Raw genomic sequence first — 57,671 nt, 5'->3', positions numbered from 1 at the left:
TCCTGCATATTTTCGTTCGCTCCGTGATGAGGGGGGCGAAAACATTTCGATGAAAGCTTTTCTTGCAACCAATCAGAGAATACCGGGGCTGGGCAACGGAGTGCTTCAGGATATCCTGCTGGAAGCCGGGCTGCACCCGAAGCAGAAAATCGGCAGGCTTCGCAACTCCGACTGGATACGTGTATATGAGGCTGTCACCGGAGTGCTGCAGAAGATGATCACAGGCGGAGGGCGGGATACAGAGAGGAATATTTTCGGAGAAAGCGGAGGATACATTACGAAACTGAGTAAGAAAACGGTCGGAAAACCGTGTCCGTACTGTGGAAATACAATACAGAAAATGACTTATCTGGGTGGTACGGTTTATTTCTGTCCTGCGTGTCAGAAGATACGATAATAATAAAAGAAACTATGAGATAAGTATACAATATGAAAAGGGGTTGGTAAGAATGAAAAAAGTAACCGCAGTGTATTTCAGTCCAACAAAAGGAACGCAGACATATGTGACAGAGATTGCAAGACGACTGTCGGCTGAGGTCTGTACCATCGATCTGACAGTGCCCAAAAACCGCAGCAGGGAGCATACGTTTGGGCCCGATGATGTGGTGATCTTCGGGGCACCGGTCTATGCAGGACGTCTGCCGCAGATAGAAGGGGGAATTTTTGATAAAATAAAAGGCTGTGATACACCGGCTGTTTTCAATGTAAGTTATGGCAACCGCGAATTTGACGATGCGCTTCTGGAAGAAAAAGAAATCTGTGAAGCCAATGGATTTATTGGCATTGCTGCCGGAGCATGGCTTGCACCTCATACTTTCTCGGACCGCATTGCTGCCGGACGCCCTGATGAGACGGATATGCGGGCAGTGGATGAATTTGCCGGCAGAATTCAGGAAATCATGGAGCGTGGGGAATGGGCAAAAGGAGGGCTGACAGTGCCCGGGAATCATCCGTACCGGGATACCATGGTGATGCCGTTCTGTCCTGTGGGTGATGAGACGTGTACAGGGTGCAGGAAATGCGCGGAAGTCTGTCCGGTCGGCGCTGTGTCAAAGGAAAACCCGCGGGATACGGATGCCGGAAAATGCATCGACTGCCTGGCCTGCGTGAAAAATTGCCCGGAACATTCCAGAAAAGTATCAGGTCCTCAGTTTGAAGCGCTGAAAGAGAAGCTTGAAAATAATCTCCTGGCGCTGCGCAAAGAACCTGCGATATTTACGGCTGGTAATTACGGTGATAAATAGTTTATAAGGTGAATGAATTGGAGGAGAAACTAAGTGGTTTCTCCTTTTTGCCTTCCGGTGCAGTATTGAACATTCACAGACCATCGTGTATGATAAGAATGTAACTATATTGCAGTGCGGATGAGGGAAAAGAATTGGACAATACGAACATAGAAAGGCAGGTTCTGGTTTCCGGAATCCTGGTAGCAGTCATCAGCGCCATTCTTATTGGAATCAGCGCGTTCACTTACGCCAGTATTCAGAAAGCGCAGCGGCAGGAAGCGAAACAATATCTGGATGAGATTGTGACGCAGTATAAAAATATCATAACGGCACAGCTGGATGGTAATTTTCAGACCCTGGAAGCACTTTCTGCATTTATTGGGCAGACAGATTCTTTTGATCTTGATAAGGCACTGTCCTATCTGGAGGTGGAAAGCAGCCGAAGCGGTTTCTTTTCCATAGGTTTTGTCACGCCGGAAAAAAACGGCTATTTCATATACGCACGCGGCAGTAAACGATATGGACAGGATGTAAGCAGTGAGGTTTTTTTGGACAGGGCACTCGGAGGTGAATGTACTGTCTCAGAGAAAATGACAGATGAATATACGGGGAATGATATCATCTGCTATGGTGTACCGGTCTATCATGATGATCAGATTGTTGGGGTTCTTACAGCGTCCATGCTGACATCTGCTTTTTCGAATATTATTGAGCAGGAAATTTTTGATGGTGAGGCGTTTGCACACATTATCGACCGCAATGGGGACTTTATCATCCGCTCAAGCCATGTCGTGATTCAGGAACAGCTCGACAATATGTTTGACATGGGGGATATTCAGGAGACAACCAAACACGAGGTGTTGTCTAATCTCATGAATGGAGAGTCCTCTTTTACCGTGTTTGATTATAATGGCTCTCATTACTGGGTTACCATCATGCCAGTGGGAATCAATGACTGGCAGCTGTTTTGCCTGGTACCGCAGGATTTTCTGAATCATAACTTTGACACGTTGATTACCGTGTTTCTGGGAGTATTAATCTGCATTATCCTGATGTTCAGTATTCTGTTCATCTATATTAACCGGCTGATCAGAAGAAGTCAGGAGAGTATGCGGCAGCTCGCGTATACAGATTTGCTGACCGGGGCAGGAAACCGAAACCAGTTTATAACCGAGGTGCCCGGACTGCCGGCGGGAACACAGAAGTATGCGATGGTGCTTTTGAACATCAGCGGATTTAAATTTATCAATGAATTTTACGGGTATGAAACAGGAGATGAACTGCTCAAGCATATTGCTGCAGTGCTTGCCGATGAGACGGAGAGGGAAGAGCCGTATTATCGTGACAGCGCCGATCGTTTTGGGATGCTTTTAAAGTTTCATGGAAAAGATGCGCTGACTGAACGTCTGGAGAGAATACGGGAACAAGTCAATAATTTTAAACTCAGTCAGAATCAGAGTTATCACATTATCACCAATTGGGGTGTTAAAATCATCGAAGACTTTTATTCAGAGATCAAAACGGATTTGGATACAGTGATGAACTGTGCAATGCTGGCTTTAAACAGCGTGAAAGGGAACGATAAAAAACCGATCGCATTTTACGATGAGACCCTGCATCAGCAGGCCAGCAAAAAGAGTGAGATCGAGAGCAGAATGTATGATGCACTGGAAAACAGAGAATTTGTGATGGTGCTGCAGCCTAAGTATGACCTGAAAACAATGAAGGTGAACAGCGCAGAATCGCTGGTGCGCTGGTATGCAAAGGACGGCACAGTTTATTATCCGGACGAATTTATTTCTGTATTTGAGCAAAACGGATTTATTTCCAATCTGGATATGTATATGCTCGAGGAGGTATGCCGCTGCCTTTCCAGATGGAAAGAGGCGGGATATGAGGCAGTGCCGGTATCTGTGAACCAGTCACGGCTGTTTTTCTATGATGATGAGTATCTGGACAGATTCCATAAGATCGTAGACCACTATCATCTGGAACCTTCCCAGATCATACTGGAGGTGACGGAGAGTGTTTCCATGAATAACCTGGACCAGATTAAAAATGTTATCAGCCAGCTGCATAAAGTTGGTTTCACTGTCTCCATGGATGACTTTGGAAGCGGGTACTCTTCCCTCAATACGCTTAAAGAGCTGGATATTGATGAAGTGAAGCTGGATAAAGAATTCTTATCTGAGCAGGCAGACTCCACGCGGGGGGAGGCTATCATACGCAATATGATTCAGCTCGCAGAAGATCTGTCCATTGTAACAGTTGCCGAAGGCATTGAGACCCGCAGGCAGATGGAATTTCTAAAGTCGATATCCTGTGATATCGGTCAGGGGTACTATTTTGCCAGACCAATGCCGGTCGATAAGTTTGAAGAACTGGTCTTTGGAAAACAACAGCAAATTTAGTCGAGAGTTTTCTTAATGGAAACGGTAGAATGCCAATATAGAGTGGTGAGAGATATGAAGGAACAGATTGAAGCGGTACAGAGGATGCAGGACTTTATTGATGCCCATCTGTACGAAGACATTAAAATGGCGGACCTTGCAAAAGCGGCGTGCTATTCACCGTGGCATTCCTACCGTCTGTTTATCAGATGGACAAATCTTACGCCTGCTGATTATATCCGGAGACACAGGCTGTCGAAATCGGCTCTCAGACTGCGCGATGAGAAAGTGAAGGTTGCGGATACAGCATTTGAACTTGGATTCGGCAGTGTCGATGGATATCAGCGGGCTTTTTTCCGGGAATTCGGATGTAATCCCCGGGCCTATGCACAACACCCGGTTCCCATCTGTCTGTTTACCCCCTATGGTGTAAAATACCAGACCGTTAAAAGGAGGAAACCAATGGAGAACGTAAAAAATGTATTTATTCAGCTTGTGGAGAAACCGGCGCGGGAAGTCATCATCAAGCGTGGTGTCAATGCCGGTGATTACTTTGCATACTGTGACGAGGTGGGATGTGATGTCTGGGGAATCCTCAGAAGCATCCGTTCGATCAGCGGGGAGCCGGTATGCCTGTGGCTGCCTGAGGCGTATCGCAGACCCGGGACTTCGGAGTATGTGCAGGGGGTGGAACTGGCACCGGGGTGTGCAGGAGAAGTTCCGAAAGGATTTGAAGTGATAGAGCTGCCCGCCGCAAAATATATGATGTTTCAGGGCGAGCCTTTTCAGGAGGAATATTACTGTGAAGCTATTGAGCAGGTGCAGCATGCAATGGAAACATACGAGCCTTCAGTCACGGGTTTTGCATGGGATGACTCCAATCCGCGCATCCAGCTTGAACCGATTGGTACAAGAGGCTATATAGAACTCCGTGCAGTGAAAGCAAATAACTGAAAAAAGATGCAGAAGAGCGGGCTATAAGCTCTTCTGCATCTTTTTGTTATCTCTGAACAGTGTTTACGGGATTTGAATCCTGAAGGGAAGATCCCAGTGTTACGGAAATAGTCTGTTCCTCATACGTACCGCTGTTATTTACCTGGACCGTAAGGTTTACAGTCTCGCCTGCTGCATAATACTGCAGGGTACTTTTCAGTTCTTCTACGCTGGAAATACTTTTTCCGTCAAATCCAGTGACGACCATTCCCTGGCGGATGCCTGCCTGATCAGCAGGACTCTGATCTGTAACTGAGGATACGTAGACCCCGGTGGGGATATTGTATGCGGATGCCGTTTCGCTGTCTACGTCCTGGCCGGAAATTCCCAGATAAGAAGCATTTTCATCGGAGACCTTTTCACGGGTCTGCTGATTCATCAGCTCCTGAAGGATCGGTGATGCTGTTGCGGTAGGGATTGCATACCCCATACCTTCAACTTCTGTTGAAGCAAATTTTGCGGAGTTGATGCCGATAAGTTCACCGTTCATATTGACGAGGGCACCGCCGCTGTTGCCTGGATTGATCGCCGCGTCGGTCTGGATCAATGTCGGGGAAGTTTCGCTGTCGTCGATTTTGCGGTCAAGTGCGCTGACAATACCGGTTGTCACTGACTGTCCGTAGCCGAGTGCGTTGCCGATGGCGACTACCTGTTCTCCAACGGACATAGAATCTGAATCACCGATAGCAGCTACTTTGATCTGTGACATAGTGTCAGATGAAATCTGGTCCAGAGGAACGGCGATTACCGCGAGGTCATTGTCAGAATCGGTACCTTTTATGGCTGCAGAATAGACGTTGTTGTCAATAAAGCATACAGACAGTGTATCTGAGCCTTCGACCACGTGATTGTTCGTTGCGATCAAAAGCTCGCTGTCATTCTGACCGATAATAATGCCGGAACCGCTGCTCTCAACCTCCTGAGTCTGCGCACCGCCTCCTGTGCCGAACATTCCGAAATAATCCTGTACTTCCTGGACGGATTTGCTGGTGATGGCGACGACGGAGGGCATCACGCCGGATGCAATTTCTGATACATCCATACTGCCTGCCGAGGCAGAACCTGAACTGGTGGTACTCAGTCTGGCAACATTGGCGTCTTTGGCGTCGGAGTTATCCGCCGATGCCGCTTTGGCCTGGGTATTCGTGGAGGTAAGTGCATTCACACCCTGAAATGCAAATGCAGCTGTGCCGCCAAAGAGTATGGCGCTAAGCAGGATGCCTCCTGCTTTTCTGGATATCCGTTTTATATAAGTTTTATTTGTCATAATAATCACATCTCCTCTACTGTGTTTTTTCTTTTTGCTTTATAAACAGTATAGAGAAAAATTGTGGTTAAATTGTTATGAAAATAAGGAGAAAGTGTAGAAAAATTGTGGTTAAAATGTGTTCATCCCTTTACCGGACAGATGCAGTTATGGTAAAGTAGAAGTAAAGAAAAAATACATAACAACATATAGCAGAAAAAGGAGAAATCATTTATGGGAGGATTTTTTGGAGTCGCTTCGAAAACAAGCTGTACATTAGAGCTGTTTTACGGTGTAGACTATCACTCACATCTGGGAACCAGAAGAGGCGGAATGGCAACATGCGGGGAGCAGGGATTCCAGCGCGCGATTCACAATATTGAAAATTCACCTTTCCGGACCAAATTTGAACGCGATGTAGAAGAGATGGAAGGTAATCTGGGAATCGGATGTATCTCCGATTATGAGCCGCAGCCGTTGCTGGTACAGTCACATCTCGGGAGCTTCGCTATCACAACGGTTGGTAAAATCAACAACATGGATGAGTTGCTGAAATATGTTTATGAGAATGGAAATACACATTTTCAGGAGATGAGCGGGGGACAGGTCAATGCAACAGAACTTGTTGCGGCTCTGATCTGCAAAAAGGAGACGATTACAGAAGGAATCCGTTATGTTCAGGAAATTGTGGATGGATCCATGACGATACTGCTCATGACAAAGGAAGGTCTGTATGCAGCGCGTGACCGCTATGGAAGGACGCCGATGGTTATCGGTAAAAAGAATGGGGCACACTGTGTTTCCTTTGAAAGCTTTGCATATATCAATCTCGGGTACAGCGACTGCAAAGAACTGGGACCCGCGGAGATCGTCTTTATCACCCCGGATGAAATCAAGACGTTAAGTGAACCTGGAGAAGAGATGCGGATCTGTTCCTTCCTCTGGGTATATTATGGATATCCAACTTCCTCCTATGAAGGCGTCAATGTTGAAGAGATGCGTTATAAATGCGGCAGTATGCTGGCGAAAAGAGACAGCGGAGCCATAGATCCTGATATTATCGCAGGGGTTCCTGACTCCGGTATAGCGCATGCGATCGGCTACGCTAATGAATCCAAGATCCCATATGCCCGTCCTTTTATTAAATATACACCGACATGGCCCCGGTCATTTATGCCGCAGAATCAGGACCAGAGAAGCCTGATCGCAAGGATGAAGCTTATTCCTGTAAAGGCGCTGATTCAGAATAAGAAACTTCTGCTGATTGATGATTCCATTGTGAGGGGCACACAGCTGCGTGAGACAACGGATTTCCTGTACCAGAGCGGGGCAAAAGAAGTACATATACGTCCTGCCTGCCCGCCGCTTCTGTATGGCTGTAAATATCTGAACTTCTCACGTTCCAAATCCGAACTGGATCTGATCACCAGAAGGATCATCAAGGACCGGGAAGGCGATCAGGTATCGAAGGAGATTCTGGACGACTACGCAGACCCTTCCAGCAAACGATATGAGCAGATGCTGGAGGAGATCAGAAAAGAGCAGAATTTTACAACATTGCGCTATCACAGGCTGGATGACCTGGAAGAATCTATTGGAATTTCGCCGTGCAAACTTTGTACGTACTGTTTCAATGGAAAAGAATAGACAGACAGCTGATCTGAAATTTCCGGGGGCACTTGATTTCAAGTGCCCCCGTTTATTTTATTTATCGTGTACATATCGTTCATCAGCAGCCAGTTGGCGCGCCACCACTGCATAATCTGCCAGTATCCTGCGCCTCTTAAGCCGTATTCCTGGATCAGTCCAAGCTTTGCCCGGATACTGCGCGCATCTTCAAACCACACTTCATGTGTGATGCCTTCGTCTTCATAATAAAAGTAAGGAGACTGGGCGGTCTCATCAAATTGAATGACAGCATGATAACGTACTGCCAGGCGGACGGCTTCTACATTGCCTATGGTAGTTGCAGCCGTCTCACCGCGCACGAACGGCAGCGGCCAGTCATACCCGTAGTTTGGGATTCCAAGATCGATTTTCCCGGGAGGAATTTCCGTAACTGCATAATCGAGGACGCGGCGCACCATGGAGATGGGTGCCACTGCCATCGGAGGTCCGTAGGTATATCCCCATTCATATGTCATCAGAAGTACATGGTCGGCAATTGCTCCCAGTGCCGGATAATCTTTTCCCTGATATAAAAGACCCTGCTGATCCGCGGAAGTCTTCGGGGCGAGTGCTACAGAGACCGGATAGCCGAGGGGAGAAAGCGTGTTGACTGTGCGGGTGACAAATGCCGTAAAAGCATCACGGTCTTCTGCCTTTATATATTCAAAGTCGATATCAAGACCGCCGTAGCCGAGTGTCTCCATCGTCTCAATCAGCTGATTCAGCAGATGCTCCTGGACGGTGAAGTTATTGACAACGGCAGAGATCAGTTCATTATTAAACTGACCGTCGGGTCCAAGAGGAGTCAGCACTAGAATCGGCCGGGTGCCGGCAGTCTCTGCGGCATCCAGCATCCAGTCTTCCGACAGAAGAGGCGGGACTAAATTGCCGTCAGAAGTAAAGCCGTAAGAAAAAACAGAGAGATCAGTCAGGTATGGAAGAGTTTCCTGAAGGACCCAGGGACTGATAAAGGGGTAAGCATACCCATTCACTGAAACGGAGCGCAGCCGCTGAGGCGGCGATCCGTCCTGCAGCAGCAGTGACTGTCCGATGGCGAGCTGGTATGGATATACCAGCTGGTTATCAAAAATTATGGTTGAGGCTGAGACCTGAAAAGCTGAGGCTATGGTATCTACGGTGTCACCGGATGAAACAACATATATCTGCATTGACAGGCACCTACGCTTTCATCTGATCAAGAGATTTAAAGGTGTAGCCCATTTCTTCCCACTTTGTGAGAAGTTCATCCAGAATTTCCGCATTGGTGCTGGAAGTGCTGTGGAGCAGGACGACAGCGCCGGGATGAATGCGTCCCAGAAGCTTATCGAAAGCCTCTTCTTTAGTGGGCTGATCATCCTGATACCAGTCAACATAGGCAAGGCTCCAGAAGAAGGTCTGGTATCCAAGTTCCTGAGCCATTTTCAGGTTACTCTCGCTGTATTTGCCCTGCGGGGGTCTGTAATACTTTGTCATTGGCTTTCCGACAGTCTCCTGATAAAGAGTCTCAAGCTCGGTCAGCTCTTTGGCAAATGCTTCTTTCGTTGATATCTGAGACATATCCGGGTGGTGGTACGTGTGGTTGCCAACCGTATGGCCCTCCTCAACCATCCTTTTCACGAGGTCGGGGCTGCTCGTGAGATAGTTGCCGACGATGAAGAAGGTGGCAGGTGCGCTGTGTTTTTTCAGGGCATCCAGGATAGCCGGTGTATTTCCATTTTCAAAGCCGGCATCAAAAGTTATGTACAGTACTTTTTCCGTTGTATCCTCCGCGTAGAATGCATCGAACTGCTTCAGCTCTTCCATGCTGGCATTGGCGACGGGAGGCTGGCCTTCCTCCTGGAAACTGAGTCCCCAGTTTCCGTCTGCAGATGCGGTGACAGCTTCCGAACGGAAGACCGTCTGTTTCGTATGATCCACGATCCGGGCTGCCAGTCTGCCGGCAAAAAAAGTGGCGGCGAGCAGAAACGTAAGGCCGAGTATTTTCTTATAATTAACATTAGACATAAGATACCTGAAGAATTCCTTTTACTGTAAATCTATGTCCGCGGAAAATATTTATGCTTCAGGATTGCGGGAGCATATTGTGCGCAGCAATTTTGAAGCATAAACATCTGTATATCAATTTTGTTTTTTTATAATGATACCGGTAAAGAAACCCAGAATGGCCGGCAGCATCCAGCCCAGTCCAAGGTCAAACAGCGGAAGCCATTGCCGGGCGGCAGAAATCAGAAAGTCTGTGTGAAGCAGAATCTGCAGCTGTTTGGGAAGCGCAGCGAGGAAATCAAGCAGCGCTGCTGCGAATGTAAATGCAGTTACGCAGGCGTAGACACAGCGGGCGTTTTCAAATAATCTTCCGAACAGGCACAGAAGGATCAGTGTGATGGCAAGGGGATAAAGAAGCATCAGGACGGGCAGAGAATACTTGATAATAAGCTCCAGCCCCAGATTTGCAATCAAAAAGGAGAGGCAGGAAAATACAGTTGCCCAACCGCGGTAGCTGAGTTTTCCGGGGAACAGCAGAACAAAAGTCTCGCTGCAGCTTGTGATGAGCCCGATAGAAGTTTTCAGGCAGGCGAAAGTTACCGTGAGTGCCAGAATTACCGCTCCGGCAGTTCCGTAGTAATGACGGGCGATGAACGTCAGCACTTCGCCCCCGTTTTTGCATAACGATGAGAGCCCGCGACTCTGCGTGCCTGCGACTGTGACAATGATATAGATCACAGCCATGATCAAAGAGCTTAAAACGCCTGCTTTCACGGTGCAGCGGGCAACGTTGCCCGGTTGTTTTACGCCGAGCCCCTTTATGACATTGACGACTATAATGCCGAATGCCAGACCGGCAAGTGCATCCATTGTATTGTAGCCTTCCAGGAAACCGTTGAAGAATGCGCCGGATGAGTAGGCTGCTTCCGGAGTGATGCTGCTGACATTTCCGAGCGGCCGGCATAATGCTGTGATCATCAGGACACCGAGAAAAATCAAAAATAATGGATTCAGTACTTTTCCTACCCAGGTCAGGATTTCCCCCGGACGAAGTGAAAAATACAGCACAATTCCAAAAAATATAAATGAAAAAATGGCTAATGGGACGGCACTTCCGGAGTCATGTGATAACAGTGGCTCAATACCGACAGCAAAAGGTACGGTGGCACACCTCGGAATCGCGAAAAAAGGACCGATCGTAAGGTAAAGTGCACAGGTAAAAAAGACACCATATCGCCTGCCGATACGCTGGCTCATTTCTGTCAGCCCGCTGCACCGGCTGTTTCCAAGGGCGATCACACCCAGCAGGGGGAGTCCGACTCCGGTGATCAGGAACCCCGCAATGGCAGGCCACACATTCCTTCCGGCCATCTGGCCCATGAGTGCCGGGAAGATCAGATTTCCCGCTCCGAAAAAAAGACCGAACAACATACTCGCGATTGTCAGATATTGTCTGAAGTTTAATTTTTCTTTCATCATATGTCTCCCAGATATTTTATTCTATTATAGCACTGTGACAGATTACTTACTATGAAGTGTTTGAAATTTCACTAAAATATATGTATTGTGCTTGACAGACAAAATGCTCTTTGCTATGATGAGTTCATTATCGTAACAATTATTATAAATTCAGGGAGGTGTCTTGATGTTTGCAATCCGTTTTAGATAAGTAGGCGATAAAAAATCGGTTCTTTCATGAAAAGAGCTGTTTTGTCATGCTTATTTTTACGGATCAACAGGAACATCAGACATTTCAGGTGGTTTTATGCCACCTGTGTTCCGTTACCGTATTGCAGGCAAAATCTCTTTTGATGGTGTGCCTGCATTTTTTATTGCCACGAACGTCAAATACGAGGAGACTGATCAATAAGAAAAATGTAGGAGAAATAAAATGGAACAATTAAAGTGGAAACAGAAATTCATTACCGTGGCATTTGGTCAGACAGTATCATTAGTCGGAAGTTCCGCGGTTCAGTTTGCATTGATCTGGTGGATTGCCAGCGAGACACAGTCACCGCTGATGCTGGGAATGTCCGGGATGGTGGCATATCTGCCTGTTATTTTGCTCAGTCCGCTCGCCGGTGTGCTTGCTGACCGTGTGAACCGAAAGCTGATCTGCATTACAGCGGATATGTTTATCGGACTGGCAGCGGCGGTGTTTGCCGTTATCATGTGGAAGTATGAGCTTCCGGTATGGTCGGCGCTTATCGTTTTGCTGGTGAGAGGGATTGGAAGTACTTTCCATCAGCCGTCCATACAGGCGATCATACCGCAGATCGTTCCGCCACAGGAACTGGTGCGTGCGAATGGGTGGTCGCAGTTTATGCAGTCAGGCGCCTTTATGCTGGGACCTGTTATCGGCGCGGCACTCTATGCAGCATTTCCCCTTCCGGTAGTACTGCTGAGTGATCTTGCCGGGGCTGCTGCTGCGAGTGGTCTGCTGGCGGTTGTGAGAATACCTGAGATGCCGAAAGAGCATGAGAGGACGCATAAGAAATTTCTGCGGGAGTTCAAAGAAGGTATTGATGTATTCTTTGAGGACAGAAAATTACTTGTGCTGATTATCGCGGAGACAGTCTGCATGGTTTTTTTCCTGCCGCTGGCGTCTTTTTATCCACTGATGACAAGCAGTTATTTCAGAGGGAGCGCATGGCATGCAAGTGCTGTGGAACTTTCATTCGCAGTGGGCATGATGGCAGCAGCCGTATTGTTCGGCAGTGTGTTCAAGGTTAAGAATAAAATACGAATGTCATACATCGGGCTGCTTGGGATAGGAATTTCATCCGCCGCCTGTGGAGTACTCCCTCCGGCAATGCAGTTTTTCTGGGTATTTGTGGTATCCTGCGGATTTATGGGTGCGTTTGGCAATATCCATACGATACCCTTTATGGCTTATATGCAGGAAAACATAGATCCTTTGAAGATGGGCCGCGCGTTTTCTGTCGTCGGGATCGTCAGCTCGCTGGCAATGCCAGTCGGACTGCTGATCGGTGGACCAGTGGCCGAAAAAATAGGGGTGAATATGTGGTTTTTAGTTACCGGGCTTATATGCATCATTGTCACTGCTGTCAGTATAGGGATCGAGAGGAGACAATAATTATTGAAGAGTGCGCATTTGTCTTACGGCTCGCAGGGACAGCGGGATCGCAAGTGCAAATGTCAGGACATCTGCGGCGGGCTGAGCAAATGAGGTGCCGGTCAGTCCTGAGGCTGCTGACAGGAGGGGAAGAAGAGGCAGAAAGAATACCCCCTGACGTCCCATGGCGAGCACACTTGCGGGCAGAGTTCTTCCGATGTTCTGCAGCATCATATTTGTCATAATGATCAGCCCTGTGAGTGGAAATGACAGGCATTGGCAGCGCAGCGCACGGCTGCCGATGGCGATCAGCTGCGGATCACCGCTGCGGAACAGGGCAATCAGCCCAGGGGCCAGAATGAATCCTGCAACAGAGAGCAGTACCAGAATGACCGTTGAAACCTTAACGCAGAACCAGAAGGCTTTTATGACCCGCTCGTATAGTCCGGCCCCATAACTGAAGCCGCAGACGGGCTGAAAACCCTGGCCGAAACCGATCATTGCGGAACCTGCGAAAGTAGTGATTCTGGAAACGATGGAAAATGCTGCGATGGCAGAGTCGCCGTATCCTTTCACCGCCCAGTTTAAAGCGATCACTGCAACGCTGGCGATTCCCTGGCGGCAGAGTGACGGGAGTCCGCACCGTACGATCTCACCAAACTGCCAGATGTGTGGAGAAAGGTTTTTCAGGCTTATGGAAATATTTCCCTTTTGCCCACATCCGCACAGCAGAAGAAGCCAGCTGGTAAACTGGCTGATGATCGTGGCAAGTGCGGCACCGCCGACTCCCATGCCGAGTTTAAAGATAAAAATCGGATCCAATGCAATATTGAGTACTGCACCGAATGTAATGCCTACCATGGCAATCTGGGCGCTGCCCTGAAGCCGCAGCTGATTGTTCATTACGAGTGAAGACATCATAAATGGTGTGCCCAGCAATAGCCAGCGCAAATAACTGTTGGTATAAGGCAGGGCAGTTTCAGTTGCTCCCAGTATTCTGGAGAGTGGTGTGGTAAACAGCAGTCCGAGCACCATGATCAGCGTACCGACTGCGATCGGAAGAAAGAAACCGGTGGCAGCCATGTTTTTCGCTTTATCATATTCTTTTTTTCCAAGTGAACGTGAGATAAAGTTCCCGGAACCGTGTCCGAAAAAAAATCCGACAGCCTGAATCAGTGCCATAAAAGAGAAGGCAACGCCCACGGCTGCCGAGGATTCGGTATTGTCAAGATGACCGACATAGATCGTATCCACCATATTATAAAAGGATGAGATCAGCATGCTGATGATTGTCGGTACTGCCATTCTGGGAATGATTTTCTGAATCGGCATCTGTGTCATACGTATAAATTTTTCATTTCGCTTCTGTTCGTCAATTTCCTGAAGTTCCAACTGTAATTCCCCCTTTTTTTGATGATACCAAATCCTGATACAGTAACAGTTCGGACAAGAGGTTTTCCCGTCGTCTCAACTATTACTGATATAATATTATATGATGCTGTGAAAATCGTCAAATAAACACTTGACTTTGACGTTGCGGAAACCTCTATACTTAGTGTACGGCAGGAAGCTCGGGAGGTAATCATATGGAGTACAGTATTAAAGAATTATCAAAAATAGCAGGTGTAAGTGCACGTACCCTGCGATATTATGATGAAATTGGCCTGCTAAAGCCTTCACGGACAAGCGAAGCCGGTTACCGGTATTACGGTCCGAAAGAACTGGAGCTGCTGCAGCAGATTCTGTTTTACAGGCAGCGCGGATTCTGCCTCGAAAAGATTGCGGATGTCCTGTATAACCATGATTTTGATATTATGGGGGCCCTGAATGAGCATCTGGAGGATCTGAAACACCAGAGGATGAAAATCGAAGGTGTGATATCTGCCGTGGAACGCACGATAGCATCGATGAAAGGAGAAATAACAATGAGTGATTGCGAAAGATTTGAAGCATTTAAACAGGATATGATAGAAAAAAATGAAAAAAGATACGGACAGGAAGTAAGGGAGAGATACGGGGATAAGCGGATGGATGAATCAAACCGCAAAATGCTGCAGATGACGCCTGAGGATTATGAACAGTTCCGGAAACTGGAGCAGGAGATCCTGGACGGATTGGAAGAAGCAGTCCGTGCGGGGACAATGCATGACAGTGAAGAAGGACGCCGGATTGTACTGCTGCACAGGGAGTGGCTTGAGATGACGACTCCACGATATACGAGTCAGATGCATAGAGGACTGGCCAATATGTACGTGGCTGACGAGAGGTTTCACATTTATTATGATAAAGAAATTCCAGGATGCGCCGAATTCCTCAAAAACGCCATCATGTACTGGTCATAAAAACAAGCTGCCAAAAATCATTTTAATGCAACGAAACACGTGCCTGGTCTATCTAATAAGTGTAAGGCGGTTAAAAACGCACTACAGGATAAACTGCCCCGGCCGGGCGATACGGAGGTTAATATGACATTGCGGGTAAAACGTGCCCAGCGCGGAGATGCGGATGCATTCGTTGAGTTGATGGAAGAACATAAAAAAGCGATGGAACGGGTCGCATTTGGCTTCTTCAAAAGTGAAGAAGATGTGGCTGATGTAATGCAGCAGACGGTGTTGGATGCATTTGAACATTTAAAAGAATTAAAAAATGCAAAATATTTCAAAACGTGGTTGATACGGATTCTTATCAATAACTGTAACAGGATGTACAACAGCTATCAGAGGAGCCTTGTGATGGAAGAAATACCATTAAGCGGAGTCTGGGAAGATGATTTTGCGGGGCAGGAGTTCCGTGATATGATCAGCAGCCTTCCGGAGGACAGCAGAATTATTTTTCAGCTGTATTACGGTGAGGAATTTACGACAAAAGAAATTGCGCTGATTATGGAGATGAAGGAGAATACAGTAAAAAGCAGGCTTCATCGGGGAAAAGAGATCATCAGGCAGGAGTTGCAGGCAGAGGGAACCATCAGGGCTTTTACACGTTAGGATTGGAGGCAGCAGTTATATGAAATATTCAGAAGAAACTATGAAAAGAGTATTGGGGCAGGAACCGGCACAATCAGCGGTGATCGATCGCAGCATGGAGGAAGCTTACCAGAAAATAAGGTCAGCAAAAACGGGATATAAAAAGCGTTCATTCAGAAAGATGCTGACAGGAATTACTGGAACAGCAGCAGTGGCGGCGGTAGCATGTGCGGTCTTTGTCAGCAACCCGGTTCTGGCGGAAAAGATACCGCTGATCGGGCGGATTTTCCAGACAGTGGAGGAGGACGTGACGTATAAAGGTGATTACAGCAGTCATGCCCAGAGTCTGGTCACCGAAGGGAACGAAGAGGACAGTCAATATGTTCAGACCTCTAATGGAATCACCGTTACGGTCTCGGAAGCGTACTATGACAGCATGGCGCTGTATCTCGCAGTCAGTATCGAAAATGAAGAGGGCTTCCCGGATGATTTTATACGCACGCAGAATATGGAAGGGTATCAGCTGGATTATGACAGACTGGAGCTGACGACCTCCGTGGGATTCGATTTTTCTGAGGCAGGACTCGGGGTCGTCGAGTGTACCACTGAAAACGGAATGATAACACCGTATTACATTGAGGGACAGTTTGAGGATAATCAGACGTTTGCGGGTATTATCCGTATGGACCTTGAGTATCTTGCCGACGGTGCGGGCGGCTATATTGAAGTACCGGATCAGTTTGGCTATACGCTGCGGATCTCAGATATATTTTCAGATCTGTCAACCGCTTCCACAACGCAGACAGTCAACGACCCGGATAATCCCGGCGAGACACTCACTATTCCGGTTACGGATCAGAAGCACTATGAGGGAGAATGGGAATTTAACTTCGATGTTGTGCTGGACAATTCCTCGACTACGACAGTCACAGTTGATGAAACGAATGAAGCAGGCGTGGGAATCTCTGCGGTCACCAGGACCGCATATGAGATAAAGGCAGATGCAATCATTCCGGAAGGTGCAAGCCCTGCGGACTATATCGTAGCAATCTGTGATGCAGACGGGGAACTGCTGGAATCGCAGGGAGATATTGTGGAAGTTTATTCCACACACGGCCGGGACACCAGCAAAGTGAGCGTATATGTTGTCGATTATATCACGTATATGGATGAATGTAAGGGAGATAACGCATATCTGCTTCCGGAGAAAGCACTGTATCAGACGGAGATAGAATTTTCGTAACAGTTCAGGACGGCGTGGGAATTGGTGCAGAAAGCTGCGTCAAGCTTGCCTGTAAGTCGCTTTCAGCACCAATTCCCGCATCGGATGAACATCCGATGCTTCTTGACCGACTTTTTCGGTCAAGAAGATGCGCCGTCCTGAACAGCCACGAATTTTCATAAAGATATAACTGATGGGAGAACCCGGGTTCAATGTGAACTCGGGTTCTTTACTTTTCCCCCCGGTATTGTTATGATGGAAGAGGTTAAATCTTAGAGAAAGAAAGCAGGCTATTATAATATGAATGAAGATAAACGCTGGATCGAATGGGTGAGAGAGCTGCAGTTTCTGGCGCAGTGTGGTCTGGCATACTCTAAAAATGAGTTTGATATTGAGCGCTTTAAGAGAATTCGGGAAATAGCCGCGGAGATGGCAGGCGCCGGGAGTGGGATGCCTCTCCGGCAGGTGAAAAACCTGTTCTGTGGTGAGACCGGGTATCAGACACCGAAACTCGATACACGTGCGGCAGTTTTTGAGAACGGAAAGATATTGCTTGTCAGGGAGAAAAAAGGGACATGGTCCCTTCCGGGCGGCTGGGTCGATGTTGACCAGTCTGTCGGCAGCAATACGGTCAAAGAAGTAAAAGAAGAGGCGGGACTTGATGTCCGGGCGGTAAGACTGATTGCCGTACAGGACAGGAGAAAACATAATATACCCGAATACATACATGGTGTCTGCAAAGTATTTGTACTGTGTGAGGCCCTGGGCGGTGAGTTTCAGGAAAATATGGAAACCACGGAGAGCCGGTTTTTTCCACTGAGTGAGATACCGGAGCTGGCGGCGGAAAAAAACAGCATGGAACAGATTAGGATGTGTTTTGAAGCCGCTGCAGATCCGCAGTGGCAGGTACAGTTTGACTGAAAAAGAGGAAAAGATCATGGAGAGAAATATTGATTTAAAAGAAATTTCTGACGGAAGACTGTATGGCCTGAATGATATGGTTAAAGCTGACTGCAGGGACTGTGAAGGCTGTTCGGCCTGCTGCCGCGGGATGGGAAACTCAATTGTGCTGGATCCCCTTGATATTTTTCGGATGTCCGCAGGATTGAACCTGTCATTTGAAGGGATGATCGATCAGGTAATTGAATTAAATATTGTGGATGGCGTGATTCTGCCGAACCTGAAAATGGACGGTGACAGCGAAACCTGCGTTTTTCTGGATAACGGGGGAAGATGCAGGGTCCATGCATTCCGGCCGGGGATCTGCAGGATCTTTCCGCTGGGAAGAATTTATGAAGACAATACTTTTCAGTATTTCCTGCAGATCAGGGAATGCAGGAAGGAAAACAGGGGAAAGGTAAAAGTGAAAAAATGGATCGATACCCCTGATGTGAAAAGAAACGAACAGTTTATCACAGACTGGCATTATTTCCTGAAAGAACAGCAGGAAAACGTAAAACAAACAGATGATCAGGAACTGATAAGGGCGACCAGCCTGTATGTGCTGCAGGAATTTTATCTCAGAGCTTATCATACAACAGAAGATTTTTATGAGCAGTTCAATGAGCGTCTGCAGAACGCCAGACAGAAAGGAGTACCAGGATGAAGGGATATATCTTTGATTTTAATGGCACACTGATCTTTGACTCGGTATTCAATGAGGCGGCATGGAGAACGCTGATCAGGGAAAAAGGAGGGAAAGAAATATCGGACGAAGAATTTCTGAAAAATGTACATGGAAAAAATAATGACATTATTCTGGAGTATTTCTTCGGAAAAAAATTCTCAAAAGAACAAGCAGAACGTCTGGGTGAAGAAAAGGAAGTCATCTACAGAAAAATGTGTCTGAAGCAGGGTGAGAATTTCAGACTGGCCGATGGGGCCAGGGAAATGTTTGACAAGATGAAGAACAGGCATATCCCATATGCGGTGGCTACCAGCTCTCAGCGTCCGAATGTTGATTTTTATTTTGATACGTTACATCTGGACCGATGGTTCAGTGATCAAAACTTTATCTATCATGACGGTACATTCGCAGGAAAACCGGCACCCGATATCTATATCAGAGCCGCAGCACGCATTCAGTGTGATCCATCAAAGTGTGTTGTGTTTGAAGATGCACCGGCAGGAATTTTGTCGGCCAGGAATGCGGGAATTTCAGAAATTATAGGAATCGGTGAGGGAAAAGAGGGCAGAGAACTGCTGCGCAGGGAATGGGATGTTCCCGTTATAGCAGATTATCGGACCGTAGATTTTAATGAGGAAGGCGAACTTTTATTCGCAGACTGAAAGGAGAAAACAATGCTTTTATTATGTTATTCAAAATGCGGTACCTGTAAAAAGGCAAAAAAATGGCTGGATGACCATGGAATTTCGTATGAGGACAGGGAAATCAAAACAGAGAATCCAACGGTGGAAGAGCTGAAATGCTGGCATGAGAAAAGTGGTCTGCCACTGAAACGTTTTTTCAATACAAGCGGATTGCGATACAAAGACATGAAACTGAAAGAAAAACTTCCCACGATGAGTGAGGACGAGCAGTATCAGCTGCTGGCATCGGATGGAATGCTGGTAAAGCGGCCGCTGGTTATCACCGGTCAGACAGTGCTGGTGGGCTTTAAGGAGTCGCAGTGGGAAGAAACGTTGCTGTAGAAAAAGGGTGATGTGATTCTGATACGCCGGAAAATCCTGGGGGACAGTAACGGAGGTGCAAAACAGAGGATGAAAAAGCGGGCGGGACGAAATCGGTTTATCCGGTCTCTGATTTTGAGTACAGCGGTTCTTCTGCTGGTGTATCTCATGCACAATCTCGCTGCTGTGGGGTATGTGACATGTGTGTCAGCATGGACGGCTTACATGGAAGAGGCTTTTGATGAGGGGCGGGCTAACACAGACCAGGCGGAGGTGAAACCGGAGCCTGCAGCAGGAAAGGCAGATACAGAATCTACTGAAAGTGCAGATCAGGATATTGCGGAACCGGTGGGAGTGATTGATAAAAAAGACTGGAAACTGATTCTGCTGAACGCAGATCATCCGATGCCGGATGATTACGAGCTTCTGCTGACAGATCTGGGAGATGGACAGCAGTTTGACATGCGGGCGGTGGGGGCGCTGCAGGGTATGCTTGAGGCGGCCAGGTCACAGGGACTGTCGCCAGTGGTGTGTTCAGCTTACCGGTCAGAGGAGAGGCAGGAAGAACTTTTTGAGGAGCAGGTGCTGTATCATATGGAGAAAGAAGGCATGAGCCAGGAGGAAGCAGAGACCGAGGCACGCAGGCATGTTTCATACGCAAGACACAGTGAACACGGACTGGGGCTTGCGGCTGACATTGTCTCCGAAGACTATCAGGAGCTGGAGAAGGAACAGGAGGAGACACCGGAATATCGGTGGCTGCTCAACAACTGTGCAGACTATGGTTTTATCCTTCGGTATCCGGAAGATAAAACAGAGATAACCGGTGTGATCTATGAACCGTGGCATTTCAGATATGTGGGCAAGTATGCTGCATATCAGATCATGAGCCGGGGAATTACACTTGAAGAGTATTTGGAGGAGCAGTAATTATGAAGGGCAGGAAATTGAAAAAAGGAGTGCTGGCCGGTGTGATATGCGGTCTGGCAATTGTGCTCATCGCGGGAGCAGTTCTGTTATTTCTGAGGGGGAAAAGGGCTGATAAACAGCCGGATATGCTGCTTGCACAGTACATGGAATATGTCAGGCAGGGAGATTACAGCTCCATGTATGAGATGCTGGATACGGAGAGTCAGAAACGTGTCGGGAAAGAAGAATTTCTTGAACGGCATCAGAATATATATGAGGGGATCGAGGCTGAAAATTTTCAGACTGAAGTAAGCGGTACGGAAAAGACAGGGAAGACAGAGATCACGGTCTCTTACCACACGGAGATGGACAGCGTTGCCGGTGAAATCAGTTTTGATAATCAGGCGGTCTTTGTTAAGGACAAAGAAAAAGGATATGCACTTTCCTGGAGTGACAGCATTATTTTTCCTCAGATGACACACTCCGATAAAATCAGGGTATCTACGGATGCTGCTGCCAGAGGAAGGGTACTGGACAGAAATGGGAAAATGCTGGCGGGACCCGGCACGGCGTCTTCCGTCGGACTCGTTCCCGGTAAGATGAGTGAAAATCCGGACGCGGATATAGAAAAGCTGGCAGGGCTTTTGGACGTTACGGCGGAGAGTATTGAAACAAAATTGGGAGCAGCCTGGGTGAAGGATGACTCTATGGTGCCGATCAGGAATATAGAGAAACTCGGTGATACGGAGTTGATGACGGATGAACCGAGTGAGTCAGCGCAGCAAAAGTCGGCACTTCTGGAAGAATTGCTGGGGATACCGGGAGTGATGGTGACAGACGTATCCGTGCGTACCTACCCATATGGAGAAGCTGCGTCCCATCTGACAGGTTATGTGCAGAATGTGACGGCGGAGGATCTTGAGGAGCATGAGGGGGAAGGATACAGCAGCAGCAGTGTCATCGGACGCAGCGGTATGGAAGGGCTGTATGAGAAAGAACTGAAGGGAACAGATGGAAAGAAAATCTCCATGGTGGATGAGGCTGGTGAAGAAGTATATGTTCTTGCTTCTGTGCCGAAGCAGGATGGCGAGGACATTACTCTGACCATCGATGCCAAACTGCAGCAGCTTTTATATACACAGTTTGCAGAGGACGAGAGCTGTTCTGTAGCGATGAATCCTTATACCGGCGAGGTTCTGGCGCTCGTCAGTACCCCGTCCTTTGACAGCAATGATTTTATCCTTGGCATGTCATCCGAACAGTGGGATCTGCTCAACAATGACGAGAAAAAGCCAATGTATAACCGGTTCAGGCAAACATGGTGCCCGGGTTCGTCACTGAAGCCGGTGATCGCATCCACAGGGCTTACGACGGGGGCATTCACTGCCGAAGAAGATTTTGGACGATCAGGACTCAGCTGGCAGAAAGATGCCGGCTGGGGTGACTATCATGTTACGACACTGCATGACTATGAGCCGGCAACACTTGAAAATGCACTGATCTATTCGGATAATATTTATTTCGCAAAGGCGGCACTGAAGATCAAAGCGGGCAGCCTGATGAGTGAATTTGACAGGCTGGGCTTTGGCAAGGAGATACCTTTTGAAATTAAAATGAGTCAGTCACAGTATGCAAATGAAGGTGAGATTGATACGGAAATACAACTGGCAGACAGCGGTTACGGACAGGGAGAGATGCTTGTGAATCCGTTGCATATGGCTGCGCTTTATACGGCATTCGTCAATGAGGGAAGTGTCATAAAACCTTGTCTGCGGTATCAGGAAGATATACAGCCGGAGACCTGGATACCGCAGGCGTTTACCAGGGATGCGGCGAATACTGTGAAATCAGCCCTTGAACTGGTGGTGAACTCTCCGGAAGGAACCGGGTATGCGGCACATCGCGAAGATATTCGTCTTGCGGGGAAAACAGGCACCGCTGAGATTAAGGCTTCCAAAGAGGATCAAAGTGGAACGGAACTTGGGTGGTTCGCGGTATTTACTGCACAGGCAGACACACAACAGCCGCTGCTTCTTGTCAGCATGGCTGAGGATGTAAAGGAACGGCGCGGAAGCACGTATGTGGTGGAAAAAGACAAAGCCGTGCTCGATGCGTATTTGCCTTTTATGTCCTGAGATATGGTATAAAATAAAAAATTGTCAGATGGGCGGACGCAATTAATGCGGCCGCCCATTGACACATAACCGCGAAGAGGATAAAATATAGAAGAATTGAAGGAGCTCATCAACTATGGCATTGATGAGCTTATTATCTTATATGGAAAGGCAGGTGAGTGCAATGGATGCTGGTGCCAGTTATCGATCGTGTATTATTTCAGTGAAAAGGAGAAGAAAAAATGAACAGAGAGATTTTTATGGAACTCTTACGGCAGAGAGAATTCAAAGCTGTAAGAAGCGTTTTGAATGTCATGAACGCAGTGGATATTGCCTCACTGCTGTCGGAGCTTGAAGATAAGGAACTTACGATTACATTTCGTCTGATCCCAAAAGAAAAGGCTGCAGATGTTTTCAGCAATATGAACCACTCCATGCAGACGTATCTCGTCGAGATGCTGACAGAGAAAGAGCTGAGGGAAATTCTGGATGACCTCTATATGGATGATACCGTGGATATTCTGGAAGATCTTCCGGCGAATCTGGTAACCCGTATCCTTGATACGGTGACGGTTCAGAAAAGGAGCCTGATCAATCAGCTGTTAAATTACCCGGATGACAGTGCGGGAAGTATCATGACGACGGAGTATGTGGACTTAAGGAAACATACAACGGTTGCGCAGGCGATGGCGCACATCAAACAGGTGGGGATTCACAGGGAAACGATCTATACGTGTTATGTTCTTGAGAAAAGAAAACTTATCGGAATTGTAACTGCAAAAGATCTGATGACCTCGGAAGATGATATGCTGATTGAAAATCTGATGGAGACAGAAATCATATCCGTGAGTACCCACGATGACCAGGAAGAGGTTGCCAGGCTTTTTACAAAATATGACCTGCTGGCGATTCCGGTTGTTGACAAAGATGAATTCATGGTCGGGATTGTCACGGTAGACGATGCAATAGATGTCATGGAAGATGAAGCAACGGAAGATATTACCAAGATGGCTGCCATGAGTCCAAGTGAAAGGACGTATTTTGAGACGCCGGTTCTCGCGCATGCCAAAAACAGAATCGTATGGCTGCTGGTCCTCATGCTCTCGTCGACGGTGACAGGCGCGATCATTACGCGGTATGAGAATGCATTTGCCGCAATTCCCCTTCTTGTTTCGTTTATTCCCATGCTGATGGACACCGGGGGAAACTGTGGTTCGCAGAGTTCTACGCTGATCATACGTGGTATCGCACTCCATGAAATTGAGTTTAAGGATATTTTCAGAGTAATGTTTAAAGAACTGAGAATCTCACTGCTGGTGAGCGTGGTGCTCGCGGCAGCCAATGCAGTGAGGATCATGCTGGTGTATCATGATCTGCAGATGGCTCTTGTGATTGGCATGTCCCTGATTGCGACTGTGATCGTTGCAAAGCTGATCGGATGTGTACTGCCGCTGCTGGCCGGAAAGATACATCTTGACCCGGCGATCATGGCGGCGCCTCTGATCACGACAATTGTAGATACCTGCTCTGTGATTGCATATTTTTCAATTGCAACGAGAGTGTTTGCGTTATAAAAAGAAATGCTGGACAGATTTGAATTGACAATAACAGTTTAAATATGCGAAGGAGGATATGGATGAGACAGTGTATGGATTCGGATAATCTGCACCGGAGGCTGAAGAAAATAGTAGGGCAGATACAGGCGATTGACCGGATGATCGATGAGGATATTCCGTGTGAAGACATTCTGATGCAGATCAATGCGGCAAAATCGGCACTGCACAAGGCCGGTCAGGTAGTATTGGAAGGGCATCTGCAGCACTGTGTACGTGACGGCATTGAACATGGGGATGTGGAAAAGACGATTGCCAGCTTTGCGAAGGCTGTGGAACGTTTTTCAAATATGAAATGAACAGCAGGAAAAGTACCGTAAAACAGCAGGATTTCAGGATAATTTGAAGTCCTGCTGTTTTTGTTTGTTAAGAAAAAAATATGAACGGTATATGAACAAATTCAATAATAAAGACATAACACTTAAAATATAAAATTGTATAAAACGATGAATACCTGTTTGGGAAAAATGTAATTTTTTGTCACAAGAAACATCCCCGGGAATAAATGTGAATAAATTATGTACAAAGATTGAGAAAAATATGAAATTAAAATTGACAAAATGAACAAGGGACGATATAATGAAAAAGACTCGTGAACGGACCTTGAATCAGGACCCGGGTCCTCCTAAGTTCTTGGACAAGTAGGAAGAAAAGAACAGGAGGAATTACTGATAACGGAGGTCAGAGTGACTGCATTGGGTGTAGGAACTGGCAGTCAAAGGCAAAGAGTTAGAGTAAAGGAAGCTATAGGAGGAGAATTTCAATGAAGAGAAGAGTAATAGCAGGAATCCTGGTAGGTCTGCTGGCAATCGGCACACTTGCCGGATGCGGCGGAAAAGATGATTCATCATCCAACACAGCAAAAGAAGACACAGCGTCTGATGAAGGCGGATCTGACGATGCAGACGCGGCTGATGATTCAGCAGATGCCGGTGACAGTGAAGTTGGAAATATCACAATGATTATGGCACTGCGTGATGAGTTCCTTTCCACACTGGAGGCAGGTGCAATCGCTGCAGCAGATGAAATGGGAATTAACCTGACTACCCAGGATGCACAGTCCGATACAAGTAAACTGCTCCAGTTCGTTGAGACAGCAAGGAACGACGGACAGAAAGCAATCATTGTCAACCCGGTTGACCCGGAGACATGCCCGCAGATCGTAGAAGCTGCCGGTGATATGAAAGTCGTATTCGTTAACAGGCCGCCTGTTGATACAGAAGCTGTTCTGAACGAGAACGTGGTATATGTAGGTTCTGACGAGATGATGTCAGGTAAATATCAGGGTGATTTCCTTTCTGAGAAATTCAAGGCAGAAGGTAAAGATTCTATCAAATACATCCTGTTAAATGGTACAATCGGTAACGTTTCCACAACACAGCGTACAGCTTCCTGTCTGCAGGCATTTGAAGACAACGGAATCAAAGCTGAAGAGGCAACAGCTCCGCTGGCAGCAGATTTCGACCGTGCAACAGCACAGGATATGATCACTCCGCTGCTGACAACAATCGAATATGACTGTATCATTGCTAATAACGATGCAATGGCACTCGGTGCCATCGAAGCTCTGAAAGATCAGGGGATCGACCCGACTACAGTTCCTGTTGTAGGTATTGACGCTACAGTAGACGGACGTCAGGCTGTAAAAGACGGTACACTGGCTATGACAGTATTCCAGGATGCGAACGGACAGGGATACGGCGCGCTTAAAGCAGCAGCGAACCTGGTTTCCGGAACTGCACTGAATGAAGGTACAGATTATGAACTGGATGAAACTGGAAATATCATGTGGGTACCATTCGAGCCGGTTACTCCTGATAACGTAGCTGATTACGACTGATTCGGTTGATCAGGTAATTGTTGAATTTGATTATAGGTGCCGGCCTTAGGCCGGCACCTATAAACATAAAAATTAGGACTGAGGTGAATGGGTTTGAGTGAAGAATATGTTCTGGAGATGCATGATATCGTAAAAGAATTCCCTGGAGTTCGCGCATTGAAGGGCGTTCAGTTAAAAGTACGCCCGGGAACCGTTCATACGCTGATGGGCGAGAATGGTGCCGGAAAATCCACATTGATGAAATGCCTGATCGGCATCCAGCCGGTAACATCAGGAAAGATTCTCTATAAAGGAAAAGAAGTCAGCTTTAAGTCCACACAGGAGGCACTGGACGCCGGGATCTCGATGATCCACCAGGAACTCTCCCCGGTGTATGAGCGCTCCGTGTGTGACAACGTATGGCTTGGCAGGGAACCGAAAAAAGGGATCCTGACCGACCACAGGAAGATGTATGACGACTGCGTGGAACTGTTTTCGCGCATGGGCCTTGACATAGACCCGCATGATAAGATGAAAGACCTGACCGTCGCAAAAATGCAGATGGTTGAAATTGTAAAGGCGGTATCCTATGATTCATCGATCGTAATCATGGATGAGCCGACCTCGGCGCTGACGGAGTCAGAGGTTGAGGACCTGTTTCAGATAATTGCAGACTTGAAAGAAAAAGGCGTGGCCATAGTTTATATTTCGCATAAGATGGACGAGATCTTCCGGATCAGTGATGACATCACGGTGTACCGTGACGGGGAGTACATCGCGACGGACCGGGCGGAGAACCTGACGCAGGACAAGCTGATCCAGCTGATGGTAGGGCGCGAGATCACGGATATGTTCCCGAAGACGGAGTGCCCGATCGGGGATGTGGTGCTGAAGGTGGAGGACCTGTGCGCAGGCCGGCTGGTACAGCACGTATCGTTTGAGCTGAGGAAGGGAGAGATCCTGGGATTCGCAGGGCTTGTGGGAGCAGGCCGGACGGAGACGATGGAGACGATCTTCGGGATGCGGCACAAGACGTCGGGAAAGATTGTAAAGGACGGGAAAGAGCTGGAGATCAAAAGCCCGAAGGATGCGATTGAGAACCATATCAGCCTGCTGACGGAGGACCGGCGCGGGAACGGGATCGTGGGGCTGTTGAGCGTGCGTGAGAACATGGTCATGGCAAACCTGAACCTGAAGGCGTACGGGATGCCGCTGAATGCGAAGAAGATGCGCGAGGACGCGCAGACGTACATAGATAAGATCCGGGTGAAAACCCCGACGATGGAAACCCCTATCCAGAACCTGTCCGGAGGGAACCAGCAGAAAGTGCTGGTCGGCAGATGGCTGCTGACGAACCCGGATGTGCTGATCGTGGATGAGCCGACACGAGGGATCGATGTCGGGGCGAAGTCCGAGATCCATGCCCTGCTGTCGGAACTGGCAGGCCAGGGGAAAGCGATCATCGTGGTATCATCGGAGATGCCGGAAGTCATGGGAGTGGCGGACCGCATGGTGGTGATGCACGAAGGGCACGTGAGCGGAATCCTGGACCGTTCGGAATTCTCACAGGAATTGATCATGAAATATGCGACTTCCCATGAAGGGGAAGCGAAAGCGAATTAGAAGGGGGCAACCAAATGAACGCGAAAACAAAGAAACGCTTATCTGATAATATGATCTGGATCGTGCTGATCGTCCTGGTCATCCTTGTAAGTATCATCAACCCGAAATTCTTAACGATTGCCAACCTGCGGACCCTGCTGACGGGCGAGTCCATCAAGGGGATCATGGCGTTCGGTGTGGCATTTGCGATCCTGACGCGAGGCATCGACCTGTCGATCGGGGCATCCGCGGCGCTGATCGCGTGTGTGACCGGTGCGCTGGTACAGCCGGTGGACCTGGCGACAAAAGCGCTGGCAAACTTCGGCGTGCAGGTACCGGCGATTGTGGCAATCCTGCTGGGCATGGTAATGGGTATCGCCATCGGTGCGATCCAGGGTGCGCTGATTGCGTACACGAAGATGCCGGCATTCATCGCGACGCTGGGCGGCCAGCTGATCTGCCGTGCGGCGGCGAAGATCTTCACGACGCGCCCGGTATCGAACCTGTCGGACGGCTACCGCCTGCTGGGAAGCGGGAAGATCGGGCCGATCCCGATCATCATCGTGGTATTTCTGATCGTCTTCGGGATCGCAGCCTTTATCCTTGGGCAGACCCGATTCGGAAAGAGCTTATATGCGATCGGGGGAAATGACCAGGCGGCGCGTGTAGCGGGTATCAACGTAGAGAGAAACCTGGTGCTGACATACGTATGGTGCGGCGCCTGTGCAGCCCTGGGCGGAATCCTGCTGGCAGGGCGTGCGGGATCAGCGGACCCTGCAAACTCCGGTTTGAACTACGAGCTGGATGCGATCGCGGCGGCGACAGTCGGTGGGACATCCCATACGGGAGGAATCTGCCGCGTGACGGGAGTGCTGTGCGGTATCCTGATCCTGGGAGTGATCAACAACGGCCTGGTACTGATCGGAGTGAATGACAACTTCAGTAATATCATCAAGGGCCTCATCATCGTCGGAGCGGTTGCGATGGATATGAGAAAGAACGCAAGAAAAGCATAATTTTGTAGATATAAGAATTATACATATTCGTTGTATCATCTCCAAAACAGGGAAAGGTGTTGGACATATGTCCGATGCCTTTTTCCTGTTTCTTAAATCTTTTTCAAATTTCTAAACTTTACATATAATTTATTGACCTTAAGCTGTTTATAGGAGATAATGGGAGCATGAATATACAAGGGGAGCCGATGAGTATGGAAAGTACGGAAAAACCTGTCATCTCAGTAAAAAATCTGTATAAGATTTACCGGGTGGGTGAGACACAGGTGAGAGCGCTAAACGGAGTGGATATGGAAATTTTCCCCGGAGAATTTTGTGCTATTGTCGGTACATCAGGGTCCGGTAAATCAACACTTCTCAATATGCTGGCAGGGCTGGAGAAACCGACGAAAGGGGAAGTGATCATTCAGGGAAAGCATATGGAGAAACTGAATGAAAATGAACTGGTACGTTTCAGAAGAGAGCGGATTGGGTTTATTTTTCAGTCATTCAACCTGCTGCCGACGATGAATGCCCTTGAAAATGTAGCACTTCCACTGAGCTTTCGCGGTATCAGAAAAAGAATCAGACTGAAGAGGGCTGCACAGCTGTTGAAGACAGTCGGATTGTCCGACCATTTGTTTCACAAGCCGATGCAGATGTCCGGTGGGCAGCAGCAGAGGGTAGGCGTGGCCAGAGCACTGGTGGTCGATCCGGCGATCATATTTGCGGACGAACCGACTGGAAACCTGGATTCCAACACATCTGCAGACGTCATGAGACTGATGCAGGATGTGGTGCGCAAACAGAAAAAGACATTGGTCATGGTAACGCATGACAATCATCTTGCAAGTTTTGCTGACCGTATTTTCCACATTATTGACGGGAAGATTGTAAAGATTGAAAACATGAGAGAGGGTAAAAAAGGATGAAAAAGATGAAAGCAGCCGGGTTATTCATGTTATGCCTGCTGATGGTACTTCCGGCGGTGGTATGGGCAGAGGGGACAGAGCAGGAAGGGAAGATACTGATTGACAGGACAGCAGATGCACCGCAGTGTGAGGCAAAAAAAGAGGCGGAGGTCATAGTACCGTTCATAAACCAGGAATCAGCAGATATTATGAATGTCAGAGTTACGCTTCTTCAGGAAGAAAATACTAGTGATTATCCATTTGAAATTACAAAGACCAACGTGTTTGAAACACTTGATTTAGTCAAGCAGGGCAACCCAGATAAGGTTGTATTCAAATTAAAAACCCGGGAAGATGTTTCATCCGGATATAAAAAAATAAATTTTGTTTTTTCATATCAGATGACTGTACTGGAAGATGGAGCTGAAGTTGTCAGGGACATGGAAGCCAGCAGATACATTTACGTCAGGACGATCGCGAAGGAAGAGCCTGTGGAGGAGCCACCGGAGGAGGAACCGCCAGTGATGGATCCGGAAGGGGATGATGGCGGGGGCGTCTACGACGGCGGAGGTTACACTGACGGAGGCGGTACTCCCTCCACATCAGAGGATGAGAAAGATGAGAAAAAAGGAAGTACTCCCCGTGTGATCATTGAAGGCTTTCAGACAGATCCGGGAGCGGTCAACGCAGGCGATACATTCAGGCTGACCCTGAAAGTGAGAAATACATCCAAAAAAACGACAGTGGGCAATATGGTTATTACACTGCAGACGCCGCAGGCCGGAGAGGGTGAGACGGCGGCTGATGCGTTTCTGCCCGCAGACGGGTCGAGCACGTTGTACATAGAGAGCATTCCGAAAAACAGCTCAAAGGAAGTGTCACTGGAGATGACCGCACGGACTGACCTGATACAAAAGCCGTATCCGGTAGAGGCGGCAATGAAATATGAGGACGAATCGGCACAGCAGTTTGAAGAGAAGGCAAGTATTTCCATCCCGGTACGCCAGAGGGCACGTTTTGAACTCAGCAGAGTCACAGTTATGCCGGAAGCAATTTCCGTGGGCGAAGAGACAAATGTGACATTTGAAATCTATAATCTGGGAAAGACGAAATTATACAATGTCAGTGCGAGGATTGAGGATCCGTCCATCGCAAATGCAGAGGCATTTGTCGGAAACCTGGATGCCGGAGCAACAGGAACTGTCGACATGATGGCGATGGGAGCAGCTGAGAGTACGGGAGACGGGACGGTAAAGCTACTGGTGAAATATGAAGACCAGGATGGAAATCAGGAAACTTTTGAAAGCAGCTGTATTGTGTTCGTAAATCCTGCGATGTCCATGGATGAAATGCCGATGGATGACCTCGGGATGGAGGGCATGGAGGAAGGCCAGTCAAGTGGACATCTGATGTGGTGGATTCTCGGTGGCGCCGGCGCAGTGGCTGTGATCATAGTCTCGGTGCTGCTGGTCAGACGGAAACATAAGAAAGAAAAGGAATGGGCAGATGAAATTTTGGGATCTGATAAAGATGAGCTGCAGTAATCTGTGGCGCAGAAAGCTTAGAACATTTCTTACTATTCTTGGTGTAGTGATTGGAACAGCATCGATTGTAGTTATGGTATCCCTGGGACTTGGGCTGAATAAGACAACGATGGATGAGATGGAGAACAGCGGAGGGCTCACGACGATACAGGTCTATGAGGGTGGTTCTGCTATGATGGGGTTTGCGATGGCACAGGAAGAATCGGAAGACAGTGGGACCCAGGAGCAGAAAAGGATCACAGATGAGACGATAGAGCAGATTGCGGCGATACCGCATGTGAAGTTGGTTTCACCGGTGCTGAATCTTTCCATGATGGCGAAGCAGGGCCGATATATCGGCTATCTCGATGTATATGGGATGAGCCGGGAGGCCCTGGAACAGATGAAGCTGGAATTTGCAAATGGGGGTCTGCCGGAAGAAGGAGCCGAAAACCTTCAGTTTGTCTATGGAAATCAGGTTATTTACAATTTCAGCAATGAATCGACCGGACAGGGATACTGGGATTCCGGAGAGCTTCCTGATGTTGATTTCACGCGTCCAATGTATTACATCCTTGATGCGGATGCCTACTGGACAAGCAAGATGGGCAGTACGGGAGGAGGGAATTCCGATGGAGGAGGCGAAGGCGGTGACTCCGGGACACAGCAGGTGACAGCGCCGAAAAAGTATGTTTTTCCGACAGCGGGTGTCCTGGCAGGAGATCTCAATACATATACGGAACAGAGTTACAGTGTTTACTGTGATATCAACCCTCTGAAAACACAGCTGAAAAAGGTATTTCGGAATAAAGCGATACCGGGACAGCCCACAACGAAATCCGGCAAGCCATATAAGGAAATTTTTTACAGTCAGGCATACGTAAAAATTGATGATATGGAAAATGCGGAATCTGTTCAGAATGAGATTAAGAATCTTGGCTATACCCCGAACTGGAATGCGGAGTGGGTACAATCACAACAAAAACAATTCCAGAGCATTCAGCTCGTTCTTGGCTGTATCGGGGCAGTTTCGCTTTTTGTCGCTGCGATTGGAATTGCGAATACCATGATGATGTCCATCTATGAGCGGACAAAAGAGATCGGCATTATCAAGGTTCTGGGATGCAGTCTTGCAAATATTCGTACGTTGTTTCTTGCGGAGGCCGCATTTATCGGTTTTCTGGGAGGAATGGCCGGTCTGGCCCTGAGCTATCTGATTTCATGGGCGCTAAACCACTTTGGGGCTGCGATTGGGGAGTATATGACAGGAAATTCAAACGCGAGTGTTTCCTATATTCCTGTCTGGCTTGCAGGGCTTGCACTGGTTTTTGCCATCTGTGTCGGTATCATTGCCGGATTCTTCCCCGCGTTACGGGCAACACGGCTCAGTCCGCTTGCAGCGATCAGAAATGAATAACTGGAGAAAAATGACGCACTGGCTGCGTCATTTTTTTTGGGTCTGTGAGAATGCAGCACCGTGCATCATAAATTGTTCTGCCATGGCAGCCACCTCGTCAGGAGGGGTGATCATATCTTCATCGAGCCAGTGACGGAGGAGTCCGATACATCCGGCGCTCGTGTAGGAATAGAAATACTTCAGTTGCCTTGGCGTTGCCCCTGCAAAAAACTGGGGATATGTTTTCTGATAAACCTCGTATCCAAGATGGATGAGACGCAGAACAAAGTCTTTATCCCCGTAATCCCCCAGTGTTACCGTGCAGATATCTGCATTCTCCTTGAGGCATGTAAAAATTCCGGTCGTTATTTTGGCGGGAGTGAGCGGTTCGGATTCTGACTGAAGCAGAGGGTTCAGTGCATTTTTAAAATCCAGCATCATATCTGTCTCTATTTTTTTCAAAAGATCATTGATATTGGAATAGTGAGAATAAAAGGTGCCTCGATTGATACCGGCCGCTGAGCAGAGTTCCGTTATGGAGATACTCTGAATAGGTTTTTTTTGGAGCAGATCCATAAATGCCTTCCTGATCAGCATCTTAGTCACCCGGACCCTGTGATCACCGGCATTGTTTTTCCTGTTTTCCATAAAATTTCTCCTTAACAGTAAATGAAAGACATTAAATAGCAAAGTGTTAGGATATACAACATATAGTGAAAATTTGATGATTGTATTCATAATCTGAATTTAGTATAATACAAACAAGAAAAATAATCAACAAGTTGTTCAAAAAGATTGCGAGGTGTTTATTATGAAGCGTCTCTATATCATAACGGGTGCGGCCGGGCACCTGGGAAATACACTGATCCGCACTCTGTTAAAGCGTGGAGAGAAGGTACGGGGGCTGCTCCTGCCCGGTGAACCTGCCTGGATGGGGGATAAAGTCAGGTATACGGAGGGAGATATTCGGTATAAAGACAGCCTTCGGCCGCTGTTTTCTGATATAAAGCACAGGGATGTAATAGTTATTCATACCGCTGGTATTGTGGATATCTCAGATGAGGCGTCCGATCTGATGCAGCAGGTCAACGTCGGGGGGACAAAACATGTCATCGAACTGTGCCTTGAACATAGAGTACAAAGGCTTGTCTATGTCAGTTCTGTACATGCCATACCAGAACACAACAGATATGCCGTCCTGAAGGAAGTGAGGGAGTTTTCGGCTGATCTGGTAGTGGGGGGATATGCCAAGACGAAGGCGGAAGCGACGCAGGCAGTGATGAATGCAGTGGATTTGGGTCTGGATGCAGTCATTGTACACCCATCCGGGATTTTGGGACCATACAATGGATCGGGAAATCATCTTGTCCAGCTGGTGGATGATTATATCAGAGGTAAACTGCCGGCATGTGTACATGGAGGTTATGATTTTGTAGATGTCAGGGATGTCGCGGGGGGATGCCTGCGGGCGGCGGTGAAAGGCAGAAAGGGAGAATGCTACATACTGTCCAACCAGTACTATGAAGTAACAGAAGTTCTCAAGATGGTAAAGAGTATTGTTGGAGGCAGAAAATTACCGACGCTTCCGCTTTGGATTGCAAAAGCGTCGGTTCCACTGATCTGCCGTGTTGCAAAACTGAAGAAGAGACGACCACTGTATACCCGATATTCTTTGTATGCACTGACAAGTAATGGAAGGTTTACCCATGATAAAGCCACTTCAGAATTGAACTATAAACCAAGAGACCTGTATGCGACCATATTGGATACGATACGCTGGCTTATGAAAAGTCAGTCTTTAGCTGAAATCCAGTAATAGGGAAGTGCAACAAATGCGACTCCGCCGATGATATTGCCAAGGGTAACAAAAAACAGGTCTGTTATGTAATAATTAACAGAGATGGTAGCCACACCTGTAAGCGGATGCAGAAGCCCCACACCGATAATACTCATATTTGCGATACTGTGTTCAAAACCGCACATCATAAAAAGAAAGATACACCATAAGATCATGATAAGCTTGGCAGCCTCTGACTGCATTTTGATACTGCACCAGACGGCCAGACAGACAAGAATATTACACAGGATACCGCGGGTGATCATTTCAAGAGGGCTGAGTGACAGTTTCGCGACGGAAACAGTGGCAAAATAGGAAGAGACATCAGCATTTTCAGTGAGACCTGTCAGGTGGTAAAGTATGACTGCGAGCCAGCTCCCGATCAGGTTGCCGAAGTAACAGATAATCCACAGTTTTATCGTCTCAAACCAGCTTACCTTTTTAGAAAAAGAAGCACATGCCATAACGAAGTTGTTTCCGGTAAACAACTCGCTGCCTGCCATCACGACAAGGCTGAGTGCAGACGCAAAGGAAAGGGAAGAGATCAGTTTCGCGGTAGCTGCGCTGTCTGCGATCAGTATACCGCCGATCGTCATACATACGAAGCTGCCGAATGCAATGAACATTCCGGCAATTACGGAAGCCATCAGATATCCCCAGGGATTTTTTTTCAGAAGATTTGATTTATTGCATCCTGCCTTCACTACGTCAGAATAAGCAGATTGGAACATAATATTACCTCCTAAAAATACAAATAAAAGGGTGTAGAATTTTCTACACCCTTTTGTGGTTGTCGTGGTACTGTTAGAACAGACCGGAAATCTTTCCTGAACTGTCTACGTCAATGCGTTCTGCCGCAGGAACTTTCGGGAGACCGGGCATCGTCATGATTTCGCCCGTCAGTGCTACGATAAAGCCTGCGCCGGCGGAAATCTTGAGGTTTCTTACAGTGACATCGAAATCCGTAGGAGCCCCCAGCTTATTCTGGTCGTCGGTAAAGCTGTACTGTGTTTTGGCAACGCAGATCGGGCAGTTTCCAAAGCCCATTGCCTCCAGTTCCTGAGCCTGCTTCTGAGCATTGGCAGTCAGGACGGCACCGTTTCCATGGTAAATCTTTTTAACAATCTGGTTCAGTTTATCTTCGATACTGCCTTCCAGTTCATATGAATAGTGGAACTCACTCGGTTCCTCCACAAGACGAATGACCTCTTTTGCGAGAGCGACACCGCCTTCGCCGCCTTTTGCCCATACTTCCGAAAGAGCAACGTTAACGCCGAGTTCACGGCATTTGGACTCTACAAGGTCAAGCTCAGCCTTGGTATCTGTCGGGAATGCATTGATTGCGACGACACACGGAAGACCGTATACGTTTTTGATATTTCCAACATGCTGGAGCAGATTTGGAAGGCCCTTTTCCAGTGCTTCCAGGTTTTCATTATTCAGATCCGCTTTCTGAACACCGCCATTATATTTCAGAGCGCGGACGGTTGCCACAATGACAACAGCGGAAGGTGTCAGGCCCGCCATACGACATTTGATATCGAGAAACTTCTCGGCTCCGAGGTCAGCGCCGAATCCTGCCTCTGTAATTGCGTAATCACCCAGTTTCAGTGCCATCTTGGTTGCGATGACGGAGTTGCAGCCGTGAGCGATATTGGCAAATGGACCTCCGTGTACGATAGCAGGAACGTGTTCCAGAGTCTGCACCAGGTTTGGTTTCAACGCATCTTTCAGAAGTGCACACATAGCTCCCTGAGCATTCAGATCACCTGCAGTTACCGGTTTCTGCTCCGCAACACTACCATAAGTATAACCGACGATAATACGGGAGAGACGCTGTTTTAAGTCGTCGATGTCCCGGGCAAGACAGAGAACAGCCATGATCTCAGACGCAACTGTGATATCATATCCGTCTTCGCGCGGCATACCGTTTGTCTTGCCGCCGAGGCCGTTTACGATATTACGCAGCTGACGGTCATTCATATCCACACATCTTCTCCAGGTTATTTTACGCGGGTCAATATTCAGCGCATTGCCCTGGAAAATATGGTTGTCAATCATAGCGGCCAGAAGATTATTGGCGGCTCCGATCGCATGAAAATCACCTGTGAAATGCAGATTGATATCTTCCATTGGGACTACCTGTGCATATCCGCCGCCTGCGGCACCGCCTTTCACACCAAAGACCGGTCCGAGAGATGGCTCGCGAAGTGCGACCATAACATTTTTGCCGAGCTTCTGCAGACCATCGGCAAGACCCACTGTAGTTGTTGTTTTGCCTTCTCCTGCGGGTGTCGGGTTGATTGCGGTTACCAGGACCAGCTTTCCGTTGGGTGCATCAGATTCCTGCAATAAATTGTAGTCAATTTTTGCTTTGTACTTACCGTATTGTTCGAGGTATTTGTCGTCAATCCCCGCTTTTGCTGCAATTTCGGTAATTGGCGTCATTGTACTCTCCTGAGCAATTTCAATGTCTGATTTGAATCCCATAGTAAAATTTCTCCTTTCACTTCACTGAGTGGTGTTGTGCGCATCCAGCTATCTGTACAGCTATGTATTTTGCTACATGTTATTAACTGTTATAAAAAAGGACAACACATGTAATCGCTATTACAAATGTTGCCCAGACGGTCGGCTTGCGCGAAGTCATGATTCCACAGTGGTAACCCACAATTATCCGTCAGTTATCAAGACTCCATATTTGATTTATGAATTTATGTTAGCATGGGGGAAAATGAATGTCAACCGTTTCTTAAGCCTGTTTGAAAAGTGCGTAGTATCATTAAATTTGTGGTAAAAAAGAAGAATATTATGATAAAAAAATAATATAGTCATAAGAAACACTGAAATATAATATTGTAAAAGAAATGTAATAATTGTATAATAACGTTAAAGTTTCTTAAAAAATTTAGACTGATGAAATATTTTGCAGGTTGAAGGGTGCAGAATAAGGGGGAGGATCATGGTACAAAATCTGATAAGAAGATGGAAAACAATTCTGGCAATCTTGTTAATCCTCTGTATGACGGGTTTGACAGTTCCTGTGCAGGCGTTTGGAGCACAGACTGACGGTCAGACAGAGGCAGTGCCGGAACAGGGAGGCAGTGAGGAACAGGAAAGAACGGAGCTTCCTGAGACGGACAGTGAAAATGGACAGGAGGTGACGGGACAACCGGATCCGTCTGTTACCGGGGAGCCGGACATCACGGAAGAACCGCAGGTTACAGAGACGCCGGAAGTTACGGCAGAGCCGGAAGTTACGGTGGTTCCTGAAGAGGAAGAAGTGACCAAAGAGCCGGAAGACTTAACGGCGGCAAGAGCCAAAGCGGGGTGGGTCACGGAGACGAACGGAGAACTTAAATATCGATTTCCGGATGGAAGTTATTCGGCACCGGGCTGGAAGGAAATCGGTGGTTACTGGTATTATTTTGACTCGAGAGGCGTAATTGAAACAGGCTGGATCACGATACCGAGCGGTACCTATTATCTGACGGAGACAGGAGCCCCGGGAGTAAAGGGCTCAATGCTGACTGGCTGGCAGAATATATCCGGCAATACATATTATTTCGAGGAGTCGGGTTCGGTAGAGGGCAGGATGTATACCGGCTGGCAGAACATATCCTACAGGAGATTCTATTTTGAAGAGTCAGGCGAAGATGCCGGGAAGGTACTGACCGGCTGGCAGACAATCGGAAAGAACACCTATTATTTCCAGATAGGCGGAGGAGCCGGGGAGCGGGGAAGGCTGTATACCGGCTGGTGGACGCTCGGAAAAAACACCTATTATTTCCAGATGGGCGGGGAAGCTGGTCAGAGAGGTAAGATGTATACAGGCTGGCGGACGATGAACAACAGAGTCTTTTATTTCCAGATGGGGAATGGCGATGGAAACGCCGGCAAACTGAACACAGGCTGGCGGCTGATGAATGGCAAAAGATATTATTTCCAGATAGGCGGGGCAGCCGGGGAGCGGGGAAGGCTGTATACTGGTTTTCGGACGCTCGGGAAAAACACCCATTATTTTCAGATGGGCGGAGAAGCCGGTCAAAAGGGTCAGATGTATACGGGTTGGCGGACGCTGAACAGTGACGTCTATTACTTCCAGAAAGGTAATGCTGATGGCAATATCGGCAAGATGTATACCGGCTGGAGGAACATTGAAAGCAATAAGTACTATTTTGGCTCAGACGGTAAAATGTACCGCAATACCACGGTTGATGGAATTGAGCTGGGCCCCAACGGTGCTGCCATACAGGGGAAAACTCTCAAGTCATTTCTTGCCAATGCGTTGAAGCCGGTGGGTACGACTCTGTATATCTGGGGTGGAGGACATGACGCCTATACTGGCGGGGATGCGCTTCGAAAAGGTGTGAACCCAAACTGGAAAAAATTCTATGATTCTCAGAATAGAAGTTACAGGTATGACCCGAGTGAAAGTAATATCCCGAAAAACTATGGGAAAGGGTTTGACTGTTCCGGCTATGTGGGCTGGTCAGTCTATAATACGGTGAATACAAAGAGCAACCAGCAGAACTGCACTACAATATCCGGAGACACTCCGCGTTTATACGGAAACAGGGGATGGGGAAGCTATGTGGACAGCACGACCTCGGCTTCTTTTAAACCCGGTGACGTGGTCGGTTACAATGGACATGTCTGGATTGTGCTTGGCCAGTGCAGTGACAGCAGTGTCGTCATCCTGCACTGCACGCCGCAGGCAGGTGTTCAGATCAGCGGAACCGTCACAACAGATAACGATCAGAACAGCGAGGCGATCAGACTTGCACAGACATATATGAAAAAGTTCAGATCGCCATCCGCTAATAAACCGGAACTCTCACCTGTATGCAATATCACGCCATATTTGTATGGCCCAGGTTATGCAGGACTTCACCGTTTCCGCTGGGATTTGAGCGGTTCAAAAATGCTGAGTGATCCGGATGGATATACAGATAAAACTGCTGCGGAGATTCTGGCAGATTTAGTGTAACCATATTTTGAATAAAGGAATCGAAGCAGATGGTTGGAATTATTTCCCATCATCTGCTTTTGTATTTTTTTGAAAAGGTATTGTAATCTATTTATAATAAACGTAAAATAGAGACTGCAAAACGTCAGAAAAAGACAAATAATCCTGATTGGGGAGAGGGGAATTAATTTTGACACCACGATATGATAAACTCAGAGTAAAACGTGTTCTGGCATTCGTACTGATCTTTTGTATGGCAGTTTTGACAGTTCCCGAGCAGGTGTTCGGGGAACAGGATAACGGTCGGGCAGCGCTGGAACAGGGAGAGAGTGATGAGCAGGCTCAGGAAGGAACGGAGCTTCCCGAGGCGGATGATGAACAAGGGCAGGAGCCGGAGGTGACGGGAGAACCGGATCCGTCTGTCACAGCCCAGCCGGAGGTGACAGAGGAGCCGGACATCACGCAGGAACCACAGGCGGTGGAGACGCCGGAAGTAACCCAGGAACCGGAGGTCACGGTGGTCCCTGAAGATGAAGAAGTGGAGGCTGCTGAAGAGCCGGAAGATTTATTGGCTGCACGGGTCAAAGCCGGATGGGTCACAGAGACGAACGGTGACCTCAGATATCGGTTTTCAGATGGAAGCTATTCCTCGCCTGGATGGAAAGAGATCGGTAAATACTGGTATTATTTTGATTCAAGGGGCAGACTCAAAACAGGCTGGATCACGATCAAAAGCGGTACCTATTATCTGACGGAGACAGGGGCTCCGGGGGTGAAAGGAGCGATGCGGACCGGCTGGCAGAATATAGCCGGTAACACTTATTATTTTGAAGAGTCGGGTTCGGTTGAAGGGAAGATGAACACCGGCTGGCAGGATATATCTAACAAAAGATACTATTTTGAGAAGTCGGGGAAAAATGCCGGTGCGATGCGGACCGGCTGGCAGACGATCGGAAACAATACATATTATCTCCAGGTCGGTGGAGGGACCGGAGAGCGCGGAAAGATGTATACGGGCTGGAGGACGATGAACAACAAAGTTTATTACTTCCAGAAAGGGAACGCCGATGGAAATATCGGCAGAATGTATACCGGCTGGCGTACGATGAACGGCAGGGTCTATTATTTCCAGATGGGCGGAGGCGCCGGAGAGCGCGGGAAGATGTATACCGGCTGGCGTACGCTTGGAAAAAATATTCACTACTTCCAAATGGGCGGAGAAACTGGTCAGAAGGGCCAGATGTATACGGGCTGGAGGACGATGAACAACAAAGTTTATTACTTCCAGAAAGGGAATGCCGATGGAAATATCGGTAAAATGTATACCGGGCAGCGCACGATCAACGACAAGGTCTATTACTTCCAGATGGGCGGAGAAACCGGAGAGCGCGGAAAGATGTATACGGGCTGGAGGACGCTCGGAGAAAATACCTATTATTTTCAGATGGGCGGGAAAGCCGGTCAAAAAGGCCAGATGTATACCGGCTGGCGGACAATGAACAACAAGGTTTATTACTTCCAGCAGGGAAATGCTGACGGAAACGTTGGTAAACTGAATACCGGCTGGCGGCTGATGAACGGCAAACGATACTATTTTCAGATCGGAGGAAAAGCCGGAGAGCGGGGAAAACTGTATACTGGTTTTCGGACGCTCGGGAAAAACACCCATTATTTTCAGATAGGCGGAGACTATGGCCAAAAGGGACAGATGTACACCGGCTGGCGGACGCTGAACAACCACACCTATTACTTCCAGAAGGGAAACGCCGATGGAAATATCGGGAAGATGTATACGGGCTGGCGGACGATTGAGGGCAGTAAGTATTATTTCGGCACTGACGGCAGGATGCGCCGTAACACTACCGTTGATGGGATTGTGCTGGGCCCCAATGGTGCCGCGATACAGAGCAGGACGCTCAAAGCGTTTCTCGCCAATGCGCTGAAACCGGTGGGGACAACCCTGTATATCTGGGGAGGAGGCCATGATGACTGGACAGGCGGCGATGCGGTCCGGATTGGAGTGAATCCAAACTGGAAAAAGTTCTACAATTCTCAGAATAAAAATTATAACTATGATCAATACCGCTACCAATACAAGAAGGGACTGGACTGTTCAGGGTATGTGGGCTGGTCAGTCTATAATACGGTGAATACAAAGAGCAATCAGCAGAGCTGTACTACAATCTCCGGAGACACTCCTCGCCTGTATGGAAACAATGGCTGGGGAAGCTATGTGGACCGTACGACTTCTGCATCCTTTATGCCAGGTGATGTGGTCGGTTATGATGGACATGTCTGGATCGTACTGGGAAAATGCAGTGACGGCAGCTATGTGATTCTGCACTGCACACCGCAGGCAGGCGTACAGATCAGCGGAACCGTCACGAAAGGAAACAATCAGAACAGCGAGGCGATCAGACTCGCAAAGGAATATATGAAGAAGTTCAGATCATCATCTGCTAATAAACCGGAGCTTTCACCGGTATGTAATATCACGCCGTACTTATATGGTCCGGGTTCGGAAGGGCTTCACAGATTTCGATGGGATCTCAGCGGGTCCAGGATGCTGAGTGATCCGGATGGGTACGCCAAGAAAACTGCGGCTCAGATCCTGGCGGATTTAGTGTAAGTGTTAATTAAGGGAAAGCGGATTACCGATTTTGATATGGGCAATCTGCTTTCTTTTTTTGAGTTCTGCTGACATTCCTCATGATATGGAAGATATGTGCGTGGAATTGAATTTAACTCCCGCTTCGTCTTTTGTTGACTCAGAAGCCATTATTTAAGCATTGTAATCCATCTGGGATAACGATATAATAGTCTCAGATCAGTTGAGAGAAAATGACGGAGGTCTGACATGGATTCAAGCTTTTTAATTAAACAGGCGATCGAAGCACAGGGGCAGGCATACGCTCCGTATTCCAGATTTCGGGTCGGTGCGGCACTTCTGTGTGCGGACGGAAGCATTTACACCGGGTGCAACGTTGAAAATGCCGCATATTCTGCCGCGAACTGTGCTGAACGTACAGCTGTCTTCAAAGCGGTGTCGGAAGGCAGACGCAGATTTCTGGCGATCGCGATCGCAGGGAATCTGGAAGGCAGGGAAAATGAGCGGGAATTGTGTGCACCATGTGGTGTATGCAGGCAGGTTCTGTCAGAATTCTCAGATGGAGACCTGCGGGTGATTCTGGCCAGATCAGAGACGAAATATGAAGAATATACACTGAAAGAACTTCTGCCGCTGCAGTTTTCACGAAATAATCTGCAATAAAAATGTAATCAAAAAGCCCTTCCCTTTTTTGCCGGTTATCTCTATAATGGTAAAAAGAGAGGGCTTTTATTATGCGGATGTATGATTTGATAGTAAAAAAGCGTGATAACAAAACGCTGGCAAGAGAAGAAATCTCCTATATGATTCAGGGGTATGTAAAGGACGAGATACCGGATTATCAGATGGCGGCTATGCTGATGGCTATCTACTTTCAGGGCATGACAGATGAGGAGCTGGCAGATCTCACAGATATCATGGCACATTCGGGGGATATGGTGGATCTGTCAGAGATCTCAGGCATTACAGTGGATAAACACTCTACCGGAGGCGTCGGTGATAAAACGACGCTGATTGCGGCGCCGATCGCGGCTGCCTGCGGAGTCAGGATCGCCAAGATGTCAGGCCGGGGGCTTGGTCATACCGGAGGAACGGTAGATAAGCTGGAATCCATACCGGGATACCAGACCAGCATCGAACGGACCAGGTTTATCGATATTGTAAAACGTCATGGAATCAGTGTGATCGGACAGTCGGGCAATCTTGCGCCTGCTGATAAAAAAATATATGCACTCAGAGATGTGACCGCGACAGTCGAGAGCATACCGCTGATAGCCGCATCGATCATGAGTAAAAAGCTGGCGGCGGGAAGCGACTGTATACTGCTTGATGTCAAGGTGGGGAGCGGCGCATTTATGAAAACTTCGGAAGACGCCGTCGCCCTCGCGCAGAAAATGTCAGCGATCGGTGAACGGGCAGGCAGAAGAGTGACCGCACTGATCACAGATATGGATCTGCCGCTTGGGAATTGTATAGGTAACTCTCTGGAAGTGGCGGAAGCAGCAGAGACACTTCAGGGACGCGGACCGGATGATCTGACAAGGATCTGTATAGAGTTAGCCGCACATATGATGGAGCTGGCAGGGATCGGGACAGTCCCGGAGTGTAAGAGAAAAGCAAAGAAGGCTATTGAAAATGGGACAGCGATGGAAAAATTTGCGGAGATGGTAACTGCTCAGGGCGGAGATGCCTCGGTGCTGTACCATCCGGAACTGTTTCAAAAGGCGTCCATTTTATATGAGGTGAAAGCAGAAAAAGATGGTTATATCGTTCACATGGATGCTCAGGAATGCGGAGCAGTTTCCTGCATACTCGGAGCAGGACGTGAGACAAAAGAAAGCCGTATTGATTTTTCGGCGGGAATTGTAATGAGAAAAAAAACTGGAGACAAAGTGACAAAAGGGGAGACAGTCGCTGTTCTGCATACGTCACGGAAAGACCTGGCCAAAGCCGCTGCTGTGCGCCTGCTGGCTGCCGTGGAGATCGAGGAGAAGCCTCCTGAAAAGATCCCGCTGATTTTGGCTGTGGTAGACCGGAACGGAGTACGAATTTACCAGGATAAATAAAAAGGGGACAAAAGATGAAGAAATATTTAGGGATGACGGCACTGCTGCTGATCATGATATCAGTCAGCGGGTGTGAGAAGAAGGAAAGTACGGAAGACATTGCCATTATAACGGAGGCATCGCAGGAAGGTGATATGACGAATGCGATTAAAGAATCTGCACAGCAGTACGCGGCTGAAAACGGACTTCTGCTGTCGACTCACAGTGTGGCAAAAAACACATCGGATGATTATATGGTAGCAGTAAAGGAAGCTGCTGACGCAGGGGCTCAGGTTGTCATCGGATACGGCGAAGAATTTGAAGTGCCACTGTATACGATGCAGAAAAAATATAAGAAAGTTAAATTTATTATTCTGGATGGTGCACCGCGTAAGGAAAAGGGCGGCAAGGCAAAACTCAGAAGGAATACTCATGCAATTGTTTATAATGAAGCGCAGGCTGGATTTCTTGCGGGGTATGCTGCTGTGAAAGAAGGTTATAAGAATCTGGGATTCATGGGGGGACAGGAGGAAGAAAGCATTGAGCTTTACGGAAGCGGTTTTGTCCAGGGGGCAAACTATGCAGCATCTGAGATGAAACTTGAGAAAGACGCGGTTCAGCTTCGGTACAGTTATATGGGAACAAATGAAATTTCACCTGCAATTATGGCTGTGGCGGGAGACTGGTTTGAGAATGGCTGTGAAGTGATCTTTTCAAATGGAGGTTCGATCGGTACAGCTGTCATAAAAGCGGCGGAACAAAAAAACGGCAAAGTGATCGCGTCTGATACAGATCAGTCACAGGTCTCCGCCGCGGTTCTGACTTCAGCTGTAAAAAGTGTAAACGACGTTATCTATAATACACTCGGCGGGGCATTTGGAAAGGATTTTCAGGGTAAAAAACAGGAAGTAATGGATCTTTCGAACGATGGAGTCGGCCTGAACCTGGAAAACTCCTCGTTTCAAAATTTTACGGCGGATGACTACAATCTAATTGTTACAAAAATTGTGGATGAGGAAGTTAAAGTGTCAGAAGATAAGATTAAGAATCTGCAGGAAAAAGACGGTGAAATAGCGAATATTGCGTTAAGTTTCGATGAGTAAGAATGCCTTAAATTACATTTTATGGTTGCTTTTATGTAAATTATGTGGTACACTTGTAAACGAAATGAAAAAAGTGTTTCATAAATATTACGGGAATGAAACATAACGGAACGAAACATGAAATCGTAATTTAAGGAGTCGTGAGATATGAAGAAAAAATTCTTATGTCTGTTTTTGGCCATAGTTATATCGTCAATGCAGGTTGTACCGGCACTGGCTGACAGAGAATCTGATTTAAGAAATGAGAAAGCGGCTACAAGCAGTCAGCTTGAAGCGACGAACAGTCAGATTTACAATTTGGAAGTACAGAAAGAAGCTCTGCAGGCAGAGATCGATCAGATGGACGCTCAGCTGGTAGACATTATGGTTGCTATCGATGTGCTGACAGAAGAAATTTCTCAGAAACAGGCTGAGATTGAAGAAACAAAGGCCAAACTGCAGGAAGCAGAGGCAACGCGGGACAAGCAGTACGAAGATATGAAGACTCGTATGGATTACATATATCGCAACGGTGGTTCATCAGGATGGGCACAGATGGTCCTCTCAGAGGAAAATGTGTCCGCCATGCTGAATAAGGCTGAATACACACAGCAGCTTTATGATTACGACAGAGATAAGCTGGAAGAGTATAAAGAAACTGTACAGCAGGTGACAGATCTTGGAAACCAGCTGGCAACAGAGAAAGCTGACCTGGAAGTTATGCAGAATGACTATAAAGAACAGGAAACAGCACTCGAATCAGCGCTGGAAGAAAAGAAAGCAACTTCATCAGACTATGCAAATCAGATTGCTGTAGCAGAACAGCAGGCAGCACAGTACAAAGCTCTGATTGAGCAGCAGACAGCCGAACTGGCTCAGATCGAAGAAGCAAAACGCAAAGCAGCAGAAGAGGCAGCCAGAAAGGCAGCAGCTGAGGCGGCAAGAAAAGAAGCGGCAGCTGAAGCAGCCAGACAGGCAGAAGCTGAGTCAAATGATGAGGAAGACAGCTCTGATGAATCTTCCAATCATGATTCTTCTTATGACGACAATGATTCATCTGAAGACAGCGATAACGCATCATCCGATAATAGCAGTCATGACGATGAAAGTGATGATAACAGCAGCTACGACAATGATGACAGTGACGACAATGGCAGTGAAGATTCATCCGATGACAGCAGTTATGAAGAGAATGACGATAGCAGTTATGATGATGACAGCGATTCATCAGGCGATGTTTCTTACAGCGGCACGGGGCAGTCGGTTGTCAACTATGCTACTCAGTTTGTAGGAAATCCATATGTATGGGGCGGCGAAAGTCTGACAAACGGTGCAGACTGTTCCGGATTTATTATGAAAGTATATGAAAAATTCGGCGTCTCACTTCCTCATTCCTCATCTGCAATGAGATCCTGCGGGACAGGCGTATCTTACTCACAGGCTATGCCGGGAGATATCATCTGTTATTCAGGGCATGTTGCGATCTACATGGGCGGCGGTTCCATTGTACATGCCAGCAATGAGAGAGATGGAATTAAAATCAGCGGAAATGCTGCATACAGAACAATTCTTGCAGTAAGACGTGTAATCTGATAGTAAATGAAAGATAATAACGGTATGGCCGGAAAGGTCATACCGTTATTTTTGTGCAATAAGAAAATTAAAGTTGCAGCAAAAAAAGCTTGCAATTTAAAAAATATGTGTTATAGTAGTTATAGAACAAACAAAAATCATGAGACGGTAAGAGAATACTGTTTTGGAAATAGACAGGAGGGAGTATTATGAATATCAGTAAATTTACACAGAAATCATTACAGGCGGTACAGGACCTTGAAAAAACAGCATACGAGTTTGGCAATCAGGAGATTGAACAGGAGCATTTACTGTACAATCTTTTGAAACAGGAAGACAGTCTGATACTGAAAATGATAGAAAAGATGGAAATCCAGAAAGAACATTTCCTGAACCGTGTGGAACAGGCGATTGAAGCGAGAACGAAAGTGTCGGGTGGAAATCCATATATTGGACAGTATCTGAATAAAACTTTGGTTGGGGCTGAGGACGAAGCAAAGCATATGGGAGACGAATATGTCTCTGTAGAACATCTCTTTCTGTCCATGCTGAAGCATCCGAGCCCGGCTGTGAAGGAACTTTTCAGGGAATATGGAATTACGAAGGAGCGCTTTTTACAGGCACTGAGTACGGTTCGCGGTAATCAGCGTGTCACGAGTGATAATCCGGAAGCGACATATGATACACTGAATAAATATGGAGAAGATCTGGTGGACAAAGCCAGAGACCAGAAACTGGACCCGGTGATCGGACGTGATTCTGAAATCCGAAATGTAATCCGTATCCTGTCCAGGAAGACAAAAAACAACCCGGTACTGATAGGTGAACCCGGAGTCGGAAAGACAGCAGTTGTGGAAGGGCTGGCACAGCGTATTGTTCGCGGTGATGTGCCGGAAGGACTGAAAGATAAGAAAATATTTGCTCTGGACATGGGGGCACTTGTGGCGGGAGCAAAATATCGCGGCGAGTTTGAGGAGCGTCTGAAAGCGGTGCTGGAGGAAGTGCGTAAGAGTGAAGGCAGAATCATCTTATTTATCGATGAACTTCATCTGATCGTGGGAGCCGGCAAGACAGAAGGGGCGATGGACGCAGGCAATATGCTGAAACCTATGCTGGCACGCGGCGAGCTGCACTGTATAGGTGCCACTACACTCGATGAATACAGGCAGTATATTGAGAAGGATGCGGCTTTGGAGCGCAGGTTCCAGCCGGTTATGGTGGATGAGCCGAGTGTGGAAGACACGATTTCTATCCTTCGCGGACTGAAAGAACGGTATGAGGTATATCACGGAGTTAAGATAACCGACGGTGCGCTTGTTGCAGCGGCGACTCTGTCACAGCGTTATATATCAGACCGTTTCCTGCCGGATAAGGCGATCGACCTTGTAGATGAAGCGTGCGCTCTGATCAAGACAGAGCTGGATTCACTGCCTGCAGAGCTCGATGAACTGCAGAGAAAGATCATGCAGATGGAAATTGAGGAGGCGGCGCTTAAAAAAGAAACGGATAAGCTGAGCCTCGATCGTCTGAATCATCTGCAGCGTGAACTGGCGGAACTGAAAGACGAGTTTAATGCGCAGAAAGCACAGTGGGAGAATGAAAAAACTTCAGTAGACAAACTTTCAAAACTGCGTGAACAGATTGAGGAAATGAACCAGAGGATTCAGAAGGCACAGAGAGACTACGACCTGGAAAAGGCAGCAGAGCTGCAGTACGGGGAACTGCCAAAACTGCAGGAGCAGCTGCGCATCGAAGAAGAACGGGTGAAAGATGCCGATCTGTCTCTGGTGCATGAGAGTGTGACCGATGAGGAAATTGCCAGAATCGTATCACGGTGGACCGGAATTCCTGTCGCGAAACTCACAGAAGGTGAGCGCAGCAAGATTCTGGGTCTGGAAGATATCCTTCATGAGCGGGTGATTGGACAGGATGAAGCTGTGAGTAAAGTGACGGATGCGATCATCCGCTCAAAGGCGGGCATTAAAGACCCTACAAAGCCGATCGGTTCATTCCTGTTCCTCGGACCTACAGGAGTCGGAAAAACAGAGCTGGCGAAGACACTGGCACTGAATCTGTTTGACGATGAACAGAATATGGTCCGCATCGATATGAGTGAATATATGGAGAAATATTCTGTGTCCAGACTGATCGGAGCGCCTCCGGGATACGTCGGTTATGAGGAAGGCGGACAGCTGACAGAGGCGGTTCGCAGAAAACCATATTCGGTCGTGCTGTTTGACGAGATCGAAAAAGCGCATCCGGATGTCTTCAATGTACTTCTGCAGGTCCTGGACGACGGCAGGATCACAGATTCACAGGGAAGAACTGTAGATTTTAAAAATACGATACTGATTATGACATCAAATATCGGTTCCTCCTATCTGCTGGAAGGCATTACAGAGAGTGGAGAGATAAGAGAGGAATGTGCAGAGATGGTAAATCAGGATCTGCGGGCGCACTTCAGGCCGGAGTTTCTGAACCGTCTTGACGAAATTATTCTGTTTAAGCCGCTGACGAAAGAGAATATCGGCAGGATCGTAGATCTGCTGATGGATGAACTGAACAGGAGACTTCATGACCAGGAACTGTCCATCACATTGTCAGATGCTGCAAAAGAGCATGTGATCGAGGGTGGTTATGATCCCGTATACGGAGCCCGCCCGTTGAAGCGCTATCTGCAGAAACATGTAGAGACGCTAGCTGCAAAAAGGATATTGTCGGGAGATGTAAAGGCAGGCGATGTGATCTTCATTGATGAAGAAGACAATGAACTGAAGGCTGCTGTACAGAATGTAATGTAAGAGGTGAAAATATGATACCAAAAGACCCTGTCATGTTGCTGAGCTACGTCAACACTCAGCTAAGAGATCATTATCCCAGTCTGCAGGAACTGTGCGGAGCTCTGGGTATCAATGAGCAGGAACTTGTAAGGAAACTGAAAGCCATCGATTATGAATATGACGATGGAAATAATCAGTTTGTGTAATGAAATAAAGTAAAGAAAGCAGATGCTGCGAAGGTGTCTGCTTTCTTTTTCTGTGGATTAACATGACTTTTTCTTGCCCCGGCTTCCATTCGGTGATAAAATTCATATATTGAGAAATGAAGAGGAGAGGACAATGGAAGCATACCAGAGTTTCGCACAGGTGTATGACATGTTCATGGACGATATTGACTACGATGCCTGGAGCGATTATCTTATTGAACTGCTGAGAGAGTACGGGGTAAATGAAGGGCTGGTTCTGGAGCTGGGATGTGGTACCGGCAGCATGACACAGCGGCTGGCAGCGTCGGGTTATGATATGATCGGTGTGGATCTGTCAGACGACATGCTGGAGATTGCCCAGGAAAAAAGAATACAGGCTGGCCTGGAGATACTGTATCTTCAGCAGGATATGCGCGAATTCGAACTGTACGGGACTGTCCGTGCAGTGGTGAGTGTCTGTGATTCTCTGAATTACATTCTGGAGGACGAAGAACTGCTGGAGGTGTTCTGCCTGGTCAATAATTATCTGGACCCGGGAGGAGTCTTTGTGTTCGACCTGAATACCGAATATAAATATCAGACGCTTATGGGAGAACAGACAATTGCCGAAAACAGGAAGGAGGCCAGTTTTATCTGGGACAACTATTATGACCGGGAATCCATGTGCAATGAATACGAACTGGCAATTTTTATTCCGGAAGGTGATGACGGACTGTACCGGAAGTATGAGGAAGTCCATTATCAGCGTGCATATTCCATACAGAAGGTCACGGCCCTTCTGGAACAGGCGGGAATGGAGTTTGTGACTGCGTATGATGCATTTACGAGAGATCAGCCGGCGCCTGAGAGTGAACGCATCTATGTAATCGCAAGAGAACATGGAAAATAAGACGGGAATCATAGAAACGTGATTTTCGGTAAATGATAAAGGAAAGACAGGAAGGATAAAATATGGATTATATAGTGAGGGCAACGGCGGCAGAAGGACAGGTACGGGCATTTGCTGCGACAACGAGAGATTTGGTGGAACATGCAAGGGCGACGCACAATACAAGCCCCGTGGCTACTGCTGCGCTTGGACGCCTGCTGAGCGCTGGGACAATGATGGGAGTCATGATGAAGGGAGACAAAGACCTGCTGACACTGCAGATCAAGGCAGGAGGGCCGCTTGCAGGGATTACGGTTACGGCGGATTCCAGGGGCAGGGTAAAAGGGTATGTCGGAAATCCAAACGTCGTGATCCCGGCAAATAGAAAAGGAAAGCTGGATGTGGCTACGGCGGTCGGTCCGGGCTTTCTGAATGTAATCATGGATCTTGGACTTAAAGAACCATACAGCGGACAGACAATGCTGCAGACCAGTGAGATCGCTGAGGATCTGACGTATTATTTTGCGACGAGTCAGCAGGTTCCGTCATCCGTCGGACTGGGAGTTCTGATGGAACATGATAATACGGTAAAGCAGGCGGGAGGGTTTATCATACAGCTGATGCCATTTGCAGAAGAAAAAACAATCGCTGCACTTGAACAGAATCTAAAAGCGGTGTCATCTGTGACTGAACTGCTTGATGCGGGGAACACTCCGGAAATGCTGCTTGAAAAATTGCTGGGTAATCTGGGACTGATTATAAATGACACTGTTTCGGCGGAATTCTACTGCAACTGCAGTAAACAGCGGGTTGCCAAGGCGCTGATGAGTGTCGGCAAAAAGGACCTGCAGGAAATGATCGATGACGGAAAAGAAGTGGTCCTGAACTGCCACTTCTGCGGTACGGACTACGGATTCTCCGTTGAAGAGCTGAAAGAACTGCGGAATCTGGTCCGATAAACTGAGTGTGGGAAAAGGGAACAGGAGGTAAGAATGAAACAGGGATTTATCAAGACAGCGGCGGGGACGCCGAAGATTAAGGTGGCTGACTGTATTCACAATGCAGATCAGGCGATTGCGCTGATACGCGAAATGGAGCATCAAAAAGCAAAGATCATGGTGCTTCCGGAGCTTTGCATAACCGGATATACTTGCGGGGATCTGTTCTGGCAGGACCGGCTCCTTTATTCGGCGAAAGAACAGCTTTTAAGGATCGTCCGCGATACCGCGGATGTAAATGCACTTATTTTTATCGGCTTACCGATAGAGGCGGACGGTAAACTGTATAATGCAGCGGCTGCCTTCAGCCAGGGGAAAATTCTTGGTATGGTTCCAAAAACACATATACCGTCATACCGGGAGTTTTATGAAGGTCGTCATTTTGCTAGCGGACCTGAAACTGCAAGGTGGCTGGAAATAAACGGTGAGCAGATACCGTTTGGTACGAATCAGCTGTTTCGATGCAGTTCGGTTCCGGGGCTTGCAGTAGCAGCAGAAATCTGTGAGGATCTCTGGGCGCCGAATCCCCCGAGCGTAAGTCATGCACTTGCCGGCGCAACTGTGATCGTAAATCTTTCGGCCAGCGACGAGGAGACGGGAAAAGATGAGTACAGAAGCGGTCTGGTGACGAGCCAGGCGGCCCGCCTGATCTGTGGATATCTGTATGCGACAGCGGGAGAGGGGGAATCGACGACAGACCTTGTGTTCGGAGGGCATAATCTGATCTCTGAAAATGGAAAGCTGCTTGCGGAGGCGGAACGTTTTAAGAACGAGACGGTCTATGCGGACATTGATATCCAGAGGCTGATCTCGGAGCGGAGAAAAATGACGACTTATCCCGCGCAGAGTGGACATGGTTACTATGTGTCAGATTTTTCTCTGACTGTGGAGGAGACTAAGCTCGACCGTTACTTTGATCCGCAGCCTTTTGTGCCCAGCCGGAAAGAGGACAGAGACAAGCGATGTGATGAGATTTTGAATATACAGACGATGGGACTTAAAAAGCGGCTGGAGCATACAAACTGCAAAAATGCAGTCATAGGTATTTCGGGAGGACTGGATTCGACTCTGGCGCTTCTCGTAACGGCGCGCGCTTTTGATATACTTGGAAAAGACAGAAAAGAGATAACAGCGGTGACAATGCCATGCTTTGGAACGACAGATCGGACGTACCAGAATGCATGTGAACTGACGCGCTGTCTCGGGGCTGAGCTGAGGGAGATTGACATTAAAGAAGCGGTGACGCTTCACCTGCGTGATATCGGACACGATATCGAAGTCCATGACGTAACGTATGAAAATGCACAGGCAAGGGAACGGACGCAGGTTTTGATGAATGTGGCAAATCAGGCGGGCGGTATGGTGATCGGTACAGGAGACCTTTCTGAGCTGGCACTCGGATGGGCTACGTATAACGGTGATCACATGTCTATGTACGGTGTCAATGCTTCCGTACCGAAGACCCTGGTGCGTCATCTGGTGAAATACTTTGCGGATACCTGCCAGGACGAAAAACTATCCGGGATTCTGCTGGATGTACTGGACACACCGGTAAGTCCGGAACTGCTGCCTCCGAAAGACGGAATGATCTCACAGAAGACGGAAGATCTTGTCGGACCGTATGAGCTTCATGACTTTTATCTGTATTATATGCTGCGCGTGGGATTTTCGCCTGCTAAGATATACCGTATTGCACAGAAGGCATTCCAGGGTCTCTATGATACAGAGACGATAAAAAAATGGCTGATCATATTTTACCGCCGATTTTTTTCACAGCAGTTTAAACGCTCCTGTCTGCCGGACGGACCGAAGATCGGTAGTGTGGCAGTCTCCCCGAGAGGAGACTGGAGAATGCCGAGCGACGCCTGTGTGCGCATCTGGATGGATGAGCTGGAGCAGCTTTAAGGCAAAAAAGATTGCGCCAGGGACAATCTCCGCCTGCGGAGGGTCACGCCAGCGATCTCTTCCTTTCCGCTGTTGAGCGATCCTGCGGAATGTTTCTAATGTATAGGAGACTAAGGTTCCTATACATTAAAAAATAAATCAGGACTGCGGCACTGCCTTTGACAGTGCCGTTTTTATTGCCTCCAAAAGCAGCATGGAGGTATACTTGTTGTCATCCTCATAGGTAATATTTTCTGTGGACTGTTTTTGATAAATCTGTTCTGCCAGTGCATCGAGTGTAGGCTCCATGAGAGGATACATTGCAGTGGCGCTCTCGCTCAGATTGATCAGCTCGATCGAATTGATATGATCGGAATCAACCGTTACCTGCACGTCGAACGTATTGTCATTCAGTTCGATGGAGGTGGTGTAAACCCCGGCGACATATTGCTGCTCAGCAGTTTCTTCACTTGCGTCAGCGCTGGTTGCGGTGCTCTTTTTCGGCCCGAACATGACAAAGAGAAGGATGATAAGCAAAATAGCCAGGGTGAGAAAGATAGCAGTATAAATAACTTCTTTCATATGTAATACGACGATTTTCGTTTTTGAACTCATAGACACACTCCTTTTCGTATTCTCTTTATTATCATATTAGCGGAGGGACAAAAATATGCATGGGGATGATGCAGCTTTTTCTAAAACAAAGTCTGTGGTATAATATGAACACTTGGCGAGGTACTTGCGAGCCTAGTGAGAATAGATGCCTGGACACTTAATGAGTACGAGCCGAGAGGCGAAGGGGGAATTTAGTATCCATGGTATAATATGAACACTTGGCGAGGTACTTGCGAGCCTAGTGAGAATAGATGCCTGGACACTTAATGAGTACGAGCCGAGAGGCGAAGGAGGAATTTAGTGCCCAAGGCATAATGTTAGAATACGGGCAGACATGGCAGTAAAGGAGAAATATATGGCATTACATCTTATAACAGGCAGCGCTGGGGCAGGGAAATCTTATATGGTTTACCGCAAGGTCATTGAGGAATCCGTAAAAAATCCCAGTCGGGATTATCTGATACTGGTACCTGAACAGTTTACCATGCAGACGCAGAAAGAGGTTGTGGACCTTCATCCGGGACATGCTGTGCTGAATATTGATATTTTAAGTTTTCAAAGGCTTGCTTACCGCGTATTCGATGAAGTTGGAGGAAACCTGAATCCTCTGCTGGATGATACGGGCAAGTCTTTTGTGCTGCAGAAAATTGCACAGCAGCAGAAAAAAAAGCTGGGCTTTCTCGGCGCCAATTTAAAGAAGCCCGGTTATATCAATGAGATGAAATCTATGATATCGGAGCTTATGCAGTACCAGATCAGCCCGGAAGGTATAGACATACTGATGGAATGTGCGGGGGAGCAGTCGCTGCTGTTCCGCAAACTGTCAGATGTCAAAATCATTTATCAGGAGTTTTCTGATTATATGAAAAGCCGTTATGTCACGCCTGAGGAGGTGCTGGACGTGTTGTGCCGTGTGATGGTAAGGGCAAGCAGTCTGAATGGAAGCACCGTTGTGCTCGATGGCTTTACCGGCTTTACACCAGTGCAGTATCAGGTGATAAGGCGGCTGCTCGCCATGTGCCGTGATGTGTACGTGACCGTTACACTGGATGAAAAAAAAACCACCTTTCAGAAAAGGCAGACTCAACAGCTGTTTTATATGAGCTATGATATGGTTTACCGCCTGTCTCATCTGGCGCTGGAGGAACACGTGGAGATTGCAAAGAGGCATCTGGATGGGAGGACAGAGGGCAGATTTTCCCAAACTCCCGCACTTTCATTTCTGGAGTCTCATCTGTTCAGGCAGTCGGCAGCCAGGTATCGTAAGGAGCCTGAGGAGATTCATATCCGGGCAGCGGCTAATCCTCTGGAGGAGATGGAATGGACAGTACGTATGATCCGCAGACTTATCCGGACCAGATCGCTGCGCTATCAGGACATCGCGGTGATTACGGGGGATCTTGGCGGGTATGAGAGTTACGCAGTGCAGGCGTTTGAACGCGAGCATATTCCCTGCTTTATTGACCGGAAACAGTCGGTTCTGATGAATCCATTTGTAGAGTATGTGCGTGCGGCGCTGGATATGCTGATCACGGGATTTAAGTATGAGAGTGTGTTCCGTTATCTGCGTACCGGCATGTCTGATTTGACACCCGATGAAATCGACACCATTGAAAATTATGCGATCGCACTGGGCATCCGGGGATTTAAGCAATGGAGTGCGCCGTGGACGCGGACATTCCGCGGCATGCAGGAGAGAGATCTGGCGGAAGTTGAACGAATCCGCGTAAAGTTTGTAGCAGAGATCAAAGACTTCACAGAAGAATTTAAGGGGCCGGAAGGTACTGTTGCTGCCAGGACCACAGCGCTGTACCACTTTATCGTAAAATCCCGTATTCAGCAGAAATTAAAGATCCGGGAACTTGAATTTCAGAAGCAGGGAAAACAGGCTCTGGTCAAGGAATATGCACAGATTTTCGGTATCATCATGGGAATGTTTGACAAACTTGTGGATGTGCTGGGGGAGGAGAAGGTAACAAGACAGGAATATCAGCAGATTCTTGAGGCAGGTTTTCTGCAGGTGCAGGTGGGGATCATTCCGCCGACTGCAGACCAGGTTATGGTCGGGGATGTAAAACGAACGCGTCTTGCATCTGTAAAGGTTCTGTTTTTTGTCGGTGTCAATGAAGGTGTGATTCCGCAGCGCGGAGAGAGCTGCGGAATCCTGACAGAGGCTGAACGGGAGCTTATCAAAGCGCATGATATTGAACTGGCACCGACGATGCGTGAGGATATCGGGATTCAGCGGTTTTACCTTTATCTGATCCTGACGAAGCCCTCCATGGAGCTGTATCTGTCTTACACACATATGAAAGCGGGCGGGGAGTCAGCATCGCCCGCTTATCTGATCGGAACGATTCAGAAGATGTTTCCAAAGCTGGCTGTGGAAGAGGACAACCGGATGGAAGCAGAGTATATGAAGCTGGAGACGCCGGCGCAGGGAATGGATACAATGGTACAGGGGCTCCAGGCGGCTGCACAGGGGCAGGAAGATGTCGGATGGTATGAACTGTTTGGATGGTACTGGAGCCGGGAAGAGTACCGTGAGTGGACGAGACGTCTGGTGGAAGCGGCATTTTATGAAAAACCGGAAGACCGTATAGGCAGGGCGGCTGCGCTTTCGCTATATGGGAGGGAATTAAAAAACAGTGCGACGAGGCTGGAAACATTTGCGGCATGTGCATATGCACATTTTCTGCAGTATGGGCTGAAGCTTTCAGAACGTGTCCGTTATGAGTTTAAAGCGATGGATATGGGAAACGTCCTGCATGAGGCACTGGAGCGTTTTGCACGACTTTTGAAAAAAGAAGGGCTGTCATGGAAAGAACTGTCCGGGGAGGATGCAAAAAGGCTTCTGGATGCCAGCGTTAATGGCCTGTTCGAGGAATACGGAAATACCATACTGAAAAGTTCCGCCAGAAATCATTATATGATCCGGCGTTGCAGGCGACTTCTGGAACGGAGTATATGGGCGTTGCAGGAACAGTTAAAATGCGGGGATTTTGAGCCCAGCCGTTTTGAAGTGTCTTTTGCGATGCAGGATGAACTGGATGCTGCACAGTTTCAGCTGGATGAGGAAACCCGGATAAAACTGCAGGGCAGAATTGACCGTGTGGATACGTATGAATCAGAGGATGACTGCTACGTAAAAGTGATCGATTATAAAACAGGGAACCGCTCACTGGACCTGACAGAGCTGTATCACGGACTGTCGCTTCAGCTCGTGGTATATCTGAATGCAGCGATGGAACTGGAAAAAAAAGAACGTCCGGATAAACAGATACATCCGGCAGGTATTTTCTATTACCAGATCAAAGACCCTCTGATCACAGGGGAATGGCAGGAGAGTAAAACACTGATCGAACAGGATATGCTCAAAGAACTGCGGATGAACGGGCTGGCAAACGCAGATCCGGAAGTTCTGAACAGGCTGGATCACACGCTTGGCGGGACCGGAAGGAAGACATCCAGTGTATTTCCACTGTCCATGAATAAGGACGGAAGCTGTTCTAAGGCATCATCTGTCATACGGGAAGAACAGTTTGAGGCACTGACTTCATTTGTCAATGATAAAATCAAAGAGCTTGGCAGACAGATCATGGATGGGGTGGCAGAAGCCAACCCGTATCAGATTGGTCAGAAGAATGCGTGTGAATACTGTGCTTACCGCACGGCGTGTGGATTTGATGAGCGTATCCGGGGATATGAATACCGCAGGCTCCCCCAGTTTTCTGATGATGAACTGTGGAAGAGGATGAAAGAGGAGGATGAGTGATGGGAGTGAAATGGACACAGGAACAGGAACAGGTGATCAGCCTGCACAACCGCGATATTCTGGTCAGTGCTGCTGCCGGATCCGGTAAAACAGCCGTCCTGGTGGAAAGAATCCTGACCATGGTCACCCGCAGGGAAGATCCCGTAGAT

46 protein-coding genes and 1 riboswitch (2 of these 47 running past the window's edge) are annotated in these 57,671 nt (G+C 47.8%); of the genes, 37 read left to right on the top strand and 9 right to left on the bottom strand.

Annotation, left to right across the window (positions count from 1 at the left end):
• The 4 genes from MCG98_RS17425 to MCG98_RS17410 all read left to right on the top strand — a co-directional run.
• On the top strand, positions 1–397 hold the end of the coding sequence (locus tag MCG98_RS17425) for an endonuclease VIII (RefSeq protein ID WP_240303129.1). The gene continues 431 nt to the left of window position 1, outside the view; 397 of the gene's 828 nt are visible here — the last part of the coding sequence; its start codon lies beyond the left edge, outside the window; it ends in the stop codon at positions 395–397.
• Positions 398–449: 52 nt separating this feature from the next.
• A complete protein-coding gene (locus MCG98_RS17420; RefSeq protein ID WP_240303127.1) occupies positions 450–1,244 on the top strand; it encodes a 4Fe-4S binding protein in 795 nt (264 codons plus the stop codon).
• A gap of 134 nt (positions 1,245–1,378) precedes the next feature.
• Positions 1,379–3,637 carry an EAL domain-containing protein gene (locus MCG98_RS17415; protein WP_240303126.1) on the top strand — a complete coding sequence of 753 codons (2,259 nt, stop codon included), beginning with the start codon at positions 1,379–1,381 and terminating at the stop codon, positions 3,635–3,637.
• Positions 3,638–3,691: 54 nt separating this feature from the next.
• A complete protein-coding gene (locus tag MCG98_RS17410; protein ID WP_345891731.1) occupies positions 3,692–4,570 on the top strand; it encodes an AraC family transcriptional regulator in 879 nt (292 codons plus the stop codon).
• Positions 4,571–4,616: 46 nt separating this feature from the next.
• Here the strand turns inward: MCG98_RS17410 and MCG98_RS17405 are convergent, their stop codons facing one another.
• Entirely contained in the window at positions 4,617–5,876 is a 1,260-nt protein-coding gene (locus tag MCG98_RS17405) for a trypsin-like peptidase domain-containing protein (protein WP_240303123.1), read from the bottom strand.
• A 213-nt stretch (positions 5,877–6,089) separates the two neighbouring features.
• Here MCG98_RS17405 and MCG98_RS17400 point away from each other — a divergent pair, with 213 nt between their 5' ends.
• A complete protein-coding gene (locus tag MCG98_RS17400; protein WP_240303121.1) occupies positions 6,090–7,502 on the top strand; it encodes an amidophosphoribosyltransferase in 1,413 nt (470 codons plus the stop codon).
• 38 nt (positions 7,503–7,540) lie between these two features.
• Here the strand turns inward: MCG98_RS17400 and MCG98_RS17395 are convergent, their stop codons facing one another.
• The 3 genes from MCG98_RS17395 to brnQ form a co-directional block, all read right to left on the bottom strand.
• On the bottom strand, positions 7,541–8,692 hold the full coding sequence (locus tag MCG98_RS17395; protein WP_240303120.1) for a glycosyl hydrolase family 18 protein: 1,152 nt from the start codon (positions 8,690–8,692) through the stop codon (positions 7,541–7,543).
• A gap of 10 nt (positions 8,693–8,702) precedes the next feature.
• Positions 8,703–9,527, bottom strand: coding sequence for a polysaccharide deacetylase family protein (locus MCG98_RS17390; protein WP_240303119.1), 825 nt, complete (start codon positions 9,525–9,527; stop codon positions 8,703–8,705).
• 114 nt (positions 9,528–9,641) lie between these two features.
• The gene (brnQ, locus tag MCG98_RS17385; RefSeq protein ID WP_240303118.1) at positions 9,642–10,982 is read right to left on the bottom strand and encodes a branched-chain amino acid transport system II carrier protein; all 1,341 of its coding nucleotides are present in this window, start codon (positions 10,980–10,982) and stop codon (positions 9,642–9,644) included.
• Between the two features lie 415 nt (positions 10,983–11,397).
• Here brnQ and MCG98_RS17380 point away from each other — a divergent pair, with 415 nt between their 5' ends.
• Complete coding sequence (locus MCG98_RS17380) at positions 11,398–12,603, top strand: MFS transporter (RefSeq protein ID WP_240303117.1); 1,206 nt, start codon at positions 11,398–11,400, stop codon at positions 12,601–12,603.
• Here the strand turns inward: MCG98_RS17380 and MCG98_RS17375 are convergent, their stop codons facing one another.
• Entirely contained in the window at positions 12,604–13,974 is a 1,371-nt protein-coding gene (locus tag MCG98_RS17375; RefSeq protein WP_240303116.1) for an MATE family efflux transporter, read from the bottom strand.
• A 194-nt stretch (positions 13,975–14,168) separates the two neighbouring features.
• Between MCG98_RS17375 and MCG98_RS17370 the strand changes: the two genes are divergently transcribed.
• The 17 genes from MCG98_RS17370 to MCG98_RS17290 all read left to right on the top strand — a co-directional run bounded on the left by MCG98_RS17370 (position 14,169) and on the right by MCG98_RS17290 (position 32,304).
• Positions 14,169–14,924 (top strand): MerR family transcriptional regulator, encoded by a 756-nt coding sequence (locus MCG98_RS17370; RefSeq protein WP_240303115.1) that lies wholly within the window; start codon positions 14,169–14,171, stop codon positions 14,922–14,924.
• A gap of 123 nt (positions 14,925–15,047) precedes the next feature.
• On the top strand, positions 15,048–15,569 hold the full coding sequence (locus tag MCG98_RS17365; RefSeq protein ID WP_240303113.1) for a sigma-70 family RNA polymerase sigma factor: 522 nt from the start codon (positions 15,048–15,050) through the stop codon (positions 15,567–15,569).
• A gap of 19 nt (positions 15,570–15,588) precedes the next feature.
• The gene (locus MCG98_RS17360) at positions 15,589–16,791 is read left to right on the top strand and encodes a DUF4179 domain-containing protein (RefSeq protein ID WP_240303112.1); all 1,203 of its coding nucleotides are present in this window, start codon (positions 15,589–15,591) and stop codon (positions 16,789–16,791) included.
• Positions 16,792–17,070: 279 nt separating this feature from the next.
• Positions 17,071–17,691 (top strand): NUDIX hydrolase, encoded by a 621-nt coding sequence (locus MCG98_RS17355; protein ID WP_240303111.1) that lies wholly within the window; start codon positions 17,071–17,073, stop codon positions 17,689–17,691.
• A gap of 16 nt (positions 17,692–17,707) precedes the next feature.
• On the top strand, positions 17,708–18,376 hold the full coding sequence (locus tag MCG98_RS17350) for a YkgJ family cysteine cluster protein (protein ID WP_240303109.1): 669 nt from the start codon (positions 17,708–17,710) through the stop codon (positions 18,374–18,376).
• Positions 18,373–19,059, top strand: a complete 687-nt coding sequence (locus MCG98_RS17345; RefSeq protein ID WP_240303108.1) for an HAD family phosphatase — start codon at positions 18,373–18,375, stop codon at positions 19,057–19,059. The genes MCG98_RS17350 and MCG98_RS17345 overlap by 4 nt, the downstream gene beginning before the upstream one ends.
• A 12-nt stretch (positions 19,060–19,071) precedes the next feature.
• Positions 19,072–19,422 (top strand): arsenate reductase family protein, encoded by a 351-nt coding sequence (locus MCG98_RS17340; protein WP_240303107.1) that lies wholly within the window; start codon positions 19,072–19,074, stop codon positions 19,420–19,422.
• Between the two features lie 12 nt (positions 19,423–19,434).
• The gene (locus MCG98_RS17335) at positions 19,435–20,331 is read left to right on the top strand and encodes a M15 family metallopeptidase (protein WP_240303106.1); all 897 of its coding nucleotides are present in this window, start codon (positions 19,435–19,437) and stop codon (positions 20,329–20,331) included.
• A 2-nt stretch (positions 20,332–20,333) separates the two neighbouring features.
• Complete coding sequence (locus MCG98_RS17330; RefSeq protein ID WP_240303105.1) at positions 20,334–22,445, top strand: penicillin-binding transpeptidase domain-containing protein; 2,112 nt, start codon at positions 20,334–20,336, stop codon at positions 22,443–22,445.
• Positions 22,446–22,666: 221 nt separating this feature from the next.
• Positions 22,667–23,998 carry a magnesium transporter gene (gene mgtE / locus MCG98_RS17325; RefSeq protein WP_240303104.1) on the top strand — a complete coding sequence of 444 codons (1,332 nt, stop codon included), beginning with the start codon at positions 22,667–22,669 and terminating at the stop codon, positions 23,996–23,998.
• 62 nt (positions 23,999–24,060) lie between these two features.
• Positions 24,061–24,336: a metal-sensing transcriptional repressor gene (locus MCG98_RS17320; protein ID WP_240303103.1), complete on the top strand. Its 276-nt coding sequence runs from the start codon at positions 24,061–24,063 to the stop codon at positions 24,334–24,336.
• 464 nt (positions 24,337–24,800) lie between these two features.
• Complete coding sequence (locus MCG98_RS17315; RefSeq protein ID WP_240303102.1) at positions 24,801–25,877, top strand: substrate-binding domain-containing protein; 1,077 nt, start codon at positions 24,801–24,803, stop codon at positions 25,875–25,877.
• Between the two features lie 87 nt (positions 25,878–25,964).
• Positions 25,965–27,479, top strand: a complete 1,515-nt coding sequence (locus MCG98_RS17310) for a sugar ABC transporter ATP-binding protein (protein WP_240286132.1) — start codon at positions 25,965–25,967, stop codon at positions 27,477–27,479.
• Between the two features lie 14 nt (positions 27,480–27,493).
• Positions 27,494–28,474, top strand: a complete 981-nt coding sequence (locus MCG98_RS17305; RefSeq protein ID WP_240301369.1) for a hypothetical protein — start codon at positions 27,494–27,496, stop codon at positions 28,472–28,474.
• A gap of 167 nt (positions 28,475–28,641) precedes the next feature.
• Entirely contained in the window at positions 28,642–29,385 is a 744-nt protein-coding gene (locus MCG98_RS17300) for an ABC transporter ATP-binding protein (RefSeq protein WP_240303101.1), read from the top strand.
• A complete protein-coding gene (locus MCG98_RS17295) occupies positions 29,382–30,908 on the top strand; it encodes a hypothetical protein (RefSeq protein WP_240303100.1) in 1,527 nt (508 codons plus the stop codon). Before MCG98_RS17300 ends, MCG98_RS17295 begins: the two co-directional genes overlap by 4 nt.
• Positions 30,871–32,304, top strand: a complete 1,434-nt coding sequence (locus MCG98_RS17290; RefSeq protein WP_240303099.1) for an ABC transporter permease — start codon at positions 30,871–30,873, stop codon at positions 32,302–32,304. The genes MCG98_RS17295 and MCG98_RS17290 overlap by 38 nt, the downstream gene beginning before the upstream one ends.
• A 27-nt stretch (positions 32,305–32,331) precedes the next feature.
• Here MCG98_RS17290 and MCG98_RS17285 read toward each other — a convergent pair whose 3' ends face one another.
• On the bottom strand, positions 32,332–32,931 hold the full coding sequence (locus MCG98_RS17285; RefSeq protein ID WP_240303098.1) for a TetR/AcrR family transcriptional regulator: 600 nt from the start codon (positions 32,929–32,931) through the stop codon (positions 32,332–32,334).
• 163 nt (positions 32,932–33,094) lie between these two features.
• On the opposite strand from MCG98_RS17285, the gene MCG98_RS17280 reads away from it, so the two are divergent.
• Positions 33,095–34,099, top strand: coding sequence for an NAD-dependent epimerase/dehydratase family protein (locus MCG98_RS17280; protein WP_240303097.1), 1,005 nt, complete (start codon positions 33,095–33,097; stop codon positions 34,097–34,099).
• On the opposite strand, the gene MCG98_RS17275 is transcribed toward MCG98_RS17280, so the two are convergent.
• Both MCG98_RS17275 and MCG98_RS17270 read right to left on the bottom strand, forming a co-directional pair.
• Positions 34,075–34,851 (bottom strand): formate/nitrite transporter family protein, encoded by a 777-nt coding sequence (locus MCG98_RS17275; protein ID WP_240303096.1) that lies wholly within the window; start codon positions 34,849–34,851, stop codon positions 34,075–34,077. The two genes, MCG98_RS17280 and MCG98_RS17275, sit on opposite strands and share 25 nt — an antisense overlap.
• A gap of 73 nt (positions 34,852–34,924) precedes the next feature.
• The gene (locus MCG98_RS17270; RefSeq protein ID WP_240303095.1) at positions 34,925–36,610 is read right to left on the bottom strand and encodes a formate--tetrahydrofolate ligase; all 1,686 of its coding nucleotides are present in this window, start codon (positions 36,608–36,610) and stop codon (positions 34,925–34,927) included.
• 124 nt (positions 36,611–36,734) lie between these two features.
• Positions 36,735–36,818, bottom strand: a riboswitch (ZMP/ZTP riboswitch).
• Positions 36,819–37,082: 264 nt separating this feature from the next.
• Here MCG98_RS17270 and MCG98_RS17265 point away from each other — a divergent pair.
• From MCG98_RS17265 to MCG98_RS17215, 11 genes are all read left to right on the top strand, one after another.
• On the top strand, positions 37,083–39,110 hold the full coding sequence (locus MCG98_RS17265) for a hypothetical protein (protein WP_240303093.1): 2,028 nt from the start codon (positions 37,083–37,085) through the stop codon (positions 39,108–39,110).
• Positions 39,111–39,279: 169 nt separating this feature from the next.
• On the top strand, positions 39,280–41,718 hold the full coding sequence (locus MCG98_RS17260) for a hypothetical protein (protein WP_240303092.1): 2,439 nt from the start codon (positions 39,280–39,282) through the stop codon (positions 41,716–41,718).
• A gap of 228 nt (positions 41,719–41,946) precedes the next feature.
• A complete protein-coding gene (locus MCG98_RS17255) occupies positions 41,947–42,360 on the top strand; it encodes a cytidine deaminase (protein ID WP_240303090.1) in 414 nt (137 codons plus the stop codon).
• 71 nt (positions 42,361–42,431) lie between these two features.
• Positions 42,432–43,763, top strand: a complete 1,332-nt coding sequence (locus MCG98_RS17250; RefSeq protein WP_240303089.1) for a pyrimidine-nucleoside phosphorylase — start codon at positions 42,432–42,434, stop codon at positions 43,761–43,763.
• Positions 43,764–43,777: 14 nt separating this feature from the next.
• On the top strand, positions 43,778–44,845 hold the full coding sequence (locus MCG98_RS17245) for a BMP family ABC transporter substrate-binding protein (RefSeq protein ID WP_240303087.1): 1,068 nt from the start codon (positions 43,778–43,780) through the stop codon (positions 44,843–44,845).
• A gap of 147 nt (positions 44,846–44,992) precedes the next feature.
• The gene (locus tag MCG98_RS17240) at positions 44,993–46,417 is read left to right on the top strand and encodes a C40 family peptidase (protein WP_240303086.1); all 1,425 of its coding nucleotides are present in this window, start codon (positions 44,993–44,995) and stop codon (positions 46,415–46,417) included.
• A 188-nt stretch (positions 46,418–46,605) separates the two neighbouring features.
• Positions 46,606–49,197 carry an ATP-dependent chaperone ClpB gene (gene clpB, locus MCG98_RS17235; RefSeq protein WP_240303085.1) on the top strand — a complete coding sequence of 864 codons (2,592 nt, stop codon included), beginning with the start codon at positions 46,606–46,608 and terminating at the stop codon, positions 49,195–49,197.
• Positions 49,198–49,208: 11 nt separating this feature from the next.
• Complete coding sequence (locus MCG98_RS17230) at positions 49,209–49,382, top strand: DUF4250 domain-containing protein (RefSeq protein ID WP_240303084.1); 174 nt, start codon at positions 49,209–49,211, stop codon at positions 49,380–49,382.
• A gap of 109 nt (positions 49,383–49,491) precedes the next feature.
• Complete coding sequence (locus tag MCG98_RS17225) at positions 49,492–50,271, top strand: class I SAM-dependent methyltransferase (RefSeq protein WP_275891345.1); 780 nt, start codon at positions 49,492–49,494, stop codon at positions 50,269–50,271.
• Positions 50,272–50,333: 62 nt separating this feature from the next.
• Positions 50,334–51,209 carry an Hsp33 family molecular chaperone HslO gene (gene hslO / locus MCG98_RS17220; protein WP_240303082.1) on the top strand — a complete coding sequence of 292 codons (876 nt, stop codon included), beginning with the start codon at positions 50,334–50,336 and terminating at the stop codon, positions 51,207–51,209.
• Between the two features lie 33 nt (positions 51,210–51,242).
• The gene (locus MCG98_RS17215; RefSeq protein WP_240303081.1) at positions 51,243–53,153 is read left to right on the top strand and encodes an NAD(+) synthase; all 1,911 of its coding nucleotides are present in this window, start codon (positions 51,243–51,245) and stop codon (positions 53,151–53,153) included.
• Between the two features lie 138 nt (positions 53,154–53,291).
• Here MCG98_RS17215 and MCG98_RS17210 read toward each other — a convergent pair whose 3' ends face one another.
• The gene (locus MCG98_RS17210) at positions 53,292–53,747 is read right to left on the bottom strand and encodes a hypothetical protein (protein ID WP_240303080.1); all 456 of its coding nucleotides are present in this window, start codon (positions 53,745–53,747) and stop codon (positions 53,292–53,294) included.
• A 355-nt stretch (positions 53,748–54,102) separates the two neighbouring features.
• On the opposite strand from MCG98_RS17210, the gene addB reads away from it, so the two are divergent.
• Both addB and addA read left to right on the top strand, forming a co-directional pair.
• A complete protein-coding gene (addB, locus tag MCG98_RS17205) occupies positions 54,103–57,522 on the top strand; it encodes a helicase-exonuclease AddAB subunit AddB (protein WP_240303079.1) in 3,420 nt (1,139 codons plus the stop codon).
• A protein-coding gene (gene addA / locus MCG98_RS17200) for a helicase-exonuclease AddAB subunit AddA (RefSeq protein WP_240303078.1) crosses the window boundary here: on the top strand, positions 57,522–57,671 show its 5' end (the start). 3,516 nt of this gene lie beyond the right edge of the window; the window shows 150 of its 3,666 coding nt (coding positions 1–150); the start codon lies at positions 57,522–57,524; its stop codon lies beyond the right edge, outside the window. The genes addB and addA overlap by 1 nt, the downstream gene beginning before the upstream one ends.

This window comes from Ruminococcus sp. OA3, from assembly GCF_022440845.1.
Classification (GTDB): Bacteria; Bacillota; Clostridia; order Lachnospirales; family Lachnospiraceae; genus Ruminococcus_G.
Note: the sequence above shows the minus strand (reverse complement) of the source record. Positions and strands in the feature narration are given on the sequence as shown.

Bases quoted from the DNA above. Each gene is read 5' to 3' on its own strand.
- MCG98_RS17420 (WP_240303127.1), top strand. From the start codon at position 450: ATGAAAAAAGTAACCGCAGTGTATTTCAGTCCAACAAAAGGAACGCAG.
- MCG98_RS17410 (WP_345891731.1), top strand. From the start codon at position 3,692: ATGAAGGAACAGATTGAAGCGGTACAGAGGATGCAGGACTTTATTGAT.
- MCG98_RS17405 (WP_240303123.1), bottom strand. From the start codon at position 5,876: ATGACAAATAAAACTTATATAAAACGGATATCCAGAAAAGCAGGAGGC.
- MCG98_RS17400 (WP_240303121.1), top strand. From the start codon at position 6,090: ATGGGAGGATTTTTTGGAGTCGCTTCGAAAACAAGCTGTACATTAGAG.
- MCG98_RS17395 (WP_240303120.1), bottom strand. From the start codon at position 8,692: ATGCAGATATATGTTGTTTCATCCGGTGACACCGTAGATACCATAGCC.
- MCG98_RS17390 (WP_240303119.1), bottom strand. From the start codon at position 9,527: ATGTCTAATGTTAATTATAAGAAAATACTCGGCCTTACGTTTCTGCTC.
- brnQ (WP_240303118.1), bottom strand. From the start codon at position 10,982: ATGAAAGAAAAATTAAACTTCAGACAATATCTGACAATCGCGAGTATG.
- MCG98_RS17380 (WP_240303117.1), top strand. From the start codon at position 11,398: ATGGAACAATTAAAGTGGAAACAGAAATTCATTACCGTGGCATTTGGT.
- MCG98_RS17370 (WP_240303115.1), top strand. From the start codon at position 14,169: ATGGAGTACAGTATTAAAGAATTATCAAAAATAGCAGGTGTAAGTGCA.
- MCG98_RS17365 (WP_240303113.1), top strand. From the start codon at position 15,048: ATGACATTGCGGGTAAAACGTGCCCAGCGCGGAGATGCGGATGCATTC.
- MCG98_RS17360 (WP_240303112.1), top strand. From the start codon at position 15,589: ATGAAATATTCAGAAGAAACTATGAAAAGAGTATTGGGGCAGGAACCG.
- MCG98_RS17355 (WP_240303111.1), top strand. From the start codon at position 17,071: ATGAATGAAGATAAACGCTGGATCGAATGGGTGAGAGAGCTGCAGTTT.
- MCG98_RS17350 (WP_240303109.1), top strand. From the start codon at position 17,708: ATGGAGAGAAATATTGATTTAAAAGAAATTTCTGACGGAAGACTGTAT.
- MCG98_RS17345 (WP_240303108.1), top strand. From the start codon at position 18,373: ATGAAGGGATATATCTTTGATTTTAATGGCACACTGATCTTTGACTCG.
- MCG98_RS17340 (WP_240303107.1), top strand. From the start codon at position 19,072: ATGCTTTTATTATGTTATTCAAAATGCGGTACCTGTAAAAAGGCAAAA.
- MCG98_RS17330 (WP_240303105.1), top strand. From the start codon at position 20,334: ATGAAGGGCAGGAAATTGAAAAAAGGAGTGCTGGCCGGTGTGATATGC.
- mgtE (WP_240303104.1), top strand. From the start codon at position 22,667: ATGAACAGAGAGATTTTTATGGAACTCTTACGGCAGAGAGAATTCAAA.
- MCG98_RS17320 (WP_240303103.1), top strand. From the start codon at position 24,061: ATGAGACAGTGTATGGATTCGGATAATCTGCACCGGAGGCTGAAGAAA.
- MCG98_RS17315 (WP_240303102.1), top strand. From the start codon at position 24,801: ATGAAGAGAAGAGTAATAGCAGGAATCCTGGTAGGTCTGCTGGCAATC.
- MCG98_RS17310 (WP_240286132.1), top strand. From the start codon at position 25,965: ATGGGTTTGAGTGAAGAATATGTTCTGGAGATGCATGATATCGTAAAA.
- MCG98_RS17305 (WP_240301369.1), top strand. From the start codon at position 27,494: ATGAACGCGAAAACAAAGAAACGCTTATCTGATAATATGATCTGGATC.
- MCG98_RS17300 (WP_240303101.1), top strand. From the start codon at position 28,642: ATGAATATACAAGGGGAGCCGATGAGTATGGAAAGTACGGAAAAACCT.
- MCG98_RS17295 (WP_240303100.1), top strand. From the start codon at position 29,382: ATGAAAAAGATGAAAGCAGCCGGGTTATTCATGTTATGCCTGCTGATG.
- MCG98_RS17290 (WP_240303099.1), top strand. From the start codon at position 30,871: ATGAAATTTTGGGATCTGATAAAGATGAGCTGCAGTAATCTGTGGCGC.
- MCG98_RS17285 (WP_240303098.1), bottom strand. From the start codon at position 32,931: ATGGAAAACAGGAAAAACAATGCCGGTGATCACAGGGTCCGGGTGACT.
- MCG98_RS17280 (WP_240303097.1), top strand. From the start codon at position 33,095: ATGAAGCGTCTCTATATCATAACGGGTGCGGCCGGGCACCTGGGAAAT.
- MCG98_RS17275 (WP_240303096.1), bottom strand. From the start codon at position 34,851: ATGTTCCAATCTGCTTATTCTGACGTAGTGAAGGCAGGATGCAATAAA.
- MCG98_RS17270 (WP_240303095.1), bottom strand. From the start codon at position 36,610: ATGGGATTCAAATCAGACATTGAAATTGCTCAGGAGAGTACAATGACG.
- MCG98_RS17265 (WP_240303093.1), top strand. From the start codon at position 37,083: ATGGTACAAAATCTGATAAGAAGATGGAAAACAATTCTGGCAATCTTG.
- MCG98_RS17255 (WP_240303090.1), top strand. From the start codon at position 41,947: ATGGATTCAAGCTTTTTAATTAAACAGGCGATCGAAGCACAGGGGCAG.
- MCG98_RS17250 (WP_240303089.1), top strand. From the start codon at position 42,432: ATGCGGATGTATGATTTGATAGTAAAAAAGCGTGATAACAAAACGCTG.
- MCG98_RS17245 (WP_240303087.1), top strand. From the start codon at position 43,778: ATGAAGAAATATTTAGGGATGACGGCACTGCTGCTGATCATGATATCA.
- MCG98_RS17240 (WP_240303086.1), top strand. From the start codon at position 44,993: ATGAAGAAAAAATTCTTATGTCTGTTTTTGGCCATAGTTATATCGTCA.
- clpB (WP_240303085.1), top strand. From the start codon at position 46,606: ATGAATATCAGTAAATTTACACAGAAATCATTACAGGCGGTACAGGAC.
- MCG98_RS17230 (WP_240303084.1), top strand. From the start codon at position 49,209: ATGATACCAAAAGACCCTGTCATGTTGCTGAGCTACGTCAACACTCAG.
- hslO (WP_240303082.1), top strand. From the start codon at position 50,334: ATGGATTATATAGTGAGGGCAACGGCGGCAGAAGGACAGGTACGGGCA.
- MCG98_RS17215 (WP_240303081.1), top strand. From the start codon at position 51,243: ATGAAACAGGGATTTATCAAGACAGCGGCGGGGACGCCGAAGATTAAG.
- MCG98_RS17210 (WP_240303080.1), bottom strand. From the start codon at position 53,747: ATGAGTTCAAAAACGAAAATCGTCGTATTACATATGAAAGAAGTTATT.
- addB (WP_240303079.1), top strand. From the start codon at position 54,103: ATGGCATTACATCTTATAACAGGCAGCGCTGGGGCAGGGAAATCTTAT.